Raw genomic sequence first — 55015 nt, forward strand, 5'->3', positions numbered from 1 at the left:
CATGTGGGGAAACAGGCGGGCATCCTGAAAGACGCAGCCGATCCGCCTTGCCTGCGGGGGCAGGTGGGTGCGCCCGTCCAGAAGCACGCGGCCCGACAGCTGCACGCGCCCCGAGGCGGGGCGCATCAGCCCGGTGATGACGTTGATTGTAGTGCTTTTGCCGCAACCCGAGGGGCCGAACAGCGCAGTCACCCCCTCTGGCGCGTCGAAGGCGACGTCGAGATCTAGGCCGGGGAACGGGTGGCGGAAGGAAACGGACAGCGTCATCTGCGCCGCGCGGCCCTGCGGGCAAGGGCTTCGGACAGGAAGACGGCGGCCATTGCGATCACGATCGAGACCAGCACCAGCCGCATCGCCGGACCTTCGCCCCCCGGTGTTTCCAGAAAGGCATAGATGGCCGACGGCAGGGTCTGCGTCTGGCCGGGAATATTGGATACAAAGGTGATGGTGGCCCCGAACTCTCCCATCGCCTTCGCGAACCCCAGGGTTGCGCCAGCCAGCAGGGCGGGACCGATCAGGGGCAGCGTCACGGTGAAAAAGATCCAGAATCGCGGCGCGCCCAAGGTTGCAGCAGCCTGTTCAAGCCGGGGATCGACAGCCTCGAACCCCAGCCGGATCGCGCGGACGGTCAGGGGAAAACTCATGATTGCGGCGGCAAGCGCGGCGCCAGTCCAGCGGAACGCAAAGACGATGCCCAGCGGTTGCAGCAGCGATCCGACCGGACCCTTCGTCCCGAAGGTGATAAGAAGAAGGTAGCCGGTCACGACCGGCGGCAGGATCAGCGGCAGGTGGACGATGCCGCTGATCAATCCGTGGCCCGGAAAGCTGCGCCGGGCCAAAAGCCATGCGACCGCGATCGCAAAGGGCAGGCTGGCCAGCGTGGCGACCAGCGAGACCCGCAGGGACAGGGTAACGGCCTGCCATTCCTGCGGGCCAAGCCAGTCGGAAACGCTCATGGCAGGACGGTGAATCCTTGCCCCTCGAAGACCGATTTGGCCGGATCCTGCTTCAGGCCTTGCAGGAAGGCCGCGGCTTGGGGCGTGTCGGCGGTCTTGGTGACAGCGCCCGGATAGATGATCGCGTCATGGCTGTCGGCAGGGAAGGTGCCGACGACGCCGACGCCGGGTTCGGCCACCGCGTCAGAGCCATAGACGATGCCCAGCGGCGCCTCGCCGGTGGCGACCAGCTGCAGCGCGGCGCGCACGTTGTCTGCCTGGGCGACCTGCGGTTCCACCTTGCTCCACAATCCAAGCTTTTCCAGCGATTGCTTGCCATATTGACCGGCGGGGACCGAGTTGACCAGCGCCATCGCCAGCTTGCCGTCCTTCAGCAGGTCAGGCAGCGTCGTGACATCGGCCGCGGCGGGCTTGCCTGTGCCGACGAGGACCAGCGTATTGCCCAGAAGGTCGGTCCGGGTCGCCGGGTCGATGTCGCCCGACTTCGCCACTTCGTCCATCCAGTCGGTCGAGGCCGAAATGAAGATATCCGCCGGTGCCCCCGCCTGGATCTGCTGGGCCAGCTTCGAGCTGCCCGCGTAGGAGATGACGACCTTGTCGTCATGTCCCTTCATCCACTCGGCCGCGATCTCGTCCAGCGCGGTCTTGAGGCTGGCGGCGGCGAAGATGGTGATCTCGTCGGCATGGGCGGCGGGGGCCTGTGCCACGGGCAGCAGGGCGATGACGGCGGCAGTAAGCCAAGGCAGGCGCATCGTTAAGGATCCTCCGTTATGTCCCGGCAGACATAACCCTCGGCGTGGCGGTGCATCAAGCGTTATTTCTGTTCGGATATATCGCCTTCAAGCGCCATGCGCAGGGTTGCGATCTGCGGGGCGTCGCGCAGCATCGCCTCAAGCGCGCGATAATCGGCCAGTACGCTCTGCCCCAGTTCCGTGACGCTTGCCCCGCCGCCTTTGGCGCCCCCGCGGCTGCTGTCGACCAGCGGCGCGTGGAAATGGCCGTTCATATCCTCGACCAGCGCCCAGGCGCGGCGATAGCTCATTCCCAGGCGTCGGCCCGCGGCCGAGATCGAGCCTTCTTCGGCAATGGCCTGAAGCAGGTCGGCCTTGCCACGACCAAAGGTCAGGCCCTTGTTGAAGTGCAGGCGAAGGCTCAGGCGAGGGTCGTTTTCCATGCCCCCATTCTTCGCAAGTAACGCGGCGTAGGCAAGTCGATGCGGGGCTTTCGTCACCGACGGTCGGGGGATAGCGTCAATCCCGAACCTGAAAATTGGGGGTATACCATGTCCGAGAACGAGATCGTCATCCTGTCCGGCGCGCGTACGGCCATTGGCGGCTTTGGCGGCAGCCTTGCGGCCATCGCACCGATCGACCTGGCCGCAATCGTCACCCGTGCCGCGATCGAGCGGGCGGGGATCCCCGCCGACCGCATCGGCAGCGTGGTCTTTGGCCATGTCCTGAACACCGAGCCGCGCGACATGTATCTGTCGCGGGTTGCGATGCTGAACGCGGGCGTTCCGCATACGACCCCGGCGATGAACGTGAACCGGCTTTGCGGATCCGGGGCGCAGGCCATCGTTTCGGCCGCGCAGGCCCTGATGCTTGGCGATGCGGATTTTGCGGTCGCAGGCGGTGCGGAATCGATGAGCCGCGCCCCCTATGCGGTTCCGGCCGCGCGTTTCGGTGCGAAGATGGGCGATGTCCAGATGATGGACATGATGGTTGGCGCCCTGACCTGCCCGATGGGCACCGGGCATATGGGGATCACGGCGGAAAACGTCGCCCGCGAACATGACATCAGCCGCGAGGCGCAGGATGCCTTCGCGCTGGAAAGCCAGCGGCGCGCTGCCGAGGCGATTGCCGCAGGCCGCTTTACCGACCAGATCGTCCCGGTCGAGATCAAGACCCGCAAGGGGATGGTCGCCTTCGACACGGACGAGCATCCGAAGGAAACCGACCTGCAGAAGCTGTCCGGGCTGAGACCGGTGTTCCAGAAGGACGGCTCGGTCACGGCGGGCAATGCCTCGGGGATCAATGACGGCGCGGGGGCGCTGGTGCTGGCCCGTGCCGATGCTGCAAAGGCCGCAGGCGCGACGCCGCTGTTCCGGCTGCTCGGCTATGCCGTTGCGGGTGTCCGCCCCGAGGTCATGGGCATCGGACCCATTCCCGCGGTCGAGGCGCTTTTGAAACGCACCGGCCTGAAGGCAGCAGATTTCGACGTCATCGAGTCGAACGAGGCCTTTGCCGCGCAGGCGCTTGCCGTGAACAAGGCGCTTGGCCTTGATCCCGCCAAGGTGAACCCGAATGGTGGGGCAATCGCGCTGGGCCACCCGGTCGGGGCGACCGGCGCCATCATCACCATCAAGGCGATGCATGAGTTGATGCGCACCGGCGGCCGCAGGGGCCTGATCACCATGTGCATCGGTGGCGGTCAGGGGATCGCGCTGGCGATCGAGCGGATCTGATCCGCAGTCCCCGAAATGACAAAGGGCGGTCCCAAGGACCGCCCTTTTTTGCATTCCGCCGCGACGGATTTCATCATTGCGGCGAAAATTTGGAACGGGCCGCTTCCGAAGAAACGACCCGCGAGATCCACGGAGATGGTCCGGTTAGGGTTGGTGCCCACCGTCCCAGTCAGGGTTTACGACCCTTGGGGCTGCCCTTAGGCCACGGCCCCCCTGACTGTCCCGACACCTCTCTCCAATATCACTCTCGACACTGGACCACCTCCTTTCAATGTGTTGCCGTATGATCTTAGCGTGACACAGATCGACGATCAGTCAATGAATTTGCGCACGTCGCTGGATCAAATTTCCGACGATGATCCTGAACGGAATGAGAGCGACAAGCGCCTGCGCCATTTTGACTGTCCAGTCGGCAACTGCCAAAGAAACCCACAACGGCTGCACGGGACCGTGTCCCAGCAGGGGAAGCATCTCGTTTGCCCAGGAAACATCGTCGCCCGGAAACAGCGGAGTCAGTGTGGCCGAAAAGGCGATGCTGAAGAAAACGACGGTATCGAAGATCGACCCGGCAACGCTGGCCGCCAGCGGCGGCAACCACCAGTTGTATTTCCGCAACGAGTTGAAGACCGAAATGTCCATCAGCTGCGAGGACAGGAACGCCGCGCCCGAGGCGATGGCGATGCGCAGCGTGGTCTTGTCCATGCCCGCCGCGATGAGCGAGCAGACAACGCCGGTCACGAAGCCCGCATAGACAACCCGGCGCGCGGCCGAGGGACCATAGATCCGGTTCATGATATCGGTGACAAGGAAGGCGACCGGATAGGTCAGGGCCCCCCAGGTCAGCCAGCTGCCCAGCAGATGCTGGACCAGGATGTTCGAGGCCACGACAACAGTGGCCATGGCGATGACGCCAGGAAGAATGCGTGGCATGTCTGGTTCCGTTTTGACAAGGTAGCGGCGACTCGGCCCCGGATCACGGGGCATGGCCGCATAATCCCGCAACTGCAACCTGTCAATCCGCTTGCAGGGCCGTCTTGTCCGCCTGGGCCGGGGGCGTGGGGTCCGGCTGCTGCTCGACCACGCGGAATTCGACGAATTCGGTGCGCTGGAAGCGGCTGAAATTGTCGTCTGATATTAGGGTCAGCATGATCCCCTGCGGGCCTTGCCAGACCGACATTCCCTCAAGATTGTCATATTGCAGCGGCAGGCTGACCAGAAGTTCCTGTTCGTTCGTGACCCCATCGGGGGTCAGGTCGAAGCGCCGGACCCGGCTGCGAAAGCCCAGCAACCCCATGAAGTCGCGTTCCAGCAGGTAAAGCCGGCCATCCGGGCCGATATCGGCATCGACCGCTAGGAAATCGCCCCGGCGCGGGATCGAAAAGGGCTGGTCCCAGGCACCGTCGCGAAAGCGCCAGACCGGGAAGGGGCGGTTCATTCCGCCCGAGCGTTCGGGGATGGTGAGCAACGTGCCATCGGGCAGGATTGCCAGAGATTCCAGCGAAGAATTGCGCTGCATCTGCTTGAACGCCTCGGGGCGGGGCAGGACATGGGCAGGGGACTCGGGCGTGTCATGGCTGACAACGCGGGTCAGCCCTTCGTAGCTGATCCACAACTTGCCGTCCTTGCCGACCGCCAGCCCCTCGCTGTCGCCGCGCCAGCCGGGCCGCAGGGGGCGGCCTTCGCTGTCCTTGATGCGGGTATCGCCCTCGGACAGGACGCGCAGGATACGCCCGTCCGGGTCGCGTTCGATCCGGCCCCAGCGCAGCGTGGCCCGGTCCGAAAGTGCGATGAAACGGGTGCCGCCCTCGGACAGGTGCAACCCGGAATAGCCGCCGAAATCGGGCTCGTCGATCGACCAGACATGGGTATCCACGCGCTCGACCAAGGGGGCGACACCACGCGATTGCGTCGCCGGATCGGCGGCGCAGGAATGGGACAGCGTGGCCAGGACCGTCAGGAATGCCAGCGCGATCCCGCCAAGGGGGCGGCGGAATCCGTCGTCCTGTCCTGTCGCCAGACCGCTCAGCGCGCGACGGCGACGGCTTGGCATTGTCTTGGCATCTCGCTGAGCCGGAAGCTGCGGGGATGGCGATAGTTCGGATCGGGCGGCACCGGTTTCACGCGGCTCGGGTCGATGCGGTTGCGGATCCATTCGGCCGCCTCCTCGCACCCGTCGCCCCGCGGAGGCGCATCCTGCTGCTGGCAGGCCGACCCGGCCGGGCAGCTCAGCCGGACGTGGAAGTGATAGTCATGCCCGTTCAGCGGCCTGACCTTGCGAAGCCAGGCGCGGTTCCCTGTCTCCATCTGGCACATGGCGACCTTGGCCACCGGGTCGATGAAGATGCGCTCGACCCTGGGATCGCGGGCGGCGGCGCGGATGATCGCCATATGCGAGGGCGACCAGTTTCCCGAGGGCGCCGTCCCCGCGCGGTTCACCACCGACACCGCCGAGATGTTTTCCCGCTGCTTGCGCGACAGTTGCAGGCTGGGCGGCGGCAGCAGCCAGATATCCGCATCCAATCCCATCTGGTGGCTGGCATGGCCGGTCACCATCGGGCCGCCGCGCGGCTGGCTCATGTCGCCGATATAAAGCCCCTGCCAACCGGCTTGACGTGCTGCCTGCGAAAGGCCGACCAGAAAGCCCACCAGTTCGGGATGGCCCCAGTTGCGGTTGCGCGACAGGCGCATGACCTGCCAGGTCGGGCCGGATTCCGGCAACTGCGCCGCGCCGGTGACGCAGCCCTTGGAATAAAAGCCGATCGCCGCCGCGCCGCCGCCGGTCGGGCCGGGAACGCCGCCGAAGACATCCTTCGCCAGCGGGTCCGCCACGCCCGGCATCGCGGTCGCAAGGGACAGGATCATTGCGCCCAGAATTTTTCGGATCACTGCTCGGGTTCCCCTTTTGGTTGGACCCAGATTAGCAAAATCAGCGAAAGAAGGAACATGCCGATCAGCGGCGTGATGCCCAGCCGCAAGTTCCCGCTTAAAGCGGTGGTCAGTGCGATCAGGAATGGGGCCAGGAAGGTCGTGGCCTTCCCCGACAACGCGTAAAGGCCAAAGACCTCGGTCGCGCGTTCGGCCGAGGTATGCAGCACGACCAGCGTCCGCCCGGCGGCCTGGATGACACCGCCCGCGCCGCCGATCAGCGCCCCGCAGATGAAATAGATCGCATCCGGCAGGTGCGAGCCTTCGGCCAGCGGAATGCCCATGATGGCGCTGCGCTTCATGCCCACGATAATGGTGCAGACAAGGATCAGGACCACGGTGCAGACGATCGTGACCGGCTTCGGACCCCAGCGGCGGTCAGCGCGTCCACCGAACCAGCAGATGATCGTCGCCGACAGAGCCGCCACGATGCCGAAGATCCCCGACAGGATGACCGGCCAGCCCAGCACCGCGCCGGCATAGATGCCGCCAAAGGCATAAAGCCCGTTCAAAGCATCGCGAGAGAACATCGAGGAGAGCAGGAAGGCCGTCAGCGAGCGCCGGTGCCGCAGGCTTTTCAGCAGGGTCCACAGGTCCGCCATCGCGGCGCGGATGCGGACGGGGCGCCGGGGGCCGGGGGTCTCGGGCACCCAAAGCGCAAAGGGGATCATGAAAACCAGATACCACAGCGCGGTCAGCGGCCCTGCGGCGCGCGTCCCCTCGCGCAGCGCCGGATCAAGGCCCAGGACCGGCTGTATCCCCAGAAGCGTGCGCCCGGTCTGAGAGTTCTCGGCCAGAAGCATGAGCATCAGGAACAGCGCGATCACCCCGCCCAGATAGCCAAAGGCGAAGCCCGAGCCAGAGACGCGCCCGACGTCATCCCGGCTGGTCAGGCCGGGCAGCATGGCATTGGTGAAGATGGTGGCGAATTCCATGCCGATCAGCCCGATCCCGAAACAGGCGATCGCAGTCACCAGATGGGGCTGTTCGGGCATCAGGAACCACAGACCCCAGGCACCCGCCATGTAAAGGGCCGAGAACACCCAGACCCAGACCAGTCGACGCCCGCTGTTATCGGCGATTGCGCCCAGAACCGGGGCCAGCACCGCGATGATGAACCCGGAAATCGCCAGTCCGTAACCCCAAAGCGACTGGGCGGCGGCGCTGGCGGCCTCGGGGGTCATGCCCTGGGCGACGTAATGATTGCGCGCGACTTCGGCGTAATAGACCGGGAAAATGAAGGTCGTCAGCAGCGTCGCATAAGGCTGGCTGGCCCAATCGAAGAACCACCAGCCCCAGATCCGTTTGCGCTCCATGCCGGTTTCCTTGCTGGCCGTATCTTTCGCGGCCATAAGGCCAAACCGCGCTCAGACTGGCAAGTCGTCTTTCGGGTCGGCAGGGGCAAGGGGCGGCAGCACCGGCGGCCAGGGGCGGCGCGCGTCGGCCTCGATCCAAGCCTGCACCCAGCCGGGCAATTCGGGGCCCTGCGGGTCGCTTCCGGCGGCGGCCATCAGGCGGGCCGGGGCGACGATGCCCTGGTCCGAGGTGATCGCGGCGCGCAGCAGCATGTGGTTGCAGCACTCGCCTTTGCGCCAGATGCTTTGCTCCATGTAAAGGAAGCGTGCGTCCCATCCCAGCGTGCGCGACACCATCGTGAACCGGTCGAAACCCCGCACCCGGCGACGATAGCGGACCGAATTTCCGGCGACGGTGATGCCCCAGCCGTTCTGCCGCATCGTGTCGATGATCCCGGTCCGCACGGCCATCGGCACGCGGCCCAGGTCGTAAAGCGTCAGTGTGCGGCCGTTGTTCAGCTCGATCCAGGGGTCGAGATCCCAGGGCCAGCAGCGATGCGTCGTGACATGGGCTTCAAGAACACCGATCCGCGGCGCGTTTCGGTATTTCAGCATCTCGGTCGCGAAGCGCAGGATGGGATACATCGGTCCTCCTTGTATGGAACCCCGGCTAGCGGGCAGGGCCGGGTCCGTCAATCGGGACGCTGCGGCGGTCAGGGTTGCGAAACGGCCGGGGCTGGCTTACCTGTCGCTGACATGCGCAAGGCGAGGATCTGATGGGCACGCTGTTCGAAGCACTGATGCTGATACTTGACGTCATCTGGTTCGTGATGATCGCCCATATCATCATGTCCTGGCTTATCAACTTTCAGGTGCTGAACCTGCGCCAGCCGCTGGTCTGGCAGATCTGGAACGGGCTCAGCCGGATGCTTGAGCCGATCTATGCCCCGGTCCGCAGCATCCTGCCGAATACCGGCGGGCTGGATCTTGCCCCGCTGGTCGTCTTCATCATCATCATCATCGCGCAGCGCGCGCTCGCCAACAACGCCGGCTGGTTCTACGGGTTCTAGGGGATGTCGGCAGCACCGCTGCTCCGGCAGGTCTTCGGTTTCGACGGATTCCGTCCCGGCCAGGAAGAGATCGTCGACGCTGTGGCTGCTGGCCGCGACGTGCTGGCGATCATGCCGACAGGCGGGGGCAAGTCGCTGTGCTTTCAGCTTCCCGCCCTGATGCGGGATGGGCTGACGGTGGTCATCTCGCCGCTGATCGCCCTGATGCGGGATCAGGTCCGCGCCCTGACCGAGGCGGGCGTCGCCGCCGCCGCCCTGACCAGCGGCAATTCCGAGGATGAGAATGCCGAGGTCATCCGGGCGCTGAACGCGCGCGAATTGCGGCTTCTGTACATCGCGCCGGAACGCCTGGCCTCGGGGGCGACCGTCCCGATGCTGAGACGCGCGGGCGTGCAGGCCATCGCCGTGGACGAGGCGCATTGCGTCAGCCAGTGGGGCCATGACTTTCGTCCGGATTACCTGCGCGTGGGCGAATTGCGTCAGGCGCTTGCGGTTCCGCTGGCGGCCTTTACCGCGACCGCCGATGCCGAGACGCGGGACGAGATCGTGGCCCGGCTGTTCCAGGGCGGTGATCCCCAGATTTTCCTGCGCGGTTTCGACCGGCCGAACATCCACTTGGCCTTTCAGCCAAAGGACGGGCCGCGCCGCCAGATCCTGGACTTCGCGGCCGCGCGCCGCGGACAGTCCGGCATCGTCTATTGCGGCACCCGCGCCAAGACCGAGACATTGGCCCAGGCGCTGAACCAGGCGGCCCTTCCCGCCGTCGCCTATCACGGCGGTATGGAGGCCGAGAGCCGCCGCGCCGTCGAGACGCGCTTTCAGCGCGAGGACGGTTTGATCGTCACCGCGACCGTGGCTTTCGGCATGGGAATCGACAAACCCGACATCCGCTGGGTTGCCCATGCCGACCTGCCGAAATCCATCGAGGCCTATTATCAGGAAATCGGCCGCGGCGGGCGCGACGGCGCCCCGGCCGAGACGCTGACGCTTTACGGTCCCGACGACATCCGCCTGCGCCGCAGCCAGATCGATGAGGGACTGGCCCCGGCCGATCGCAAGACCGCCGACCATGCCCGGCTGAACGCGCTGCTGGGTCTTGCCGAATCCCCGACCTGCCGCCGGGTGGCCCTGCTGGGCTATTTCGGGGAAGACGCCGGACCTTGCGGCAACTGCGATATCTGCGCGGATCCACCCGAAACGTTCGACGGCACCTCGGCGGCGCGCAAGGTGCTGTCGGCGGTGCTGCGCACGGGCGAGACCTATGGCGCGGGTCATATCATCGACGTGCTGATCGGGAACGCGACCGACCGCATCCGGCAGCGCGGACATGACCAGTTGCCGACCTTTGGCGTCGGGGGTGACATCTCGCGCCAGCAATGGCAGGCGATCATGCGCCAGATGCTGGGCCGCGACCTGATCCGCCCCGATCCCGAACGCCACGGGGGGCTGGCGATCACGCTGGCCGCGCATCCCGTCCTGCGCGGAGAGGAGACGGTGATCCTGCGCCGCGATCTGATCAACCGTGCGCGTCCCGCCGTGGTGGTGCGCACGCAGGTGGATGAAGAGGACGCGCCGCTGCTGTCGGCACTCAAGGCCAAGCGCCGCGCCTTGGCCGAGGCGGCGCGCGTGCCCGCCTATGTCATCTTCCCGGACCGCACCCTGATCGAAATGGCCCAGTCACGCCCGGCGACGCTGGACGACATGGCCCGCGTGAACGGTGTGGGCGCGAAGAAGCTGGAGAGCTATGGCGAAGAATTCCTGCGCGTGATCGCGGGCGAGGTCGCGCCCATGCATCCTGCGCGGAGGGCGCTTGCCGGACGCGCCTCGGGCGATCTTTATGATCGGCTGGCCGAGGTGCAAAGCCGGCTTGGGCGGGGCGAAGACGGCACCGGCAAGCCACTTTCCGTCGGAACATCCACCCTGCGCCGCATTGCCGAGGATCGGCCGGCGGATCTGGCGCGCTATCTTGACCCCGCGCGGATGGAGCGCTTCGGCGAAGCCTTCCGGGCCGAGATCGACGCCCCGGCGGATCACTGATCGGCGGCGGCGCGGGCCTGGTCCTCGGGGGTGGGCAGGCCGTCGCCCTCGGGTGCCTTGACGCCGAAGACCGCACAGTAAAGCGCCGGGACGAAGATCAGCGTGACCAGCGTTCCCGCGATGATCCCCCCCATCATGGCATATGCCATCGGTCCCCAGAACACCTGCCGCGAGATCGGGATCAGGGCAAGGCTGGCCGCGGCGGCCGTCAGCAGGATCGGGCGCGCGCGGCTGTCCGAGGCTTCGAACACCGCGTCCCATTTGCCGTGGCCCTTGGCGATCAGGACCTGGATCTCGTGAACCAGGATCACCGAGTTGCGGATCAGGATCCCGATCAGCGCCAGCACCCCAAGGATGGCGACAAAACCCATCGGCACGCCAAAGGGCAGCAGCGCCGCTACCACGCCGATCAGCCCCAGCGGCGCCGCGGCAAAGACGATCAAGGACAGGCGGAAGCTTTGCATCTGGATCATCACCAGAAGCGCCATAAGCAGCAGCATCACCGGCACCACCGCCGCGATCGGCTGCTGGCTTTCGCCAGAGGTTTCGACCGTGCCGCCAACCACGATGCGGACCTGAGCGGGCAGAGACTTCTGGAAATCCGCGACCCGGTCCGCCAAAGCCGCGACCAGCGTGGCGGGCTGATCCTTGGTCGCGATGTCGGCCTTGACCGTCACCGTGGGCAACCCGTCGCGCTGCATGATCAGCGGCTGTTCGGTCCCGTATTGCAGCTGCGCCAGCGAGGCCAGCGGGATCGGCGTCCCGGTCTGGGTCGCAAGCTGCAGGTTCTGGATCGAGGCCAAGGACTGGCGGTCGCTTTCCGATCCGCGCGCCAGCACGTCGATCAGGAAGATGCCGTCGCGCAACTGGGTGATCTGTCGCCCGGTGAACGTGCCCTCCAGCGCGCCGGCGATATCCTCGTTGGTGATCCCGACCTGACGGGCCTGGTCCTGGTTCACTTGCAGCGTGATGACGCGGGCAGGTTCGTTCCAGTCCAGCGAGATGTCGCGCAACCGCGGTTCGGTCGCCAGCACGGCGGCAAGATCGCGCGCCGTGTCCCGCGCCTGGTCGATATCCGGGGACGAGACGCGATACTGGACCGGCTTGCCGACGGGTGGGCCAATCTCAAGGTTCTTGACGTAAAGGTCGGTCCCGACCAGCTCGGTCTTGCCGAATTCGACCAGCCGCGCCTTCAGCCTGTCGCGCGCCGCAAGGTCGGGGGTCTGGATCAGGATCTGGCCCATATAGGGGCCGGGGGTCGGCACGTCCATCGACAGGACAAAGCGTGGCGCGCCGCGACCGACATAGGCGGTGTGAAACAGCGCCTCGTCCTGGCTGTTCAGGAATGCCTCGATCCTGGCGATGTCGGCATCGGTCTTGGCGATCGAGGCATTTGCGCGCTCGGTCACGTCCAGGATGATCTCGGTCCGGTCCGAGGTGGGAAAGAACTGCTGCTCGACATAGCGCATTCCAAGGACCGACAGCGCGAAGGCCGCGACGGTGATCCCGATCGTCACCCAGCGGAAACGCATTCCCAGGATCAGCACGCGATGGAAACTTCGCCGCAGCCTGCCCGGCGCGCGGTCGTGATGGGGCAGGGATTTCGCCAGAAGGGTCACGCCCAGCAGCGGGGCGAACAGCACGGCAACGATCCAGCTGACGATCAGCGACACCGCGATCACCACGAACAGCGAAAAGGTGAATTCGCCCGCCGCCGAGTTGTTCAGCCCGATCGGGATGAAGCCCGCGACCGTGACCAGCGTGCCGGTCAGCATCGGAAAGGCGATGGACGTCCAGGCGTGGCTTGCCGCGCGTTCCAGCGTGTCCCCGATCTCAAGCCGCGAGATCATGGTCTCGATCGCGATCATGGCGTCGTCGACGAGAAGCCCAAGCGCGATGATGAGCGCCCCCAGAGAGATGCGTTGCAGGGTGATCCCGAAGACGTCGAGGATAACGAAGGTGATCGCCAGCACCAAGGGGATCGTCAGGGTCACGACAAATCCCGCGCGCAGGCCAAGACTGATGAAGCTGACGATCAGGACGATCGCCACCGCCTCGGCCAGGGCGCGGACGAAATGGCCCACCGCATCGTTGACGACATGGGGCTGGTCAGCGAATTTCGCCATCTCGATCCCGATGGGCAGGTCGCGCGCGACCCCGGCCATCAGGGCGTCGACCTGCTTGCCGAATTCAAGGATGTTCTCGCCCTCGCGCATTCCGATCTGCAGGCCGATGGCTTCCTTGCCGTTGAAGCGGAACAGCTCGCTTGGCGGATCCTGATAGCCACGGCGGACGGTCGCGACATCGCCGATATTGAAGAAGCGATCCCCGATCCGCAGGTTCACCGCGGCAATGGCGGCGGCGTCGTCGAATTTGCCGCCCACCCGCAGGAGCACCTGTTCGGGACCGGCCTGAACGATGCCCGAAGGTGCGATCGAGTTCTGTGTCGCCAGAGTCTGGACGACCTGCGTGTGATTGAGGCCAAGGGCCGCCAGCCGGGCTGAAGAAAACTCGATATAGACCTCTTCCTTGCGGACGCCCAGAAGCGCGGTCTTGCCCGCCATCGGCAGGACTTGCACCTGCTTGCGGATATCCTCGACCCGGTCGCGCAGCTCTCGCGGACTGAAGCCGTCCGCGGTGAAGGCATAGATGTTGCCAAAGACGTCGCCGAAATCGTCGTTGAACTGGAAGCCCTGGAATTCCTGCGGAAAGTCCGGACGGATATCCGACATCATGTTGCGCACGCGCTTCCAGACCTCGGGCACCTGGGCGCCGCGGATGGTAGGATCAAGCTCCAGATAGACGATGGACTGGCCCGGCATCGTGACCGAGCGGGTGTATTTCAGCTCGTCCAGCTCTTCCAGCTTGGTTTCGATCCGGGTCGTCACCTGGTTCAGCGTGTTCTCGATATTCGCGCCCGGCAGCGAGGCGCTGATGACCATGATCTTGATGGTGAAGTTCGGGTCTTCCTCGCGGCCCAGCCGCAGATAGCTGAGCGTGCCCGCGATCATAGAGACGATCAGCAGGAACCACACCAGCGAACGGTGATGCAGGGCCCAGTCGGACAGGTTGAAGCTGCGGTCCTTCATGGTGTGACGCTTGCTCCCACGGCCTGACCTTCCCTGAGCGAATGGATGCCGCGGATGACGACCTCGTCACCGGGACGCAAACCGGCGGCGACGAAGAACATCCCCTCGATCTCGGGGCCGGTGGTCTGGACCCTGCGGGCCGAAACGGTGGCGGCCTTGCCCTGGCGCGTGACGATCCAGACCCGGCTTTCTCCGTCCTTCTGGAAGATCGCCGCCGCCGGGACGGTCAGGCGGTTCGCATCGGCAAACACCGGTCTTGCCCGGACCAGCGCGCCCAGAAGGAACCCCTGGGGATCGTCCAATGACAGGCGGACACGGCGGCTGCGGGTCGCGGCATCGGCAACCGGCTCGATCCGCGCCAGCGTGGCCTGACGGCGCAACTCGGGGTGGTTCGGGGACCAGACCTCGAACCTGTCATGGGATTCAAGCCGGGCGACCAGCGCCGCCTGGGCGTCGATCACGACCTCAAGCTCGTCCTGCCCGGACAGGTCCACGATCGGCTCGCCGGCTGCGACGACCGCGCCCGGCGTCGCATGAACCGCGCTGATCACGCCGTCGAAGGGGGCCCGCATCTCGGCATAGCTTTCGGTGTCCCTGGCGCGGATCAGTTCCGATTGCGCCTGCTGGTCGGCTGCGATGGCCGCAGCAAGGGACTGCTCCGCCTGTTCAAGCTGCGCCGTGGTCGCGACATCGCGTTCGACCAGAGCGCGCGTCCGGTCCGCCGCCGATTGCGCGGTCTGAAGCTGCACCTGCGCGGCCTCTGCCGCGGCCTCGGCCGAGCGGACCTTGCCCTGCAAGTCGTCGGGGTCCAGCGTCGCTAGCACATCCCCCCGATGCACCACGTCGCCCAGATCGACATTGCGCGCCGTCAGCCGCCCCAGCGTCTGGAATCCCAGCGCGACATCGACGCGGGCCCGCACGACACCGGGAAACGAACGATCGCGGGTCTGCGCCTCGCCCAGAACTACGCTGACGATCGGGCGCGGGGCATCGGCCGGTGCCTGCGCCGCAGCCATGCCGGGCGGCAGAGCCAGCGAAAAGGCGGCAAAGATCATGCACAGCCGCCTCATTGCGTCGACTCCGCGTTTTCGGCGCGGATGACTTCGCGTCCCGGATAAAGCGCCTGCGACCCCTTGCCGACGACGACCTGGCCGGGCGTCACGCCACCTGTCAGGATCACCGCACCCTCGGCGAAGCGTTCGATCTCGACCTGCGCCAGCGAGACGCGGCCGTCCTTGTCCACGACCCAGACGGCGGGTGCGCCGCCGCTGGCGGTCAGCGCCGTCCAGGGAACCGAGATGCCGCGCCCGATCGGGAAATGCACCGCGCCGCGCACGGCCGAACCCAGCAGCTCGAACCCCGGAGGCGGGTGCGCGATCCGGGCACGGACCAGGACCGAGCTTGTCGCAGCATCCACCAGGGGCGCGATCTCGGTAACGGTCGCCTGCATCCTCAGGTCGGGGAAGTCGATCCCGGTCAAGCTGACGGGCGCCCCCAGCGCGTCCTTGAGGAAGGGAGATTCCGGCGTCTGGAAAACGACCTCGCGTCCCGAGGCCGAGGCAAGGGTGATGACCGATTGCGCCGCCCCGACGATCTGACCCGGCTCAAGATTGCGCGCGGTGACGATGGCATCGGCTGGGGCGCGGATCGTGGTGTCATCCAGAGCCCTCTGCGCCTGATCGCGGGTCGAAACCGCCTGCGTCAACGCCCCTTGTGCCGAGGACAGCGTCTGGTTCGCGTTGTCCAGCCCCGCGCGGGTGCCAACGCCGCGATTCAGCAGAGCCTGCGCGCGTTCCTGCGCCTGCCGGGCCTGTTCCTCGCTTGCCTTGGCCGAGGCGACCGAAGCCTCGGCCACGCGCAGGGCCTGTTCAGTTTGCAGCGGATCGGTTCGGGCCAGCGCCTGCCCCCGCGTGACGGTATCGCCTTCGCTGACCAGCACCTCGACGACGCGGCCACCATTGCGAAATCCGATCTCGATCGTGTCTGTGGCTCGGACGGTGCCGGTCAGGGCGGCGTCGAAGGTCAGGGGCGCGTCCTCGACCGCCACGAATTCCACGGCCAGCCTGTCCTCGGCCAGCGCGGGCTGGGCAAGAACGGGCTGGGCAAGCAGCGGCAAGACAAGGGTCGTGGGCAGCAGTCGGCGCATTCCAGTCCCGTTCCGGTTTGGACTTTTATTGCCAATCCAACGGGCGGTTGAAAGTCCCGATCTGCAATGTTGACGCGAAGAGAGCCGGTGCGGGGGACCTGGCCCGCCCGCCTGCTTTATTGATAGCTGCGCACAAGCGCGGCGGCGATCAGCCCCCAGCCATCCACCACGACGAAGAAGGCCAGCTTGAAGGGCAGGGCGACGACTGCCGGTGGCACCATCATCATCCCCATCGACATCAGCACCGCCGAGACCACCAGATCAATGATCAGGAAGGGCAGCGAGACGAGAAAGCCGATCTCGAACGCGCGCTGGATCTCGCTCAGCATGAAAGCGGGGACCAGCACCGACAGCCGGTCGGGGGCGGCCTGCGGATCGGGAGCAATCGCGGCCAGTGTCTGGATCATCTCGGGGTCGGTCCGCGCCTCCATGAAGCCGCGGAACGGGACCATGCCGCGGTTGAAGGCTTCCTCGATGGTGATCGTGCCGTCGCGCAGGGGGGCGCCGGCAGTAGTCCATGCCTCGGTCAGGACGGGGTTCATCACGAACCAGGTCAGGAACATGGATAGGCTGACGATCAGCATGTTCGGCGGTGATTGCTGCAGTCCGATCGACTGGCGCAGGATGGACAGGACGGTGACTATGAAGGGAAAGCAGGTGACCATGATCGCGATGCCGGGGGCAAGTGACAGTGCCGTCATCACTGCCAGCAGGGTGATCGCGTGACGCCCGACGCCGTTCGCGACCTGGTCTGTCAGCGCCGGGACGCCCGCCAGACCCGATTCATCCTGCGCCAGCGCGAAATGCGGGACCAGGACGAGCGCCAGTAGAAGCAGCGCCTTCACGATGCGTCGGCCGGACCAAGAATGCGCACGCAAAGCCTGCTGTCGTCTTCGCCCGCGGCGACGAGTTCGCCATGCGCGATGACCTTGTCGCCGACGCAGATCTCGACCCCGTCCGAGATTTCCTGGTCCAGCGTCAGGATCTCGTCATTGCGCAGGCGCGACAGTTCGGCGACGGTCAACCGGGTCCGGCCCAGGCGGATCGTGACCTCGACCTGGATCTGGTCGGTGGCGATAAGGCTGGCAAGCGGGTCCATGTTCATTCCTCCTGAAAGATGTCCGCGATGACGGCGCCGAGTTCGTCCAGCATCCGGGCCGGATCGAGGCAGGTCCGCCCGGCTCCGCTGCGCAGTTCGACAAGGGGCTCGTCCCCGGCACCGTCGACGATCGAGGCGTTCCGCAGCCCGCTGCGGGCAAGGCAGTCGCGGATGTCCTCGGCCATATCGGGCGGGCAGCGGATCTGCAGCGATGTCTCGGGATCGGTCCCGGCCAGCTTGGCCAGCTGCGCCTCGACCGCCACCATCAGCCGGTCCGTGGCCGAGGCTCGGCCCAGCAGTGCCACCAACCCAGTCAGAACCGGCCTGAGATCGGCCATGGTGTCGCGGCGGATGCGCGCGGCTTCGGCATCCCGGCCATCGCGATGCTGGCCAAGCCGCGCGAGTTCTGCGCAAAGCGCGTCGAGGCTGGCCTCGCGCCCGTGGTTCAGGCCACGCTCATAGCCGTCCTGATAGGCGCGCTCGGCCAAGGTGTCGGTCGGCGACGGCTCGGGATCGGCGGCGCGTGTCCCAAAGGATTCCAATCGCAGGGCGATGGCGTTCATATCGCGTCCTCACGTTTCTCGATCCAGCCGGACAGCAGTTTCAGGCTTTCCTCTTTCCGGGCCTTCATCAGCTCGCGCAGGCGTGCCACGGGATCGCCGTCCGGCAGGGGTGCGAAGTCGATTTCGGGCACCGCGGTCGACAGGGGTGGCATGGTTGCCGGTCCCGCGATTTCCTCGACCGGCAATGCCGCCGGTTCGGTCGGGCGGCTGGCGTCCAGCAGCGCGCGTGCCGCCGATCCCTCGGGCCGGCCGCGCAGCAGGGGGCGCAGCAGGAATGCGGCTAGCGCCAGCGCGAAGAACCCGATCAGCGCGATCTTCATCAGAGCGTTCAGGTCAAGCCGCGCCAGAAGTCCGCCCTCCCTGGCCAGGGTTCCGCTTTCGGACAGGTTGGCGAAGGGCAGGGACTTCACCGTGATCGCGTCGCCCCGCGCCTCGTCGAAGCCCACGGCCGAGGCGACGAGTTCGCGGATCGTCTGCAGATCGCCCTCTTCACGCGGGACAAGCTGCGGGTTGCCGTTCGCGTCGGGCTTTTCGATCCCGTTGACCAGCACCGCGACGGTCAGGCGGCGGGTGGCGCCGGGCTGGCGGTTGACCTCGCGCGTGACCTTGCTCACCTCGTAGTTCTGGCGCTGGCGCGTTTCCGAGCGCGACGCACGGCTTTGATCGCCCTTGTCATCCTGCCCCTCGGGCAGGTTCGAGGCGGCCGTGACCGTTCCTGGCTGATTGTTCTGGCTTTGATCCGCCAGTTCCTCGCTTTCCTGCGAGATCAGCGCCCGGTTCTGGGGGTCGAAGCGCTGTTCCGTCAACAGCTCGGATTCGGTGACGAGATCCATGTTGACCTCGACGATGGCGTTTCCGTTGCCGACATGGGCCTCAAGGATGCGTTCGACATTTCTTTGCATCTCGGCGGAGCGGTCCTCTCCGGCCAGATCGTCGCTGGTCGAGATGACGCCCCGTTCGCTGTCGATCACGGTGACACGCTCGGGCTTCATTCCGGGAACGCCGGAGGAGATGAGGAATTTCAGTGCCTTGGCCTGCGCGTGGCTGATCGGGCTGGCCGCGGTCGTCAACGTGACCGAGGCGCCGGGCTCGGCCTCGCGGCGATAACCGCGGGCCGACGGGACCGCCAGATGGACGCGGGCCGCCTTGACGTTCGGCAGGGCCAGTGCGGTGCGCGCAAGCTCTCCTTCCTTGGCGCGCCAATAGGCCGCGTCGAACATTTGCGAGGTGGTGCCAAAGCCGGACATTCCGTCCAGGATTTCGTATCCCGTGCCGCCTGCGGCTGGCAGACCCTGTCCCGCCAGCGTCATCCGAAGCGCGTCGCGGCGGCTTTCCTCGACCCAGATCGTGTCGCCGCTGATTTCGAAGGGGACGCCCGAGGCCTCGACCGCGGCCATGACTTCGCCCGACTGCTGGGCCTCCAGACCAGAATACAGCAGCGCCATGCCGGGCCGCCCGGCGAGCCAGGACAAGCCCGTCACAAGCGCGAATGTGACCAGAAAGGCCGCAACCAGAAGGGCTTGTTGTTTCGCGCTTCGGGCGCGCCAGTAGTCCTGCAGCTTCAGCAAAACCGTCCCCTTTCGAATCGTCTGGCTTTTCTGTCTCGATCCTGATGGCATGGGGGCGCTTAAGAATTGGTTAGCCCGTGGATGGTATCCGATCGACATATCGACGGAGAATCACATGGCCCATGCAGTCCCTGCGACATCGCAGAATCCGCCCCAGCGCGGCGGCGTGAAACGGGTCCTGCCCCTTCTGCTGGTCGCTGCACTGCTGGGGGCGGGCTTCATCTCGACTTATCAAGGCTACTGGGCGCCCCTGTCCCTGTTGAAACCGCACGAGGCGACCGCGAAAGCCGAGCCGGTGCCGCAGGTCCAGTTCGTCGCGCTGCCGCAGATCGCGCTGACCCTCTCCGGGCCGCAGTTCCGTACTCTGGTCATGTCGGTCCAGATCGAGACCGATGCGACCCATCGCGACGAGGTCCAGCATTTGCTGCCGCGCCTCTCGGATGCCTGCAACAGTTTCCTTGCCGGGATCGAACCCGCCGCGTTCGAGCGGCGCGGCATTCTGGACATCATCCGCGACGAACTGGCCACGCGCGCCGTCTATGTCCTGGGGCGCGAGGCATTCAGCGACATCCTGATCACGGAGTTCCGCATCCAATGAACCTGTCGCAGATCCTGCAATGTGCGCTGCTGACCTTTTCGCTGGGGGTCGGGTTCTTCTGCTTCGTCCTGGCCCGGCGGTTACGGCGGCTGAACGACCTGGAAACCGGGCTGGGTGGCGCGATCGCCGTCATGGCAAGCGAGATCGCCCGGCTGGAACGCGCGATCCATGCCGCCAAGACCGAAGCCACGGTCGCGACCGAGGGACTCGCCAACGAGGTCGAGCGCGCGAAGGAAGAGCGTGCCTTCTGGGTGCTGCAGAAGAAATTCTCCGAGGCGGCGCCTGCCGCCGCGCGCCTGCGCCGCCGTCGCCGTGCCCCTGCCGCGGAGATGCTGGATGCCTAGGCCCTTGCTTCAGCTTGCAGGCGGCGTGATGGCGCTGGCCGCCGCGGTCCAGGCCGTCTCGCTGGCGGGGGGGCTGTCTCGGCTCAGTGCCCATGCCGAGCCTGCGGCCCTTCTGGAAGGGTGCAGCGACGTGCCCGAGGCGGTGGCGCTGGCCCAGACGCTGCATCAGCGCGGACAGCGGATCGAGCGTTACCTGCAGGATATCGAACGTCGCAAGGCCGAGTTGGCCAGCGCAGAGAGCCAGCTGACGCAGAAGCTGGTTGAGCTGCGCCGCATCCGCCAGCAATTGCGCGACCAGGATCAGACCGCCGGGCAGGTGCAGACCGACGACATCGCCCGCATCATCGCGCTTTACGACCAGATGAAGCCCGAGCAGGCGGCGATGGTGCTGTCGAACCTGCCGCCCGATTTCGCCGCGCAGATCCTTGTCCGGGTCGAACCGCAGACAGGGGCGCGGATCATGGCCTCGGTCGAGCCGGGGCAGGCGGCGGTGCTGACCTCATACATGGGCGCGCTGCGCGCCAAGGGAAACTAGGAGCCGCTCATGTTTGGAATGCTTGGCATCGTCCTGACCTTCGCCATGGTCTTCGGCGGCTATATCCTGGCGGGGGGCAAGCTGGCGGTCATCCTGCATTCGCTGCCCTATGAGCTGATGATGATCGGGGGCGCCGCGCTGGGATCGTTCCTGCTGGCGAACGAAACCGCGGTGATCAAAAGTGCTCTTGGCGGGGTCGGTCGGTCGCTGAAGGGACCGAAATGGCAGGAATCCGACATTCAGGACGTGCTGTGCCTGCTTTTCCAGCTGCTGCGCACGGCACGGGCCAGCCCTGTCGATCTGGAAAGCCATATCGAGGATCCCGACAATTCTCCCCTGTTCCAGTCCTTTCCGCGCATCCTGCAGGACAAGCAGGCGGTCTCGCTGATCTCGGACGCGCTGCGCTCGGCCAGCCTGAATTATGACGATCCCTATCAGGTCGAGGAGATGCTGTCCCAGCGCATCCGGCTGATCGAGGACGAGGCGATGCACGCCCCCCACGCCTTGCAGAACATGGCCGATGCGCTGCCGGCACTGGGTATCGTCGCGGCGGTGCTTGGGGTCATCAAGACGATGAGCGCCATAGACCAGCCGCCCGAGGTGCTGGGCAAGATGATCGGGGGCGCGTTGGTCGGCACCTTCCTGGGGGTCTTTCTTGCCTATGCGCTGGTCGCGCCCTTTGCCCACAGGTTGCAGGCCGTGATGCGTCAGGACCAGTCCTTCTACGATGTCATCAAGTCGGTGCTGATCGCGGGGCTGCATCAGCACGCGACGAACCTGTGCGTGGAGGTCGGGCGCCAGGCCGCGCCGGAACATGTCCGCCCCACCTTTGGCGATCTTGAAAACGCTTTGCGCGATCTGAAGAGGGCGTCGTGATCGCCGCCGCGCTTGTCGCCGCGGCGCTGGCCGCCCCTCCTGTCGTCGATACCGGGCGGGACCGTGCCGGGGCGCTGATCGCGGCCGCCACGAAGGACCTGCTGGACGGCAAGCCACTGGATCCCCGCATCGACGTGGATCTGCGTCGGCTCGACCCGGCGGGACGGCTGCGGGTGCTGATCTTCCTGCGGCGTTCGGGGATGCTTGATGGGCCGGGCTGGACGGCAGACATGCTGCTGGCCCCCGCGGACGCCGATGGAGCCGGGCAATGAGCGTCGCCGAAGCCGTTCCCCAGGCCCGCCTGCCGCTGCGGCCGATGATCATCACCGGGGGGCTGGTCATCATCGTGCTGTCGATGGTCCTGCCGCTGCCCGCGCCGGTGCTGGATGTCGGGATCGCCCTTTCGATCGCCGTGGCGACGCTGATCCTTGTCATGGCCGCCCTGGTCGAGAAGCCTACGGATTTCCAGGCCTTCCCGGTGCTGCTGCTGGTATCGCTGCTGATGCGACTGTCGCTTAACGTCTCCTCGACCCGGCTGATCCTGACCAACGGGCAGAATGGGCCGATGGCGGCGGGTCATGTCATCAACGGCTTCGCCGAATTCGTCGCTGGGGGGTCGCTGCTGGTCGGGCTGACCGTCTTTGCCGTCATCTCGATTGTGAACTTCATGGTCATCACCAAGGGCTCGGGGCGCATGGCCGAGGTTTCGGCCCGCTTCGCGCTGGATTCGCTGCCGGGCAAGCAACTGGCCATCGACGGCGACCTGAACTCGGGCGCGATCGACCATGACGAAGCCAAGCGCCGCCGCATCCAGGAACAGCGCGAGATCAGCTTCTTCGGCTCGCTCGACGGGGCGTCGAAATTCGTCAAGGGCGACGCGATTGCCGGGCTGGTCATCACGCTGATCAACCTGTTCGTCGGACTGGCGGCGGGCATTCTGGTTCATTCCATGCCCGTGACCGAGGCGCTGGCGACCTATTCCCGGCTGACCATCGGCGACGGTCTGGTCACGCAGATCCCGGCGCTGATCACCTCGATGGCAGCGGCGCTGCTGCTGTCGCGCGGGGGCGCAACGGACACGACCGCGGATCTGCTGTCAAAGCAACTCGTTTCGAACTGGCAGGTACCGGCAGTGGGCGCCGGGGGGATGGCGGTGGTCGGCATGGTCCCCGGAATGCCCACGCTGGTCTTTGTGACGCTGGCCACGGGGCTGGGCGCCGCCGCCTGGTTTATCCGCCGGCGCGAGATCACGGCTGCCCACGCTCCCGCCACCGCGGTCGAGCCCGCACCCGCAGCCCCCGCCCAGACCCGCATCGGCGACGTTCTGGATACCGAGGAAATCAGCGTCGAGATCGGAGCCGGGCTGATTGTCAGCGCGCTTGACCAGGGCAGGGGGCTTGGCCAGCGGATCACCAATCTTCGCCTGCATGTCGCGCGCAGCTATGGCGTCATTCTGCCCGACGTGCGCATCACCGACGGCACCGGCTTTGATGACGGCGAATATGTCATCCGCTTGCAAGGCGTGGTGCGCGGGCGGGGACGACTGCGTCCGCAGGGCGTGCTGGCGCTGGGTCCCGAACAGGTCCTGGCGGGCATCCGCGGCGACGAGGTGCGCGAGCCGGTCTATTCCAGTCCCGCACGCTGGATCGCCCCCGAACAGCAGGACGATGCCGCGATGGCGGGGGCCACCGTGGTCGCCCCGATGGAGGTGCTGTCGACACACTTGATGGAGGTGGTGAAGTCCAACCTTCCGGCGCTGCTGACCATGACCTCGATGCAGCGCATGATCCGCGAGCTGGGGAACCTGTCGGACGAGCACCGCGCCCAGCTGAACCAGCGCTTCTTCGACGCGATGATCCCCGAAAAGGTCTCGCCGGAACTGCTGCTGGCCGTCCTGCGCGGCATGCTGGAGGAGCGGCTGTCGATCCGCAACCTCGTCCTGATCACCGACGCGGTGCACGAGGCCCGGGCCGCGACCACGCCCGAGGCGGCCTATGAACTGGTCCGCCGCCGGATGCGAGGGCAGATCTGCGAGCAGTTTGCTGGTGCGGACGGTCATCTCGACATCCTTCAGCTTCACCCGCAATGGGAAGCCGAGCTGACCCGCGCAGAAGCCGAGGCCGGGCGCGGCGGCAATGCCGCCCTGCCGCAGCTACAGGAACGCCTGGCCGAGGCGCTGCGCAAGCTTGTTGCCACCCTGCCCGCACCGACCGAGGCGGTCCTTGCGGTCCCGGACCATCGCCGCAGGCTGGTGCGGATGATGCTGGCCGCGGCCAGCGTTGCGCTGCCGGTGATCGGACTGGACGAAATCGATCCCGCCGCGCGTGTCCGGCTGTGCGGCACGGTGACGGCATGACCGCGCTTCTGGCCGATGCGCGGCTTCAGGCAATGCTGCCGGTGCTGCTTCTGACCTATTGCCGGGTCCAGTCCTGCTTGCTGGCGATGCCGGGATTTTCACTGCGCATCCTGCCCGTCCGGCTGCGGGTCGCGATCGCCATGTCGATGACGCCGCTGCTGGCCGAACACGCGGGCCTTGCGCCCCCGATCAGGACGATGACCGGCCTTGCGCTGCTTGCCGGCGCCGAAATCGTGACCGGCCTGATACTGGGAGGATTGGTGCGGCTGATGGCGCTGTCGCTTGACATCGCGGCGGCGGCGATTGCGGCCACGACTTCGCTGTCGCAACTGGTGGGGGGCGTCAACGAATTCGCCCCGCACCCGATCGGCAACCTTCTGTCGCTGGCCGGGCTTGCGCTGCTGATGGCGCTGGGAATGCCGGCATTGCTTTGCGATCTGCTGCGGGAAAGCCTGGTCCTTCGTCCGGTCGGGTCATGGCCGCAGGTGGCAGAGCTACTGCCGACCGCGCTGGGGCTGATCGGGCGCAGTTTTGTCGTGGCGCTGGTTCTGGCCGCGCCCTTCATCCTTGGCGGCTACCTGTTCCAGATCCTGACCGGGATGGCGAGCAAGGCGATGCCCGCCCTGCCGATGATGCTGATCGCTGCCCCTGCCGCAATCCTGCTGGCGCTGGTGGCGCTGACCCTTCTGACTCCGGCGATCCTGTCGGGCTGGGCGCGCGCGGTTCTGGATGTCATGCAAAGCGACCTGCCATGAGCGAAGAGGACGACGACAAGCAATACGCCGCCTCCGAACAGAAGCTGCGGCGCGCGCGCGAAGAAGGCGACATTCCGCGTTCGGCCGAGCTGGGCAGTGCGCTGATGTATCTGGGCTTCTGGGCGGCGATGGCGCTGGCCGCGACCTCGCTCGCGCCCGCCTGGACGCGCATGGCGGCGCGGGCACTGGGGGCCGAGCCCTGGCCGGATGGGCGTGGCAAATCCGTTATGGATCTGGCGCGGGCGCTGACCGGAAACGCGATGCTGGCGGTGCTGGGTTTCGTTGCGGTCATCGCGGTTCCGGTGCTGGCCGGCCTGATCCTGCAGCGTGCCTTCACCTTCACGCCGAAAAAGCTGCTGCCGGATCCGGGGCGGATCGACCCCATGCGCAATGCCGGGCAGAAGCTGGGCCGCGCGGGCCTGTCCGCCTTTGGCATATCGGTCGCCAAGGTCGGTTTGCTGGGGGCGGGCGGTGTCCTTCTGTTCCGCTCTTTGCTGGGCGGGATGCTGAGCGCGGGGGGCATGTCGGATCTGCAATGGGTGGACGGGCTCAGGCTGGTCACGACGCGCGCCATTCACCTGGCGCTGGCGATCGGGGTGGGCTTCGCGCTGATCGACCTTCTGTGGAAGCATCTGGATTATCAGCGTCGCCACCGCATGTCCCGGCAAGAGATGCAGGACGAGCACAAGGACAGCGAGGGCGATCCCCATCTGAAGGCCGCGCGGCGGCAGAAAGGGATCGACATCGCTCTGAACTCGATGCTGGCGGATGTCGAGCGCGCCGATGTGGTCATCGTCAACCCGACCCATTACGCCGTCGCGTTGGAGTGGAAGCGCGGCAGCGGACGCGCCCCGGTCTGCCTTGCCAAAGGGGTGGACGAGATTGCGCGCCAGATCCGCGAGCGCGCTAGCCGCCATCAGGTCCCGATCTGGTCCGATCCACCCTGCGCCCGCGCGCTGCATGCGACCGTCGAGATCGGGCAGGAAATCCGCTCGGAGCATTTCGCCCCCGTCGCCGCCGCAATCCGCTTTGCCGAGGCGATGCGCAGAAAGGTCCGCCAGGGCTGGGGTGGATCGCCTGCAGCCCGTCCGCGGGCATCGAGATGAGCGATATCGGGGAATCCATCGCCCGTCTGGCCGATCTCGCGCGCTTGAAATCCGATCTGGAGATGCGGCGCTTCGCGGCCTATCGCGCCCATGTCGAGGCCGCCCGCGCCCGCATCACCACACTGACCGAGGAGCTGCAGGCCCTTTACGACAGCGAGGCCGCGCATTCCCTGTCGGGCGCGCGGCTTGCCAATGCGCTGGCCGGGGACCGCAGCCGCGCACTTGGCCGAGCCGAGGTGGAGCTTGAGCAGATGATGCCCGGCTATCAGGCCGCGCGGGGCGCGGCACTGCGCGAATTCGGCCGCGTCCAGGCGCTGGAAGACCTGCACGCAAGGGAAACGGATGCGCGTCGGTTGAAGGTGCAGCGCAAGCAGTCGGACGGCGCATGATAAGGCGGTCTTCTTGGCTGAACGGGCGAGAGGTTCAGCACTGTTCGGGGCAGTTCGGCCCCGCGCGGCAAGACCGTCCCGCTGCGGCCCTGTGGGCACGATCCTGCGGGAACCGGCAGGCGCGGCTTCAATTCTTCTTTGGTCGCCCCTATGATGCCGGCGTATTTTTTCCTTGCACGCTGGATGACCTTGCGATGATCCGACCACTTCTCGTCCTTGCCGCCCTTGCCCCGCTGGCCGCCTGCGCGCCTGCGACGGCGCCGGAAACTGCGCCCGTCGTCGCCCCCGTGCCGGTGGCGCCGGTCGCAGGGGTGACCGGCCTCGAATCGCGCGAACCCGATGCGTGCCACGCCAAAAGCTACATCTCTGCGCTTGGCCAGCCGGGCACTGTGATCCCCGGCCTGGGCATCACCCGCGAATACCGCGTTGTCGAATATCGCGGGATCGAGCCGCAGGAATACGACCCGCTGCGCATCGTCTTCCGTCTTGATGCGTCGGGCAACATCTACAACATCGATTGCGGTTGATCGCCATGCGCATGATCCTGGTGGCCATTTCGCTTTCGGTGCTTGCAGGTTGTACAGAGCCGCAGGCGCCGGACGCGCCCGCGACCCTTCCGGGCGAGGATGCCTGTGGCGCGTCGCGCTTTCAGAACCTTGTCGGACAGCCGAAATCCGTGCTCGACGGCGTGACCCTGCCCGAAGGGAACCGCGTGATCGGCCCGAACCAGCCGGTGACGATGGATTTCCGTCCGACCCGCCTGAACGTCGAGATCGGCAAGGACGGCCGCATCGCACGCGTCGGCTGCTACTGAAAACGCCTGAAGAAACTAGACCAGGGCGCGGAACATGTTGTCCGCGCCCTTTTTCATGCGGCATGGGCCAGAGGCGACCGCGCGGACGGACGCGAAAAACGCCGCGATCGGCCAAAGGCGCAGTCATGTCGATTGTCAGGGAAAATGGAGGCGGGTACCGGAATCGAACCGGTCTTCACGGATTTGCAATCCGCTGCGTAACCTCTCCGCCAACCCGCCGTTGTCGGTCTATCGGTGCGGGTTTAGCCGCTTCGGTCGCGGGGTGCAAGACGCCGTTTTGCGCATGAAGCGCCTTCAAGGCTACCGGGGTTCATAGATATAATCACGCCGGAAAGGATAAGAGGATCCGGTGCCTGGCAGGTCGGATGCGGCCCCCGTGTCGTCGGGGCGGGTCAACAGGATCTGATAAAGCGCGGTCCAGCCTTCCTCGAAGGCCAGCGCGCAGCCGGCAAGGTACAGGCGGAAGGCGCGCAGGACCTCGGCCGCGCGATCAACTGAAAGAGTCTGGCGCAGCACGGCCTCGGCCTCGGTCAGGCGGGATTCCAGGCGGTCGGACCAGCACCACAGCGTCCGGGCGTAATGCGGGCGCAGGTTCTCGGTATCGACCATCTCCAGCCCGGCCAGCGAGAGTTGCCGGATGGCCTGGCTGACATGGATCAACTCGCCTCCGGGGAAGATGTATTTCTCGATGAAATCGCCCATGCCGCCGCCGACAATGGCCTCGTCCACGCCGGTCACGCTGATCCCGTGGTTCAGCGCCATTCCGCCGGGCCGCAGCAGGTCGTGGATGCGCTTGCAATAGGTCGCCATGTTGGCGCGCCCCACATGCTCGAACATCCCGACCGAGGCGAGCTTGTCGAAAGGCTGCTCGGGCGAAAGATCGCGATAGTCGCAAAGCAGGATCCTGACGCGGTCGCCCAGCCCCCGTTCCTGGATCTGGCGCGTGACATGATCGAACTGGTTCTGGGACAGGGTGATGCCGGTCGCGTCGACGCCGTAAGTCTCGGCCGCGTGGAACAGCAGCGCGCCCCAGCCCGCGCCGATATCGACGAAGCGTTCACCTGGCCGCAGGTCCAGCTTGCGGCAGATATGGTCCAGTTTCGCGACCTGCGCCTGAGCAAGATCCATGTTCGGGTCGCGGAAATAGGCGCAGGAATAGACCTGCAACGGGTCCAGCCAGATCCGGTAGAAATCGTCCGAGACATCATAGTGAAAGCGGATCTGCGCCGCGTCGCGGTCTCGGCTGTGGCGCATGATCGAGGCAAGGTTCCACCATGCCCGCTGCCAGGGCCGGGGACGCTGCGGCTGGCCTTCGTCCGGGACCAGTGCTGCCACCACATGCATCAGATCGCGCATCCCGCCCTGGACCGAAACCTTGCCCGAGACGATATCCGAGCCGAGCGCGCCAAGGTTTCCGGTGGCAAGCGGCCCGAGCGCCGCCGAATCGTGAAAGACGATCTCGACCGCCGCATCGTTGCGGCCGAGCTTTGCCCCTGAAGGCAACTGCACGCGCAGCGGCACCCCCAAGTGGTCAAGCTTGGATTGAATCACGCGATCTACGGCTGACATGGCGCACCCCGCTTTGCGAAACACGGGCCAAGACGCCCGATCCTGCCATACGAGTATAAAATAAGCGCAGGGAAGCCGGTTTGGTCAACCCTTTGTGTCGGTTGCGCCTGCCAGCCAGCCGGTTGAGATATGCTGGAAAAAACAAAAGCGGCCCGAAGGCCGCTTTTCGTTTTCTTCCTTCCGGAAGATTTTGGAGCGGGCGATGAGATTCGAACTCACGACCCTAACCTTGGCAAGGTTATGCTCTACCCCTGAGCTACGCCCGCACTCCATCCCGTTGGCTCGTCGCCTTCGGTGAGCGGTGATTTATGGGACCGCGCGGGGAGGCGCAAGGGGAAAAAACCGCTTTCCACAAAAAATCTGCAAACTTTCTTTTGCACAGGTCAGGCTGTCTCGAACCGCGGAAGAAGGCTTGCGATCGCGCGGTTCGCGGCCCCGGCGCGCAGCGCGCCGCGCAGGAATTGCGGCAGCGAACGCCGATGCCGGGCGAAATCCGCGGGCGGGGTCAGGGTCGGATCGGCGCCCAGAAGAAGCTGCATCCCGCCCGCGGCCGAATCCGCGCGGATGGTGATGTTGAACCCGTCGCCCGGCCCGTTCGACAGGACGTGGCGCTGCGTCGTGCAACCGGGAAAGTTGGCCGGATCGAAGGGCAGGATGTTGATCAGCGGCGAAAAGAAGAACCGCTCGGACTGTCCAAGCCCGTGATCGGCGGCGATCTGCTCGATGCGGTACCGCCCATGACGGCGCAGCTTGCGCAGCTCGCCACACAGGCGGGTGACGGCGGGGCCCAACGGCTCCGCCGGTTCCAGCGACGCGCGGAAGGGCAGGATGTTCACGACCAGCGCCGGCACACCGATCGCAACGCTGCCCATCCGGCTGAGATAGGGCAGCCAGACCGGCATCACGATCTGACCCGCATCGTCGCGGCGCTCGGCCGAGGCGTCCTGCAGGTGAAGCGCGGCCCAGGCGGCGCACAGCACGGTCAGCAGGTCCGGCCAGCCCATGCCCCATTCCGCGCTTCGCGCGAGCAGGTCGGCCTGCAGGTCCTCCAGCGACTGTTCATGGGACAGGTCTTCGGCGGGATAATTCTCTGACCCCTTGGTCAGCACGCGTGGCGGTGGGCAGGCGGCCAGCACGGCCTGCCAATGCCGGCCATCCGCGACATGGCGCGACGAGGCGCGATAGCCTGCCTCCTCTGCCAGGTACTCGGCAAAGCGGCCCAGCGGCTGGCCGGGATCGCCCGAGCCCGTCTCGAAGGCGTAAAGGCGGGCGGCACGAGCCTCGATCATGCCCATCGCATAGCCGTCCAGCACGATGTGATGGCCGCGGTTGAACCAGATCAGGTGCTCGGGACCAAGACGGAGCAGCCATTGCGCCGAAAGCGGCTGGTGGGCCAGATCCAGCGGCGCCGCGACGTCGGCCTGCATCATCGCAAAGGCATGCTCGCGCGGCTGGCGGTGGCCGGACAGGTCGATCAGGCGCAGCGCGGGCCGTCGCGCCAGGTCCAGGTCTTGTCTGGGGCCATCCGGCCCGTCATCGAAGCGCAGGGCCAGAACGTCGGTTTCGGCGATGGTACGGCCAATGGCGCGCGCCAGTGCGTCGGGATCGGTCGGTCCGGTGAATTCGATCGCATGGGCGACGGTCGACACCGCCTCGCCCGGATGCAGGCGGAATTCTTCCCAGAAATCCAGTTGCGCAAGGGTCAGCTGCTGGGTGGGGGAAATGGTTTGTTGCGTCATGGAAAAGCGTCCCGTCCGCGGGCTTGCGAAATGTGATGCAAGTTAGGGGGAAGAGGCTGGCTGGCCCGCGACGTTGTCGCGGGCCGGCTTGCTTCGAGAGAGAAAGCCGGATAAAAATACTCGACTATTTTGCGCCGTCAAGCGGGCTTTGACGGTTGCGTGCATTTGTGTCGCAGCCGCCCGCGGATTTTCAGAACAGGATTCTCGCCATGATCGAATTCACCCGCTGGCCCAAGGATCAGGCGCGGCATTACCGCGATGCCGGATACTGGATCGACCAGCCCCTGACCCAGATCCTCGACGCCCAGCTTTCCGCCCAGGCCGAGGCTGTTGCGATCGTCTGCGGCGACCGGCGCATCACCTATGCCAAGCTGGACCGGATGTCGCGCAACCTGGCGGCCCGACTGGCCGAGGCGGGGCTGTCGCAGGGCGACCGGGCGCTGGTCCAATTGCCGAACGTGGCCGAGTTCTATGTCGTCTTCTTCGCCCTGCTGCGCATCGGGGTCGCCCCGGTCAATGCGCTGTTCAGCCACAGACGGATGGAGATGGCCGAATATGCCCGCCAGATCCAGCCAGCGGTGGTCATCGGATCGCGCGCGCACGAGCTTTTCCGCGACGATGCCTTTGCCGCCGAGCTGCAAGAAGCCGGGGCGCGGCATGTCCTGCTGCTGGGCGAGGATGCGCCCGAAATCAGTCTTGCCCATTGGCTGACCGCTGGCCCGGAGTTGCCTGCCGGTGCAGGGCCAAGCCCGGCGGACGAGGTCGCCTTCTTCCAGCTTTCGGGTGGCAGCACGGGAACGCCCAAGCTGATTCCGCGGACCCATAATGACTACGATTACAGCGTCCGGGCCAGCGCCGAGATCTGCGGCGTGACCTCTGCCACGCGCTTCCTGTGCGCTTTGCCGGCGGCGCATAACTTTCCGCTCAGTTCGCCCGGCGCGCTTGGCGTCTTTCATGCCGGGGGCACCGTCATCCTTGCCGCCAGCCCCGAGCCTCTGGCCTGTTTCGATCTGATCGAGGCCGAGGGCGTCACGATGGTCCCGCTGGTTCCACCCGCCGTCGCGCTGTGGCTGCGCGCCGTCGAAGAATCGCCCGAACGCCGGGCGGGGTTGGCGACGCTGGATCTGATGCTGGTCGGCGGCGCCAGCTTTGCCGAGGCGACGGCGCGGCGCGTGCCCGAGATTTTGGGCTGCCGCCTGCAGCAGGTCTTTGGCATGGCCGAAGGGCTGGTGAACTATACCCGGCTGGACGATCCCGACGGGATCGTGTTCGCGATGCAGGGCCGGCCCATCAGCCCCGATGACGAAATCCGCGTGCTGGACGACCAGGGCCATCCGGTGCCGGATGGTGTGCCGGGCGCGCTGGCGACGCGCGGTCCCTATACCTTCCGGGGCTATTACCGCAGCCCCGAGCACAATGCACAGGCCTTTGACGCGGACGGTTTCTATCACTCGGGTGACGTCGTCGTGCGCGAAGGCGGCTATCTGCGCGTGGTCGGGCGGATCAAGGACCAGATCAACCGGGGCGGAGAGAAGATCGCCTCGGAGGAGGTCGAGAACCTGCTGATGCGCCATCCCGACATCACCCATGCCGCGCTGGTCGCCACGCCCGACGCCCATCTGGGCGAAAAAAGCTGCGCCTTTCTTGTCCTGCGCGACGGGGCAGCCAGGCTAAGCCCGCCCGCCCTGCGCCGCCACCTGCTTGATGCGGGCGTGGCGGAATACAAGCTGCCCGACCGCTTCCGCATCCTGCCTGAACTGCCGCTGACCGCCGTGGGCAAGATCGACAAGCGCCGCCTGCGTGACAGCCTTCTTGCCGAGACCGCCTGAAAGGAAACCCGATGGATATTGCCGAAAAGACCGAAATCAGCGCCGAATGGCTGGCCGCCCGCGTCGCCGGGATGATCGAGGACGATTGCGAGATCGACCCGTCCGAGAACCTTGTCCTTTACGGGCTGGATTCCATTGCCGTCATGACTTTCTCGGCCGAACTGAAGCGGATGGGGGTCGAGGCCAGCTTTGACGAGCTGGCCCGCGACCCCACGCTGGACGCCTGGTGGACGCTGATCGCGTCGCGGCTTTAGCGCGGCCTTAGGCCCGCAGTGTCGCGCCGCCGTCGACGTAAAGGTCGGCCATGGTCACATGGCCCGCCTGGTCCGACAAAAGGAACAGGACGGCCCCCGCGATATCCTCGGGGGTCGCCAGCTTTTTCAGGGGAATGCCGGTGCGGAAATGCTCCAGATTGCCCTCGATCACCGCGCGTTCACCCGCGCCGCCATCCTCGGTCCACATGCCGGTCTGCATCGGCGTCAGGGTCGAACCCGGGGCGACGATGTTGCAGCGCACGCCCTCGGCGGCAAGCTCCAGCCCAAGGCAGCGGATCAGCATCGTCGCCGCCGCTTTCGACGCCGCATAGGCCCCCATGTTGCGCCGCGGAATCCCCGCCGCGTTCGAACTGACCGCGACCAGCGCGCCGCCCCCGTTTCGCGCGATCGCCCGGCCAAGCGCGCGGGTCGCGTGGAACGTGCCGGTGGCGTTGACGCCGATCATGCGGTCCCATTCCTCGGACGAAAGCTCCAACAGCGGGCCGATCGACAGCACGCCTGCGGCATGGACGCCCAGTGTCACCGGGCCATGCGCGGCCTCGACCCCTGCCACCTGGGCCTCGACCGCGGCGCCGTCGCGGATGTCGAGCGCATGGGCGATCGCGCCTGCAGGCGGCGGGCTTGCCGTCAGCGCCGTGGCCAGGTCGGTCGCGACGACACGTGCACCGGCCTCCAGCAGGGAGCGGGTGATGGCTTGGCCAATGCCACCTGCGGCACCGGTGACGATGGCGGTTTTCCCCTCGAACCCGGTCAGGCGCATGATGTCGCCCCGGCCGTGTCGAACAATGCCACGGCATCCGCTGTCAGCACCGGCACCCCGCAGGTCGCGGCGATCCACGCCATCGCCATGTCGTGCTTGTCGCGGCTGAAATCGGCCTGGGCATCGGCCACGGGGAATGTCTCGATATCCAGCTGGAACGCCTCGGCTGCGGTGGCGAGGCAGCCGATATGGGCATAGATGCCGCAGATCATCAGCTGGTCGCGCCCGCGCGCCCGCATCAGGCGTTCAAGGTTCGAGCGCTGGAAGGCGCTGTAGCGATGCTTGACCAGCACGATGTCGTCAGGTTCGGGGGCAAGCTCGGGCAGGATTTCTTCGTGCTCGGGCAGGGCGCCCATGCCCGGTCCCCACAGGTCGGCCTGCAGCCCGCGATCGGGGCGGAACTGGTTGCCCTTTTGCGCGGTATAGAAAACCGGGACGCCCGCCCGGCGCGCACCCGCAAGCAGGGCGGCGATATTCGCGACGACCGGCTCAAGCGGTGCGCCCGGCGGAAAGGGGCGGCAGAAATAGCGCTGCATGTCATGGACCAGCAGGGCCAACCGCTCGGGTCGGGGTTGCCATGTCCCCCGAGCCGCAGGCAAGGCAGATGCGTCGGGAAGATCATAGTTCGGGATGCCGGGCAGGGCCATCAGCAAGTCTCTCCTTGAGGGGTGATGCCGGGCAGCGCAGCGTCGGCGGGCAGTCCCAGCGCGCTGAGAAGCGCGCCGAATTTCGCGCCGGTCTCGGCGGCCTCGGCCATCGGGTCCGAGCCGGGAACGATGCCCGCCCCGGCATAAAGGCGGGCGCTGCGGCCGCTGATCTCGGCGCAGCGGATGGCGACGTGCCACGCCCCGTCGCCGTGTTCGTCGCACCAGCCGACGGCGCCTGCGTAGAAATCGCGCGGCACCGGCTCGATCCGGCGGATCAGGTCATTGGCGCGCGCCAGCGGCAGGCCGCAGACGGCGGGTGTGGGGTGCAGCAGTGCCGCCAGCAGGATCGACGGGGTCTCGGGGTCGCGCAACCTGCCGCGGATCCGTGTGCCCAGGTGCCACATGCTGCGCGTGCTGGTCAGCGTCGTGCCGTCCGGGGCCTCAAGCTCGCGGCACGAGGGGGAAAGCAGGTCCATGATGTATTCCACCACAAAGCGGTGTTCGCGCCGGTCCTTCTCCGAACGCAGCAGCGCGTCCGAGACCGCGCGGTCGGCGCTGACCGAAGCCTGACGCCGCGCCGACCCCGCCAGCGGGTGCGAGGCGATCAGCCCGCCGGTCTTTTCAAGCAGCAGTTCGGGGGTGCCGCCGCACAGCTCGCGCGGCGCTTGCCCTTGCGACGGCAGCGCGACGCGAAAGGCGGTGACGGCCGGATCCTCGCCCAGCCGCGCCATCAGTGCCGCCAGCGGGATTTCGGTCCCCGCCTCGACCCGCAGGGTGCGGGCAAGCACGATCTTTTCCAGCGCATCCCTGTCGCCCACGCTGTCCTGCATGACGGCCAGAGCGCGGGAAACCAGCGCCGCATATTGGGCGGCCGAGGGTTCGGCCGTGACGCTCAACGGTCCCGGCGCGGGGGTGGGCGGGGTTGCTGCGGGTGCGGTCCCGCGATGGCGTCGGCACTGCCACAGGCAGTCGTCATCGGCCCGGTCAAAAGGCAGGGCACCGCCGACGATGGTGCCGGGGCGCGCCTGCTGAAAGACGCGGGCGACGCGGGCGCCCAGCGTTGCGGAAGGTCCGCGCGGCACCGGGACCGGGGCGCCTTGCCCGGTGATATGGCCTTGCGGACCGTGAAAGGCGAACTGCACCGGGTCGTCGCCGGGCCTTGCCAGAACGTCCGTGGCTTCGGAGATGCGAATGTTCATGCGATGTCTCGTTGAATGAGCTTGCGCCTTGCGCGCGACCCCGCAATCGCGAGGTCGGGGCGGCGAATATCCGTCGGCGGCCGAAAGGGTGGCCGCGGCTGCGGGGTTGCAGAAATCTCCTGCCGAAAACGATGTTCATGGGTGGCGAATGCGTCCGCGCTCCGCTGAATGGCGGATGCGAGCGGACGCAGGGGGAGGTCGTGGTGAAATCGCCCCCGCAGGCTGCCCGCCGGGAACCTGTCAGAGGCGAATATTAAAGGCAAGTAAATTCGTCAGGATTGTATTGGCCGGCGAATTTCCGCGCTTCACGATCCGGCAAGGCGGCGGAACTCAACCGGCGGCCAAGGGTTTGCCCCAGCCAGGAACAGGCCGGAGAAGCGATCTTGACCACTTCCAGACCTTTCGATCTTGGGCAGGCGCGGGCCTGCGTCATCGTGAACATGGGCTCGGGTCGCAAGACTGGCGACAGCGTTGCAGCCGAGATCCGCGCCCGGCTTCAGGGGCGCGTGGCCGGGCTGGTCTTTCACCAGCTGGACAAGGGCGCGGACCTGTCCGCGACCGCTCAGAATGCGGTGGCCGAAGGCCATGACCTGATCGTCGCGGTCGGGGGCGACGGCACGCAGGCGGGGGTTGCGGGCGCAGTCGTCGGGACTGGTGCCGTCATGGTGGTCGTGCCCTGCGGCACCTTCAACTATTTCGCGCGCGATCTGGGCCTTGGGCAAACACCCGAGGAGGCGCTGCGGGTTTTCGACGTGCCCACCGTTCGCACTGTCGATGTTGGCGAGATGAATGGGGTGCTGTTTCTCAACAATGTCAGCTTCGGCGCCTATCCCGAGATCCTGAAGCGGCGTGAAAGCATCTATCGCCGTTGGGGTCGGTCCCGCCTAGCGGCTTATTGGTCGGCACTGGTGGCGATGTGGAACCTGCGCCATCCATTGCATCTGACAGTGCGTGCGAATGGCGAAGAGCGGCGCTTTACCACCGCGCTCGCCTTCATTGCGAAAAGCGCCTATCAGCTTGAGGCCTTTGGCCTGGACGGGGCCGAGGATATCCGGCAGGGGCGATTGGCGCTGCTGGTCGCGCGTGCCCGACGGCCGGGGCCGCTGGTCCGCTCGGCCCTGCGGCTCGCCTTTGGCAAATCGGCGCGCTATCAGGATTTCGACCTGATCAGCGCCCCGGAGATGCATCTGCAAACCGTCCCGCAGCATGAATATGTCGCCCATGACGGCGAAAAGATGTGGATGGATTCGCCCTTCCATGTCCGCGTTCTACCGGGCGCGCTGTCGGTGCTGGTGCCCGAGGGCAGCGGAGGGCGCGACGCCGCATGACCCGGCTGCTGCATCTGTCCGACCTGCATTTCGGCCTTGAGCGCAAGGAACTGGTCGACCCGCTTCTGGATCGGGTGAATGGCGCGCGACCCGATCTGGTCGTCGTCACCGGCGATCTGACGCATCGCGGTCGCTCGTCCCAGTTCGCACGGGCCGAGACCTTCCTGCGCCGGATCGAGGCGCCGCTGATCGCTGTCCCCGGCAATCACGACATTCCCCTGTATCGCCTGCCGGACCGGATGATGCAGCCCTATCTGCGCTATCGACGGGCCATCGCGGCGAATCTTGAACCCGTCGGCCATGTCGGGCGGTTGCGGGTGCAGGGGGTGAACAGCGTCGATACGATGGCGTGGCAGCGTGGTGTCCTGACGGCCGCGCAGATGCGCCGCGTGACCGAGGGGATCGATCCCGATTGCATCAACATCGTCGCCATGCATCACCCGATGCAGCAGCGCCCCGAGGTCGACAAGGCGCTGATGCGCGGCGCGCCCCAGGCGCTGGCGCTGTTCGAGTTGCAGGGCATCCAGGTGGTGCTGACCGGGCACCTGCATGTGTGGTCTGCGGGGGCTTTCCTGCCGCCCGAGGGGCGCGGCATCCTGCAGATCCAGGCCGGAACAGCGCTTTGCGCGCGCGAGACGGATCGCCAGAACGAATTCGCGGTTCTTGATTTCGAGGGCCCCGAACTGCGGATCGAGCGCCATGTCGCCCCGATGGACGAGCCCGGCTTTCGTCCGCCCGAGCTTTTGCGCTTTACCCGCGCCGACGGACGCTGGCGCAAAGTGGTCGCGTAAACCCGACAATTTCACTTCGTTTTCTCTGGACCTGCTCCCGCCAAGTCATTAGTCCGGCCCGGAACGCCGCCTTGCGGTTGCCGGAAACCTGGGAGAAATGCCTTGCGCGCCTTGATGCCATCCGTCGTTCTTGCCCTTTTTCTGGGCACTTCCGCCCTTGCCGCCGATCTCAGCATCCCCACCGCACAGGGAGAGGTGACACTGGCCGCCCCACCCGAAAAGGTCGCAGTCTATGATCTTCCGGCACTGGACACGCTGACGGCGCTGGGGGTCGAGGCGGCGGGCGTGCCCGAACGGCTGTATGTCGCAAGGCTCGAGGCGGTGGCCGGCAAGGCCGCGCCGGTCGGGACGCTGTTCGAGCCGAACCTTGAGGCGCTGGCCGGGCTGGCCCCTGATCTTGTCATCGTGGGTGGTCGGTCAGCCGCGCAGAAGGCGGCGGTCGAACAGGTCGCGCCCGTCATCGACATGACCATCGGAGAGGATCTTCTGGGCGATGCCCGCGCCCGCCTTGAGGCTTTCGGGACGCTTTTCGGGCGCGAACAGAAGGCGGCGGAGCTGGAGGCCGAGCTTGACCGTCGCATCGCCGCCGCGACCGATGCGGGCAAGGACAAGGGCCGGGCGCTGATCGTGATGACGAACGGACCGAAGCTGGCGGCTTATGGTCGCAATTCGCGCTTTGGCTGGATCCACGCGGCGACCGGGATGCCCGAGGCCGCCGATCACATCAGCACTGCCAATCACGGAGATGCCATCAGCCATGAATTCATCGCGCAGGCGAACCCGGACTGGCTGTTCGTGATCGACCGCGCCGCTGCCATCGGCGAGGCCGGGCAATCGGCGCAAGCCACGCTGGACAATCCGTTGGTCGCGGGAACCAATGCGTGGAAATCGGGCCATGTCGTCTATCTGGATGCGGCCGACGCCTATATCTCGGCCGGGGGCTACGGCTCGACTGTTTCCCTGCTGGACGCGCTGACCAAGGCGCTGACCGGGCAATGAGGCTTGTGCCAGCCGGCCTTGCGGTCCTGGCGCTGCTTGCCTGCGCCAGCCTGACCGTCGGGGCCGCCAGCGTCAGCATTCTCGACGCCACCCGCGATCCCCGTGCGGCGCTGATCCTTATGGAATCACGGCTGCCACGGACATTGGCCGTGATCCTGACCGGCGCGGCGCTGGCCGTGGCCGGGGTCGTGCTGCAAGCGCTGGTCCGCAACCGCTTCGTCGGCCCCGAGACGACCGGCACCGCCGAAAGTGCTGCGCTGGGCCTGCTGGCCGTATCGGTATGGGCCCCCGCGTCGCCGATCTGGGCCAAGATGGTCGCCGCAAGTCTGGCCGCCATGGCCGGGACGGCCCTGTTCGTGGCCGTGATCCGCCGCATCCCCGTGCGCGAGGTGATGTTGGTGCCCATCGCGGGGCTGGTGCTGTCGGGCGTGATCGGATCGGTCGCGACCTTTGTCGGCTGGCAGACGGACCTGCTGCAATATGTCAACGCCTGGCTGATGGCGGGCGAATTCTCGGGCGTGCTTGCAGGGCGCTATGAGTTGCTCTGGGTCGCTGCCGCCGCGGCAGGGCTGGCCTGGTTCGCGGCTGACCGCTTTGCGATCCTGGGATTGGGCGAGGGCGTTGCGACCGGGCTGGGGCTGTCGCCGGGCGGCGTCATGCGGCTGGGTCTGGCCGTGGTCGCGGTGGTCACGGCGATGGTCGTCACCACGGTCGGGATGATCCCCTTTGTCGGGCTGGTGGTCCCGAACATCGTCGCGCGGGTGATGGGGGACAACCTGCGCGCCTCGATTCCGGCGGTCGCGGTCCTTGGGGCCGTGCTGCTGTTGGCCTGCGATCTGCTGGGGCGGCTGGTTCGCTTTCCCTATGAAATCCCTGTCGGCACCATTCTGGGCGTGGTCGGTGCCATGATCTTCCTGTGGCTGCTTTATCGCAGGCCCGCGCATGGCTAGGCGCACGGTTCTGTTGGCGCTGGCTGCGTGCCTGGCAGCGGTTTCCGCGATCTGGATGCTGCAGGGCCTGCCATCGGGCCCGGCGCGCGGCTTCGTCCTTGGCCTGCGGGCCGAACGGCTGGCCGGTCTGGTGCTGGTCGGCGCCTCGACCGGGATAGCGACGATCCTGTTCCAGACGGTGGCCGCGAACCGGGTGCTGACCCCGCAGATCATGGGTTTCGATGCGCTGTACATGCTGTTGCAGACCTTGCTGGTCGCGGCGCTGGGTATCGCCGGTTTCGCCGCCCTGCCGGTCTGGGCCAAGTTCGCGGGCGAGGTCGGGGTGATGGCGCTGCTGTCCTCGCTGCTGTTCGGGGCGCTGCTGGGGCAGGGGACGCGGGACATTCCGCGGATGATCCTGACCGGGGTGATCCTTGGCGTGATGTTTCGCGCGCTGAACGCGTTTATCGGCCGCGTGCTGGATCCAAACGAGTTCGCCGTGGTCCAGCAGGCCAGTTTCGCCAGTTTCAGCAAGCTGAACGCCGCGCTGCTTCCGGCCGGGCTGGTCCTGACGCTGGTGGGAGGGATGTCCGCCGCGCGAATTGCAGGCAGGCTGGACGTGCTGGCGCTGGGGCGGGACAGCGCAATCTCGCTGGGGCTCAGGCAGGGGCGCTTCGTGCCGATGGTTCTGGCGCTGGTCGCGATCATGACCTCGGTCGCGACGGCACTGGTCGGGCCGATCACGTTCTTCGGGCTGATCGTCGCCGGGCTGACCCACGGGGTGATGCGCAGCGCGCGCCATGCCGACCTGCTGCCCGCCGCCGCGCTGATCGCCGCGATCACGCTGGTGCTGGGCCAGTTGGGGTTCGAGCGGCTGATGGGCCAGGCGGGCTTTCTGTCGGTCGGGATCGAATTCGCGGGCGGGCTGTTCTTTCTTTTCCTGCTCATCAGGGGGCGTATCCGATGATCCGCATTTCGGGACTTGGCCACCGGATCGGTTCGGCCCGGATTCTTGACGACATCTCGGCCGATCTGCCGCGCGGGGCGCTGACCGCGCTGATCGGGCCGAATGGCGCGGGAAAGTCGACGCTGCTGCGGCTGATCGGACGGTTGGAGCCGTTGCAGACCGGGCAGATCGCGCTGGACGGGCGTGACATCCGTCAGACGCCGACCGAGGCGCTGGCCCTGCGCATGGCGGTACTGGGCCAGCAGACCGCCATCGCAAGCCGCCTGCGCCTGCGCGAACTGGTCGCCTTTGGCCGCTGGCCGCATCACCGGGGCCGCCCGCGCCCCGAAGATGCGCGCATCGTCGAGGACGCGCTTGCGGCCTTCGGGCTTCTTGATCTGGGGGGACGCTTTCTTGATGAGGTGTCGGGGGGGCAGGCGCAGCGCGCCTATCTGGCGATGACGGTCGCGCAGGACACCGACTGGCTGCTGCTGGACGAACCGCTGAACAATCTGGACATGGCCCATGCCCGCGCGCTGATGGCCCGGTTGGCCGAGCTGGTCCGAGAGCAGAAGAAAAGCGTCGTGACCGTCATCCACGAGGTGAACTATGCCGCCGCCTGGGCGGATCACGTCGTGGCGATGAAATGCGGGCGCATCGTGGCGCAGGGCGCTCCGCACGAGGTTCTTACCTCGGGCATCCTGACCCAGCTTTACGACACGCCCGTCGAAGTCGGCAGCCATCTGGGGCGCCCGCTGATCCTGCACCACGTCTGACGTCGGGGTGCGGCGCGTTCTCTCAGGCCTTGGGCTCGATGCGAAGGCGCGTGCCCCAGGGGTCCGTGAACTCGGCCGAGCCCAGTCCCGCCAGCGCAGCCTCATCGGCCTGCAGCACCACTTCGGACAGGCCGGTCGTGTCGGGGCTGCGTTGCCCCGCGCCGCGACTGTTCCAGATATTGCCCGCCAAATGGTGGTGATAGCCGCCGGTCGCAAAGAAGCTGGCCCCGGCGCGATGGGCGGTGCGATCCATGCCAAGGCTTCCGGTATAGAAATCCTCGGCCTTTGCGACGTCGCCTACCTGCAGGTGCACATGGCCCACGACGGTGCCGTCGGGCGCCGCGCGCCAGCCATCCTTGCCCGCCTCGGCCAGGGCGCGCAGGTCCAGTCTTCGGGTGTCCATCGTGACCTCGCCGTCCTGCCAGGTCCAGCTGTCGCGGGGGCGGTCGACATAGACCTCGATCCCGTTGCCTTCGGGGTCGCGCAGATAGATCGCCTCGCTGACCAGATGGTCCGAGGCGCCGTCAAGCCCGATGCCGGTTTCGGCGATCCGGCGCAGCCAGCTTCCCAGCGCGGCCCGGTCGGGCAGCAGGAAGGCGGTGTGGAAAAGCCCAGCCTCGGCCGGGCGATGGCGCGCGGTCTTGTCCTGGTGCAGCTTGACCAGCGGCTTGCCGGCGACGCCAAGCACGGCTTGCGTGCCGTCCTGGGAAAGCTGTTCAAGCCCGATCACGCGCTGATAGTAATCCCGGACCTTGGCCAGATCGTTGACGGTCAGCGCCACGTGGCCGATCTGGATGGGGGCGTCACTGGTTGCCATGGTCATCTCCTGTCATCTTGCGTTCAATCTAACCCGCCCGGTGCTGGTTCGAAATGGCGGCAGACGGGGAATACTGTCTTCAAAACGGCGACAATCATGGGGTGATTGCCTTCCAGCGCTGCCTGACGCATGATGCGCGATCCTTTTTGCCATGATCCGATGACATCCAAAGCCAAAGATCCGCGCCGTCCCGCCCGCGCGCCCCGCCCGAATTCCGCCCCTGCTGCCGCCGCTGCGCCCGCAGCCGAGGCTGCGCCCCTTGCGGCGGACCAGTCGCGGATGGAGATATTCCTGGTCGCCACGCCGGGGCTGGAGGAGCCGCTTGCGCAAGAGGCCCGCGCCCTTGGCTTCGACGCGGTGATCCAGCCGGGCGGCGTGACCTTCACCGGAGGTTGGCCGGCTGTCTGGCGCGCGAACCTTGAGGTCCGGGGCGCGACCCGCGTGCTGGTGCGCATCGGCAGCTTCCGCGCCATGCACCCGGCGCAGCTCGACAAGCGCGCGCACCGCTTTCCCTGGGCCGATTTCCTGCGCCCCGACATCCCCGTCCGGGTCGAGGCGGCCAGCCGCAAATCCCGCATCTATCACGCCGGCGCCATCACCCAGCGGATCGAGGCGGCCTTGCGCGACACGCTGGGCGCGACCATCGCCGAGGACGCGCCGGTGACGATCAAGGTGCGGATCGAGGATGACCTTTGCACCATCAGCCTCGACACGTCGGGGGAATCCCTGCATCGCCGCGGCTACAAGCAGGCGGTCGCCAAGGCCCCGATGCGCGAGACGATGGCGGCGATGTTCCTGCGCCAATGCGGCTTTGACGGGTCCGAGCCGGTGCTGGACCCGATGTGCGGTTCGGGCACCTTCGTCATCGAGGCGGCCGAGATCGCGGCCGGATTGAAGCCGGGGCGCGCCCGCGATTTTGCCTTTCAGCATCTGGTCAGCTTCGATCCCGCGGCATGGGACGCGCTGCGCGGCGCGGGTCCGGCGGCCACGCCCGGTTCGGTCCGCTTCCGGGGCAGCGACCGTGATGCCGGCGCGATCCGCATGAGCCGCGACAACGCCGAACGCGCGGGCCTTGTCGACTGGACCGAGTTCCAAAGCACGGCCATCGCCGACCTTCAGCGGCCGGACGGCCCGCCCGGACTGGTCATCATCAACCCGCCCTATGGCGCGCGGATCGGCAACAAGGGTCCGCTGTTCGGCCTGCATGCCGCGATGGGAGAGGTTCTGCGCGCACGGTTCAAGGGCTGGCGCGTCGGCATCGTCACCAGCGATCCGCAGCTTGCCCGCGCCACCGGCCTGCCATTCAAGGATCCGGGGCCTTACGTCGCGCATGGCGGGTTGAAGGTGCGGCTGTTCCAGACCGGCCCGCTTTAGGGCCGGGCCGGGTTACAGCAGGTGGCCGGATTTTTCGGCCTTCACGTCCAGATAGCCGGTATTGTGCCGGTTGCGGGGGGTGATCAGGGGCACGCGCTCGGCCACGGTGATGCCGTGGCCCTGCAGCATCGCGACCTTGCGGGGGTTGTTGGTCATCAGCCGCACGCTGTGAAAGCCCATCTCGCGCAGGATGCCCGCACCGATGCGAAAGTCGCGTTCGTCATCCTCAAATCCCAGCCGGTGGTTCGCCTCGACCGTGTCGAAGCCCTGGTTCTGCAGGGCATAGGCGCGCATCTTGTTCGCAAGTCCGATGCCGCGCCCTTCCTGGTTCAGATACAGCAGGACGCCTTCGCCCCGCTGCCCCATCGCGCCAAGCGCCGCGTGAAGCTGCGGGCCGCAATCGCATTTCAGGCTACCCAGCACGTCACCGGTGAAGCAGGCCGAATGCAGCCGCGCCAGAACCGGCTTGTCGCGCGAGGGGGCGCCGATCTCGACCGCGTAATGTTCGGACTGGCCGTCATCGGGGCGAAAGATGTGCAGCTTGGAGTTTTCAGCAGAAAGCAGCGGCAGCCGCGCGGCGGCGACCGGCGCCATCCCGGCCTCGGCCGCCAAGGCCTCGATGGTTGGGCCGGGTTGCAGGCGGGTCAGCCCCTCGGGCACCTCGGGCACGGGAACCACCAGCGCGGCTGGCAGAAGCTGGGCGGACTTGATCAGGGCGATGGCGGCGCGGTCGGGCGCGGCATCGCCGCCGCGCAGGCTTTTCAGCGGCCCCTTCATCGGGGTCATCAGGTCGCCTGCCGGATCGGCCAGCGCGCGCAGCCAGTGCAGGTCGGCATCGCCCGGCAGCTCGATCCGCGCCAGGTCGCCGTCATAGACCCGCGCCTTCAGCGTCTCGGCGCGCCACCGAGTCACCGCCAGATGTGCCGGTCCCAAAGTCCGCATCAGGGCCAGCCGCTCGGGGCCCAAAGTCTCGACCGCCGCGACCAGATACCCGCCGATCGCCACGGGCAATCCGATGCGCAGGTCGGCGCGCGCGCGGGACACGCTTTCGGTCAGGGTCGGGATCAGGCTCATTGCAGGGGTCCGCGATTGAAACAAACTGAAACATAGGGACGATTTCCGACAACTCCATGTGAGAATTGCTGCACTGCGCTTTACGCGCGCCCCGTGTCCGCTCAGGTTTCCGTGAAAATGTCTATGGAGGCAAGCATGGCCGGACTGAAAAAGATCCTGTTGATCGACGATGAAGAGGACCTGCGCGAGGCCCTGGCCGAGCAGCTGGTCGCCACCGAGGATTTCGAGGTGTTCGAGGCCGGAACCGGCCACGAGGCGGTCGAGCGCACCCGCGCCGCGATCTTCGACCTGGTGGTGCTTGACGTGGGCCTGCCCGACACGGATGGACGCGAGCTGTGCAAGCGGCTGCGCAAGCAGGGCGTGAAATGCCCGATCGTCATGCTGACCGGGCACGACACCGACGCGGACACCATCCTTGGGCTCGACAGCGGCGCGAATGACTATATCACCAAGCCCTTCAAGTTCCCCGTCCTGCTGGCCCGCCTGCGCGCGCAGCTGCGCACGCATGAGCAGTCCGAGGACGCGATCTTCCAGCTTGGCCCGTATACGTTCAAGCCGGCGATGAAGATGCTGATCGACCAGAAGGACCGCAAGATCCGCCTGACCGAAAAGGAAACCAACATCCTGAAGTTCCTGTATCGCGCGCAGGATGGCGTCGTACCGCGCGACGTGCTGCTGCACGAGGTCTGGGGCTATAACGCGGGCGTGACCACCCACACGCTGGAAACCCACATCTATCGCCTGCGCCAGAAGATCGAACCCGATCCCACCAGCGCACGCCTGCTGGTGACGGAATCCGGCGGCTATCGCCTGGTCGCCTGACCGGGACCTGGGGCGAACCGGGGGATACCCCTTCGGTTCGCCCCTCTCTGTCGCGGCGACGCGGCAAGGTGGACAAGCCGGTGTCCGGGTCCTAGGGTCCGCGGCGACAAGAAAGGCTTTCCATGTTCACACTCGCCACCTGGAACATCAATTCCGTCCGCCTGCGCGAGCCGCTGGTGACACGCTTTCTGGCCGAGGAATCGCCCGATATCCTGTGCCTGCAAGAAATCAAGACTCCGCTGGACAAGTTCCCGGTCGAGGGCTTTGCCGCGCTTGGCTATCGCCATCTCGTGGCGCGCGGGCAAAAGGGCTATAACGGCGTCGCGATCCTGTCCAAGCTGCCGCTTGAGGATGCGGGCGACCGCGACTATGCTGGCCTTGGCCATGCCCGCCACGTCGCCGCGCGGCTGGAAAACGGCGTCACCATCCACAATTTCTATGTCCCCGCCGGCGGCGACATCCCGGACCGCGAACAGAACGTCAAATTCGGCCAGAAGCTGGATTTCCTGACCGAGATGCGCGACGCCTTCCATGCGGACAACCCGCAGAAGTCGATCATGGTGGGGGATCTGAACATCGCCCCGCGCGAGGATGACGTCTGGTCCCACAAGCAGCTTCTGAAGATCGTCAGCCACACCCCGATAGAGGTCGAGCATCTGGGCGCCGCGCAGGACGCGGGGAACTGGGTCGACATCACCCGCCAGGACATTCCGCAGGGCCTGCTTTATTCGTGGTGGAGCTATCGCGCCAAGGATTGGGACGCCGCGGACAAGGGCCGCAGGCTGGATCACGTCTGGGCCACGCCCGACATCTCGAACGCGGGCCATGCCAGCCGTGTGCTGCGCCCGGCGCGCGGCTGGGAACAGCCCAGCGACCACGTGCCGGTCCTCGCCAGCTTCGATCTGTAATCCGCCCTTTCGCTGCGGACGACGAACCACCATATTGCGCCTGACGCAAAACACCCGACACGACTGGGGAAGACCATGGCCATGCTTTTCGACGGCGCCGCAGCACCCGCGCCACAGACCGCCGACTTCATCTTTGACGCGACCGAGGCCAATTTCATGGCCGAGGTGGTCGAGAAATCCATGCAGGTGCCCGTCATCGTGGATTTCTGGGCGCCGTGGTGCGGTCCCTGCAAGACCCTTGGCCCGCAACTGGAAGCCGAAGTCGCGCGCCACAAGGGCCGCGTGCTGATGGCCAAGGTCAATGTGGACGAAAACCAGATGATCGCCGCGCAGCTGCGCGTACAGTCGATTCCGACCGTCTATGCCTTCTTCCAGGGCCAGCCGGTCGACGGTTTCCAGGGCGCGGTTCCGCAAAGCCAGATCAAGCAATTCGTCGACAAGCTTGCCGCGATGGGCGGCGATGATGGCGGCCTGGCCGACGCGCTTGAGGCGGCCGAGGCGATGATCACCGAAGGTGCGCCCGAGGATGCCGCCGAAACCTTTGCCGCGATCCTCGAGGAAGAGCCCGAGAACGCGACTGCATGGGGCGGGCTCGTCCGCGCGCTTCTTGCCGCGAAAGAGCTTGATCGCGCCCAGGCGGAATTGGACCGTGTGCCCGCCGCCGTCGCAAGCGCGGCCCCGGTCGAGGCCGCGCGCGCCCAGCTTCAGCTTGCCCGGCAGGCCGCTTCGGCCGGTCCGCTCGACGAATTGCGCCAGAAGGTCGAGGGGGATCCCGCCGACCCGCAGGCCCGTTTCGACTATGCCACCGCGCTTCATGCCGGCGGCCAGGTCGAGGAAGCCGTCGATCAGCTTCTGGAAAGCTTCCGCCGCGACCGCGAATGGAACGACGGCGCGGCCAAGGCCCAGCTGATTACCATCTTCGACGCGATGAAGCCCACCGATCCCGTCGCGCTGAAGGGCCGCAGGCGCCTGTCCTCGCTGATCTTCTCGTAACATGCCGCGTCGGCCCGAACTGCCCGGCGACATCGCTCTGTTCCCGCTGAGTGGGGCGGTGTTGTTGCCGCGGACGCGTCTGCCCCTGCAGATCTTCGAGCCGCGCTATCTGCAAATGGTCGAGGACGTGCTGAAGACCCGCGACCGTTTGATCGGGATGATCCAGCCCGTCGAATCCGGCCCGGATCGACTGGCGCAGATCGGCTGCGCCGGTCGCATCGTCGCCTTTTCCGAGGTCGGGGACGGTCGGCTGATGATTTCGCTGCGCGCGCAGTCCCGGTTCCGCCTGCGCGCGCTGGAGCCGCGCGCCACACCTTATCTGCACGCCCATGTCGATTGGAGCGGGTTCGAGGCCGACCTGGCGACCCGTCCCGAATGCGCGGGCCAGTTTGACCGCGACGCGCTGATCGCACGGCTGATCCGCTATGCCCGGCGGCATGGCCTCGCCTCGGATTGGAGCGCGGCCGAGACATCGGACGAGGAAACGCTGGTCAACTCGCTGTCCATGCTGCTGCCGTTTCCGCCGGGCGACAAGCAGGCCCTTCTGGAAAGCCCGACCCTTGCGGACCGGCGCGAATTGCTGGACGGGCTTCTGGAATATGCCCTTCGGGGCGGAGATGACGAGGAGATTGTCCAATGACCGACGCAAGCACCCCGGATACCACGGAACGTGGCTTTGACCGCCACATGCTTGAGGCGCTGGTCTGCCCCGTGACCCATGCCACGCTGCGTTATGACGCGCAGGCGCAGGAACTGATCTCGGACGCGGCCGGGTTGGCCTTCCCGATCCATGACGGGATTCCGATCATGCTGATCGACAGCGCCCGCCAGATCAAGGCTGATTAAGGGCAGGGCTCCCGCCCGTCAGTCGCGGGCGGGTTCCGTTTCCGGGACAAAGCGCAGAACGCCCAGCAGCCCTGATCCGCGCCGCCCGTCGCTGGGGTGATTCACCCCGTCCATCACCGGTACCTCGGCAAAGTCGAAGGGGCTGACCCCGGCAAGGCAGGCGACATTGATCCCGTATTCCGACGGGTTCGAACGCCGCTGGTGATGGGTATAGATCCCGCAGGTCCGGCAGAAGTAGTGCTTCGCCGTGCCGGTGTTGAACTGGTAAAGGGTCAGGTTCTCTTCGCCCTGCAGGAACTCGATATCGCCCAGCAGGGCCGAGACCGCGACCGCACCCCGCATCCGGCAATAGGAACAGGAACAGCGTCGCGCGGTCTCGAAGCCGCGGCTCAGCCGGACGCGGAACCGCACCGCTCCGCAATGGCAGGCTGCGTCATGGGTCTGTGGATGCTCGTTCATCGCCTTGCTCCGTTCGGGTCCGGCTTGATGCATATCCGGCCCGCCTCCCGGGCCGGATGGCGCTTCGACCGGGGCCCTACAGCCCCGCGCCCTCATCGGCACCCAGCATGATGTTCAGGTTCTGCACCGCAGCCCCGGACGCGCCCTTGCCAAGGTTGTCGAGAACCGCAACCAGCACCGCGCACCCGTTCCCGGCATCGCCGTGGACCGAGATTTCCAGCCGGTTCGTGTCGTTCAGTGCGGTCGGCACGACCCGCGCGGGGGCATCCGTGACTGCGATGAAACGGCTGCCCTCGTAATGGCTGGCAAGCGCATCGCGCAGGTTCGGAAGGTTGCGCGTGCCGTTCAGATGCAGCGGGATCTGAACCGCCATGCCTTGTGCGAAATTCCCGACCGAAGGGGCAAAGACGGGCTGTGCCGACAGGCCGGAATATTTCATGATTTCCGGCACGTGCTTGTGCTTTTGCGCCAACGCATAGACGAAGGCCGCGGGCGCTTCGCCGCGTTCGTATTCGCCGATCAGCTCCTTGCCGCCGCCGGTATAGCCCGAGACGGCATTGATCGACAAAGCCTCGTCCGGGGCAACCAGCCCGGCCTTGACCAAGGGTGCCAGCAGCGAGATCGCGCCGGTCGAATAGCAGCCGGGATTGCTGACCAGTTTCGCGCCGGCAATCGCGTCGCGCGCGCCGGGGGCGAGCTCCGCAAAGCCGAACACCCATGCCGGATCGACGCGATGCGCGGTCGAGGCATCGATGAAGCGCACCGGCAGGCCCTCGGCCAGCGCCACGGCCTCTTTTGCGGCGGCGTCGGGCAGGCACAGGATCGCGACATCGGCAGCGGCAAAAGCCTCGCGGCGCGCATCGGCATCCTTTCGGCGGGCGGGATCGATCTGGATCAGTTCGATGTCCTTGCGCCCGATCAACCGGTCGCGGATCTGCAAACCGGTGGTGCCGGCCTCGCCGTCGATGAAAACCTTCTGCGCCATCATGGCCTCCTGTATCGCGGAGGCGTTGTAGCGCAGCGCGAAGATTCAGGCAAACCTGGATCGCGCATCAGATCTGGCAAAGATCCGAGCGCGTCAGGAACCGCTTCTCGCGTCCATTGTCCAGGCTGAACATGCCGCCGCGCCCCGGCACCACGTCGATGGTCAGGCGCGTGTGCTTCCATGCCTCATACTGGCTGGCCGAGATGTAGAAGGGCATGCCCCCGATCTCTCCCAGCCTGACGTCGCGCTCTCCGATCCGGAATTCGGCCTGCGGATAGCACATGGGAGACGAGCCGTCGCAGCATCCGCCCGACTGGTGAAACAGAACCGGGCCGTGATCGGCGACGATCTGGGCCAGCAGCTCCAGCGCGGCGGGGGTGGCGGTGACGCGATCCTGCTCCATCGCTCAGGCCGTCAGGTCAAGGACGATGCGGCCCTCGATCTGCCCCTTTTCCATGCGGGAGAAGATGTCGTTGATCTCCTCGATCCGGCCCTTGTGGACAGTGGCGCGGACCTTGCCTTCGGCCGCGAAATCCAGCGATTCCTGCAGGTCGAGCCGCGTTCCGACGATCGAGCCACGGACCGTGATCCCGTTCAGCACCATGCCGAAGATATCCAGCGGGAAATCCCCCGGCGGCAATCCGTTCAGCGACACCGTGCCGCCGCGCGCGGTCATGCCGATGGCCTGTTCGAACGCCTTGGGGCTGACCGCCGTGACCAGCACGCCCTGCGCACCGCCGTCGGTCTGGCGGCGGATCGCGGCGGCTGGGTCGGGTTCGGTCAGGGCGTTCACCGTCACCGTCGCGCCCAGCTTGCGGGCAAAGGCCAGCTTCTCGTCATCGATATCGACGGCCGCCACGTTCAGGCCCATTGCGCGGGCATATTGCACGGCCATGTGGCCCAGCCCGCCTACGCCCGAGATCACCACCCAGTCGCCGGGCTTGGTATCCGTGACCTTCAGCCCCTTGTAGACGGTGACGCCCGCGCACAGCACCGGTGCAATCTCAAGAAAATCGATGTTCTTCGGCAGGTGGCCTACATAGTTCGGATCGGCCACGACATATTCGGCAAAGCCGCCATTGACCGAATAGCCGGTATTCTGCTGCGCCTCGCACAGGGTTTCCCAGCCGCCAAGACAATGTCGGCAATGTCCGCAGGCGGTGTAAAGCCAGGGCACGCCGACGCGGTCGCCCTCTTTCACATGGGTGACGCCCGCACCCACGGCCGAGACGAAACCGACGCCTTCGTGCCCCGGAATGAAGGGCGGGTTCGGCTTGACCGGCCAGTCGCCATGCGCGGCATGAAGATCGGTGTGGCAGACGCCCGACGCCTGGATCGCCACCTGGATCATGCCCGGACCCGGCACGGGCACCGGGACTTCGTCGATTGTCAGGGGTTTGCCGAATTCCCGCACCACGGCGGCCTTCATGGTCTTTGCCATTACCACAAGCTCCTTGCTGGAAAATATCGGGACCCGGCGAAATGCCGGGGCGGGCAGAACCCGCCCCGATGCCGTGGCTGGTTCAGAAGAAGCCTAGCTTCTTCGGCGAATAGCTGACCAGCATGTTCTTGGTCTGCTGGTAATGGTCCAGCATCATCTTGTGCGTTTCACGACCAATCCCGGACTGCTTGTAGCCGCCAAAGGCAGCATGTGCGGGATAGGCGTGATAGCAGTTGGTCCAGACCCGACCTGCCTTGATGCCCCGGCCCATGCGGAAGCAGGTGTTCGCGTCGCGCGACCAGACGCCTGCGCCAAGACCGTAAAGCGTGTCATTGGCGATCGACAGCGCCTCGTCCTCGTCCTTGAAGGTGGTGACAGAGACGACCGGCCCGAAGATCTCTTCCTGGAAGATCCGCATCTTGTTGGTGCCGCGGAAGATCGTCGGCTCGATATAGAAGCCGCTGGACAGCTCGCCTCCAAGGTCGGCGGCCTTGCCGCCCGTCAGGACCTCGGCACCTTCCTTCTTGCCGATGTCCAGATAGGACAGGATCTTTTCCTTCTGCTCGGATGAAGCCTGGGCGCCGATCATTGTCGCCAGGTCGCGCGGGTCTCCCTGCTTGATCGCCTTGGTGCGCGCCACCGCGCGTTCCATGAACCGGTCATAGATCGATTCCTGGATCAGCACGCGCGACGGGCAGGTGCAGACCTCGCCCTGGTTCAGCGCGAACATGGCGAAGCCTTCCAGCGCCTTGTCGAAGAAGTCGTCGTCTTCGCGGGCGACATCCTCGAAGAAGACGTTCGGGGATTTTCCGCCCAGTTCCAGCGTCACCGGGATCAGGTTCTCGGCGGCGTATTGCATGATGAGACGGCCGGTGGTGGTTTCCCCGGTGAATGCGATCTTGGCGATGCGAGGGTTCGACGCCAATGGCTTGCCGGCTTCAAGGCCGAAACCATTGACGATGTTCAGCACGCCCGGAGGCAGGAGATCGCCGATCAGGCTGATCCAGACCATGATCGAGGCCGGGGTTTGTTCGGCCGGTTTGAGGACGACGCAGTTCCCCGCCGCAAGAGCGGGGGCAAGCTTCCAGCACGCCATCAGCAGCGGGAAGTTCCACGGGATGATCTGGCCCACCACGCCCAGCGGCTCGTGGAAGTGATAGGCGACGGTGGTCGAGTCGATTTCCGAGATCGTGCCTTCCTGCGCGCGCAGGACACCGGCGAAATAGCGGAAATGGTCGATGGCCAGCGGCACGTCCGCAGCCATCGTCTCGCGGATGGGCTTGCCGTTGTCCCAGGTCTCGGCGGTGGCGAGCAGTTCAAGATTCGCCTCCATCCGGTCGGCGATCTTCAGCAGGATGTTCGAGCGTTCGGCTGCAGAGGTGTGACCCCACTTGTCCTTGATGGCATGGGCGGCGTCCAGCGCGGCCTCGATGTCGTCGGCGTTCGAGCGCGCGATCTCTCCGATCTCGGCCCCGGTGATCGGGGTGGTGTTGACGAAGTATTTGCCGGATTTCGGCGCAACCCAGTCGCCGCCGATGAAGTTGTCGTAACGCTTCGCGAAGGGCATCGTGTTCACGCCCTTGAAGTCATGCGTCTGGTCGTTCGGCATGTGTGATCCTCCTGTCAGTCCGGCTCCTCCTGCCGGTTCTGCGGGAAGCCTGTGACGGGCCGGGCCACAAATCAACGCGGGGTTCACGCCGCAGCGCGGAATGTGTTTCAGACCTGAGACAGTCGGCCCGGATTTTGCGAAATGCCCAACCGCGACATGCGCCGATACAGCGTCGCGCGGCCCACACCCAGTGCGCGCGCGGCCGCCGAGACATTGCCTTCGGCCCGGGCAAGGGCGCGAATCACCGCGGCGCGTTCGGCCTTTTCGAAGCCCGTCACCTCGTCCTCGCGACCGAACAGGTCCGAGGCGGGACGGGGGCGAAGCTGGCCTTCCTTCTCAATCCCGAAGGCACGGCGAGCAGCGCGGTTCGCGCCGATGGCAAGGTCGTCCTTGTCCACCGCGATCAGCAGCATCGCGTCCTCGCTGCCCGTCACCTCGGCGGTGACGATCCGCGCGCCGGGGAACGAAGCGCGGAAGAACGCCGCCTCGATCTGGCGGGCGCTCTGGGCGACCTGGGCAGCGATCAGCGCGTTCCAGCGTTCGGTATGGTCCAGCCGTGCCGTGCTGACATCCAGCGCGGCGATCAGCCGTCCATCCGGGCCCCAGATCGGTGCGTCCATGCAGGACAGGCCGGTATTGCGGGCATAGAAATGTTCGTCGCGGTGGATCGTGACCTGCCGCCCCTCGGCCAGGCAGGTGCCGATGCCGTTCGTGCCCTCGGCCGCTTCGGACCAGTCGGCACCGGACCACAGGCCCCAGCCGCGGAAAGTCGCGGCATCGGCCTCGGTCATGCGCTGTTCCAGCACGATCCCGGTGGCATCGGTCAGAAGAACGCTGCAACCGGTCGGGCAGACCAGCTGGAACAGGTGGTCAAGCTGGGGCCGGGCGACATTGATGAACCCGTCCAGCGCCTCGCGCTTTTCGACCAGCTCTCGCATTGAAAGCTGGCGCACCCGCGGCGCGCCTGCCGGGTCCAGCCCATGCTTGACCATCGAGCGGCGCCAGCTTGCCGCCAGCCGCGTCACGGCCGCCGGCGATTGCGAGGCCTGCGCCACGCGATCCTCGTGTCGGTGTTCGGGCAAGGCGTCCTCCCTTCCTTACTCGATCCCGCGATTATCGGCGGGGATTGGCAGTCCGGCAAGTCATGGTTTCGTCATGGGTGGACGGCGACCGTTCCTCCGTCGCTCCATGCCCGGAATTCGGGGCGGTACATGTCCTCGATGCTGGCCGAGGGGTGGCGGAAACTGCCCGTCGTCACCGCGCGCACGATATAGGCCAGCCGGAACGGTTCGGCCGAGGTCCAGGTCAGCGCCGCAGCGAAGCGGTCGGCGCGGAACTCGGTCATTTCGGCGTCGGTCTGTCCGTCAAGCCAGTCCAGTGCCGAGATGTCGCCCGCGCGCAGCAGGTTCGGGTTGTCGATCTCCCATCCGGCGGGCAGGGGGTCGCTGACGATCAGACGGCCCCCGCCCTCGGCCTCGGGCTTGACCTCGATCCGGACCACGATCCGCGTGCCCTGCGCCACATTGGCGGGATCCAGCGGCTCACCCTCGATGCTGAAATAGCTGCGGGTGATGCGATAACCGCGCCCGCCCGCCTTCGAGGGTGTCGCGGGTTTGCCCGTCGCGGTCAGTGTCACCTCCAGCGGGGTGTCGCCGGGATTGGCGATGCTGGCCGTGGCATCGGGCAGGGCGGCAACCGGCTGGGTCAGCGCCACGCCGTTCAGCGTCGCGGGCGGCACGGTATGGGACAACGCCTGCGCGGCCATCACCGTCCAGACCGATTCCTGGGTCGAAAGGGTGCTGCCCTTTTCCTCGGCCCGGTCGATTTGTTCGGCGATCTGTGCGGTCAGCGCGGTCTGATCGATGGCGTCGGAGCGGGCATCAGCCGCCAGCGCCAGCAGGCCCGCCGCATCTCGCAGCTTGGTGCCGTAATCCGCCCTGAAGGCATAGGGTTCGGGCGCGCCGAGGTTCAGCAGGTTGCGGGCTTGCGCGAACATCCGGTCGGCGCGCTGCTGGTCGCCATACGAAGCCAGCGCCGCACCCAGATTGCCCGCCGCCATCGGGGTCGAGAAGGCGCTGGCGGCCGTATCCGCGTAATAGCGCAGGTCCCCGACCGTCGCCGCCCGTTCCCGCGCCAGCACCGCCAGCGCATAGGCCAGCGCGGCGTTGTCCTCGGGCGTGGCGGCGGTCGGGTCGGTCGCGTAATTGGCGCGGTTGCGCAGGTTGTCCAACGCCATGCCGAAGGCCTTGTCCGGCACCTGATAGCCGGTCGAACGCGCCCGCGACAGGAAGTCGGTCACATAGGCTTCCAGCCACAGGTCGCCCGAATCCGCGCGCCACAGTCCGAAACCACCGTTGGCCCCCTGCCGCGTCAGGATCTGGGTCAGGGCCTTCTGCACGGTCTCGCCGGTATCGGCCCCTGCGCCCACGCCCTCAAGCACGGAAAGCTGTGGCAGATACAGCAGCGGCATCGCGCCCGAGGTCAGCTGTTCGGTGCAGCCATAGGGATAGCGGGCCAGCCGCGCCAGCGCGCCCGCCACATCAAGCCGCGCATAGGGGCCGACCGCGGCGGTCAGCATCATGCCGGGCATCAGCCCTTCGGTCAGCCCGGCGGGCAGGGTCGCGCTTTCGCCGGGGGTCAGCGTCAGGCGGTCGCGATGCTGGATGTCGGGATCATTCAGCGAAACCGGGATCACGATGTCCTTGGTCAGCGCGGTGCCATCCGGCGTGGTCAGGGTCAGGCGCAGATCGGCGCGCCCCTCGGCATCACCTGCCGAGACGGGCATCGTCACCAGCGCCTCGGCCTTTTCGGCCAAGGTCACGCTGTCCGACGACAGGCTGGTCGTCAGAGGCGCGTCTCCGCCGGTCTGCTGGACGGCAAGGCGCATCTCTCCGGCCGAGCCAGAGGCATGGGTC

Annotated in this window: 58 protein-coding genes and 2 tRNA genes (2 of these 60 only partly in view); 28 read left to right on the forward strand and 32 right to left on the reverse strand. The window is 66.5% G+C overall.

Going from position 1 to position 55015, the window contains the following annotated elements; genetic code table 11:
- From modC to RM190_RS14750, 4 genes are all read right to left on the reverse strand, one after another.
- On the reverse strand, positions 1-267 hold the beginning of the coding sequence (modC, locus tag RM190_RS14735; RefSeq protein ID WP_311760220.1) for a molybdenum ABC transporter ATP-binding protein. The gene continues 780 nt to the left of window position 1, outside the view; the window shows 267 of its 1047 coding nt (coding positions 1-267); its start codon is at positions 265-267; its stop codon lies off the left edge, out of view.
- Positions 264-956, reverse strand: coding sequence for a molybdate ABC transporter permease subunit (modB, locus tag RM190_RS14740; protein WP_311760221.1), 693 nt, complete (start codon positions 954-956; stop codon positions 264-266). Before modB ends, modC begins: the two co-directional genes overlap by 4 nt.
- Complete coding sequence (modA, locus tag RM190_RS14745; RefSeq protein ID WP_311760222.1) at positions 953-1708, reverse strand: molybdate ABC transporter substrate-binding protein; 756 nt, start codon at positions 1706-1708, stop codon at positions 953-955. Before modA ends, modB begins: the two co-directional genes overlap by 4 nt.
- Before the next feature lie 62 nt (positions 1709-1770).
- Positions 1771-2130, reverse strand: coding sequence for a winged helix-turn-helix domain-containing protein (locus tag RM190_RS14750; protein WP_311760223.1), 360 nt, complete (start codon positions 2128-2130; stop codon positions 1771-1773).
- Between the two features lie 108 nt (positions 2131-2238).
- Here RM190_RS14750 and RM190_RS14755 point away from each other — a divergent pair, with 108 nt between their 5' ends.
- Positions 2239-3420 carry an acetyl-CoA C-acyltransferase family protein gene (locus tag RM190_RS14755; RefSeq protein ID WP_311760224.1) on the forward strand — a complete coding sequence of 394 codons (1182 nt, stop codon included), beginning with the start codon at positions 2239-2241 and terminating at the stop codon, positions 3418-3420.
- A gap of 315 nt (positions 3421-3735) precedes the next feature.
- On the opposite strand, the gene RM190_RS14760 is transcribed toward RM190_RS14755, so the two are convergent.
- The 5 genes from RM190_RS14760 to RM190_RS14780 all read right to left on the reverse strand — a co-directional run bounded on the left by RM190_RS14760 (position 3736) and on the right by RM190_RS14780 (position 8285).
- A complete protein-coding gene (locus tag RM190_RS14760) occupies positions 3736-4350 on the reverse strand; it encodes a queuosine precursor transporter (protein WP_311760225.1) in 615 nt (204 codons plus the stop codon).
- An 82-nt stretch (positions 4351-4432) separates the two neighbouring features.
- Positions 4433-5470 (reverse strand): esterase-like activity of phytase family protein, encoded by a 1038-nt coding sequence (locus RM190_RS14765; RefSeq protein WP_311760226.1) that lies wholly within the window; start codon positions 5468-5470, stop codon positions 4433-4435.
- Complete coding sequence (gene mepA / locus RM190_RS14770; RefSeq protein ID WP_390908462.1) at positions 5443-6306, reverse strand: penicillin-insensitive murein endopeptidase; 864 nt, start codon at positions 6304-6306, stop codon at positions 5443-5445. The genes RM190_RS14765 and mepA overlap by 28 nt, the downstream gene beginning before the upstream one ends.
- A complete protein-coding gene (locus RM190_RS14775) occupies positions 6303-7661 on the reverse strand; it encodes an MFS transporter (protein ID WP_311760227.1) in 1359 nt (452 codons plus the stop codon). The genes mepA and RM190_RS14775 overlap by 4 nt, the downstream gene beginning before the upstream one ends.
- A gap of 51 nt (positions 7662-7712) precedes the next feature.
- Positions 7713-8285 carry an acyl-CoA thioesterase gene (locus RM190_RS14780; RefSeq protein WP_311760228.1) on the reverse strand — a complete coding sequence of 191 codons (573 nt, stop codon included), beginning with the start codon at positions 8283-8285 and terminating at the stop codon, positions 7713-7715.
- Between the two features lie 131 nt (positions 8286-8416).
- Between RM190_RS14780 and RM190_RS14785 the strand changes: the two genes are divergently transcribed.
- Together RM190_RS14785 and recQ are read left to right on the forward strand one after the other, a co-directional pair.
- Positions 8417-8710, forward strand: a complete 294-nt coding sequence (locus RM190_RS14785) for a YggT family protein (RefSeq protein ID WP_311760229.1) — start codon at positions 8417-8419, stop codon at positions 8708-8710.
- Between the two features lie 3 nt (positions 8711-8713).
- Entirely contained in the window at positions 8714-10747 is a 2034-nt protein-coding gene (gene recQ, locus RM190_RS14790) for a DNA helicase RecQ (RefSeq protein WP_311760230.1), read from the forward strand.
- Here recQ and RM190_RS14795 read toward each other — a convergent pair.
- The 7 genes from RM190_RS14795 to fliF form a co-directional block, all read right to left on the reverse strand.
- The gene (locus tag RM190_RS14795) at positions 10741-13836 is read right to left on the reverse strand and encodes an efflux RND transporter permease subunit (RefSeq protein ID WP_311760231.1); all 3096 of its coding nucleotides are present in this window, start codon (positions 13834-13836) and stop codon (positions 10741-10743) included. The genes recQ and RM190_RS14795 overlap by 7 nt on opposite strands.
- A complete protein-coding gene (locus RM190_RS14800) occupies positions 13833-14906 on the reverse strand; it encodes an efflux RND transporter periplasmic adaptor subunit (RefSeq protein ID WP_311760232.1) in 1074 nt (357 codons plus the stop codon). The genes RM190_RS14795 and RM190_RS14800 overlap by 4 nt, the downstream gene beginning before the upstream one ends.
- Positions 14903-15982: an efflux RND transporter periplasmic adaptor subunit gene (locus tag RM190_RS14805; RefSeq protein WP_311760233.1), complete on the reverse strand. Its 1080-nt coding sequence runs from the start codon at positions 15980-15982 to the stop codon at positions 14903-14905. The genes RM190_RS14800 and RM190_RS14805 overlap by 4 nt, the downstream gene beginning before the upstream one ends.
- A 116-nt stretch (positions 15983-16098) precedes the next feature.
- Positions 16099-16827 (reverse strand): flagellar type III secretion system pore protein FliP, encoded by a 729-nt coding sequence (fliP, locus tag RM190_RS14810; protein ID WP_390908466.1) that lies wholly within the window; start codon positions 16825-16827, stop codon positions 16099-16101.
- Entirely contained in the window at positions 16824-17081 is a 258-nt protein-coding gene (locus RM190_RS14815) for a FliM/FliN family flagellar motor switch protein (protein ID WP_311760234.1), read from the reverse strand. The genes fliP and RM190_RS14815 overlap by 4 nt, the downstream gene beginning before the upstream one ends.
- 2 nt (positions 17082-17083) lie before the next feature.
- Complete coding sequence (locus tag RM190_RS14820; RefSeq protein WP_311760235.1) at positions 17084-17644, reverse strand: hypothetical protein; 561 nt, start codon at positions 17642-17644, stop codon at positions 17084-17086.
- Complete coding sequence (gene fliF / locus RM190_RS14825) at positions 17641-19212, reverse strand: flagellar basal-body MS-ring/collar protein FliF (RefSeq protein WP_311760236.1); 1572 nt, start codon at positions 19210-19212, stop codon at positions 17641-17643. Before fliF ends, RM190_RS14820 begins: the two co-directional genes overlap by 4 nt.
- Positions 19213-19327: 115 nt before the next feature.
- On the opposite strand from fliF, the gene RM190_RS14830 reads away from it, so the two are divergent.
- From RM190_RS14830 to RM190_RS14880, 11 genes are all read left to right on the forward strand, one after another.
- Entirely contained in the window at positions 19328-19810 is a 483-nt protein-coding gene (locus RM190_RS14830; protein ID WP_311760237.1) for a flagellar basal body-associated FliL family protein, read from the forward strand.
- Positions 19807-20154 (forward strand): hypothetical protein, encoded by a 348-nt coding sequence (locus RM190_RS14835; RefSeq protein WP_311760238.1) that lies wholly within the window; start codon positions 19807-19809, stop codon positions 20152-20154. The genes RM190_RS14830 and RM190_RS14835 overlap by 4 nt, the downstream gene beginning before the upstream one ends.
- Complete coding sequence (locus tag RM190_RS14840; protein WP_311760239.1) at positions 20147-20689, forward strand: MotE family protein; 543 nt, start codon at positions 20147-20149, stop codon at positions 20687-20689. The genes RM190_RS14835 and RM190_RS14840 overlap by 8 nt, the downstream gene beginning before the upstream one ends.
- Before the next feature lie 9 nt (positions 20690-20698).
- Positions 20699-21565, forward strand: a complete 867-nt coding sequence (motA, locus tag RM190_RS14845) for a flagellar motor stator protein MotA (protein WP_311760240.1) — start codon at positions 20699-20701, stop codon at positions 21563-21565.
- Entirely contained in the window at positions 21562-21837 is a 276-nt protein-coding gene (locus tag RM190_RS14850) for a hypothetical protein (protein WP_311760241.1), read from the forward strand. Before motA ends, RM190_RS14850 begins: the two co-directional genes overlap by 4 nt.
- On the forward strand, positions 21834-23921 hold the full coding sequence (locus RM190_RS14855; RefSeq protein WP_311760242.1) for a flagellar biosynthesis protein FlhA: 2088 nt from the start codon (positions 21834-21836) through the stop codon (positions 23919-23921). The genes RM190_RS14850 and RM190_RS14855 overlap by 4 nt, the downstream gene beginning before the upstream one ends.
- A complete protein-coding gene (locus RM190_RS14860; protein ID WP_311760243.1) occupies positions 23918-24676 on the forward strand; it encodes a flagellar biosynthetic protein FliR in 759 nt (252 codons plus the stop codon). The genes RM190_RS14855 and RM190_RS14860 overlap by 4 nt, the downstream gene beginning before the upstream one ends.
- Positions 24673-25782, forward strand: a complete 1110-nt coding sequence (gene flhB / locus RM190_RS14865; protein WP_311760244.1) for a flagellar type III secretion system protein FlhB — start codon at positions 24673-24675, stop codon at positions 25780-25782. The genes RM190_RS14860 and flhB overlap by 4 nt, the downstream gene beginning before the upstream one ends.
- Positions 25779-26171 (forward strand): hypothetical protein, encoded by a 393-nt coding sequence (locus tag RM190_RS14870; protein ID WP_311760245.1) that lies wholly within the window; start codon positions 25779-25781, stop codon positions 26169-26171. The genes flhB and RM190_RS14870 overlap by 4 nt, the downstream gene beginning before the upstream one ends.
- Positions 26172-26365: 194 nt before the next feature.
- Entirely contained in the window at positions 26366-26698 is a 333-nt protein-coding gene (locus RM190_RS14875) for a hypothetical protein (protein WP_311760246.1), read from the forward strand.
- Positions 26699-26709: 11 nt separating this feature from the next.
- Positions 26710-26985 (forward strand): I78 family peptidase inhibitor, encoded by a 276-nt coding sequence (locus tag RM190_RS14880; RefSeq protein ID WP_311760247.1) that lies wholly within the window; start codon positions 26710-26712, stop codon positions 26983-26985.
- A gap of 145 nt (positions 26986-27130) precedes the next feature.
- On the opposite strand, the gene RM190_RS14885 is transcribed toward RM190_RS14880, so the two are convergent.
- The 4 genes from RM190_RS14885 to RM190_RS14900 all read right to left on the reverse strand — a co-directional run bounded on the left by RM190_RS14885 (position 27131) and on the right by RM190_RS14900 (position 30293).
- Positions 27131-27204 (reverse strand) — tRNA-Cys (locus tag RM190_RS14885).
- 81 nt (positions 27205-27285) lie between these two features.
- Entirely contained in the window at positions 27286-28536 is a 1251-nt protein-coding gene (locus tag RM190_RS14890; RefSeq protein ID WP_311760248.1) for a class I SAM-dependent methyltransferase, read from the reverse strand.
- A 209-nt stretch (positions 28537-28745) separates the two neighbouring features.
- Positions 28746-28820 (reverse strand) — tRNA-Gly (locus RM190_RS14895).
- Between the two features lie 117 nt (positions 28821-28937).
- Positions 28938-30293 (reverse strand): condensation domain-containing protein, encoded by a 1356-nt coding sequence (locus tag RM190_RS14900; protein ID WP_311760249.1) that lies wholly within the window; start codon positions 30291-30293, stop codon positions 28938-28940.
- 209 nt (positions 30294-30502) lie between these two features.
- Here RM190_RS14900 and RM190_RS14905 point away from each other — a divergent pair, with 209 nt between their 5' ends.
- Together RM190_RS14905 and RM190_RS14910 are read left to right on the forward strand one after the other, a co-directional pair.
- Complete coding sequence (locus RM190_RS14905) at positions 30503-32122, forward strand: (2,3-dihydroxybenzoyl)adenylate synthase (protein ID WP_311760250.1); 1620 nt, start codon at positions 30503-30505, stop codon at positions 32120-32122.
- An 11-nt stretch (positions 32123-32133) separates the two neighbouring features.
- Positions 32134-32376 carry a phosphopantetheine-binding protein gene (locus tag RM190_RS14910; protein ID WP_311760251.1) on the forward strand — a complete coding sequence of 81 codons (243 nt, stop codon included), beginning with the start codon at positions 32134-32136 and terminating at the stop codon, positions 32374-32376.
- 7 nt (positions 32377-32383) lie between these two features.
- Here the strand turns inward: RM190_RS14910 and RM190_RS14915 are convergent, their stop codons facing one another.
- Genes RM190_RS14915 through RM190_RS14925 form a run of 3 tightly spaced genes read right to left on the reverse strand, consistent with a single transcriptional unit; the run spans position 32384 to position 35003 of the window.
- Positions 32384-33157 (reverse strand): SDR family oxidoreductase, encoded by a 774-nt coding sequence (locus RM190_RS14915; protein ID WP_311760252.1) that lies wholly within the window; start codon positions 33155-33157, stop codon positions 32384-32386.
- Entirely contained in the window at positions 33148-33804 is a 657-nt protein-coding gene (locus tag RM190_RS14920) for an isochorismatase family protein (RefSeq protein WP_311760253.1), read from the reverse strand. Before RM190_RS14920 ends, RM190_RS14915 begins: the two co-directional genes overlap by 10 nt.
- Complete coding sequence (locus tag RM190_RS14925; RefSeq protein WP_311760254.1) at positions 33804-35003, reverse strand: isochorismate synthase; 1200 nt, start codon at positions 35001-35003, stop codon at positions 33804-33806. Before RM190_RS14925 ends, RM190_RS14920 begins: the two co-directional genes overlap by 1 nt.
- A 383-nt stretch (positions 35004-35386) precedes the next feature.
- Between RM190_RS14925 and RM190_RS14930 the strand changes: the two genes are divergently transcribed.
- From RM190_RS14930 to RM190_RS14955, 6 genes are all read left to right on the forward strand, one after another.
- Positions 35387-36331, forward strand: a complete 945-nt coding sequence (locus RM190_RS14930) for a diacylglycerol/lipid kinase family protein (protein ID WP_311760255.1) — start codon at positions 35387-35389, stop codon at positions 36329-36331.
- Positions 36328-37122 carry a metallophosphoesterase family protein gene (locus tag RM190_RS14935; protein ID WP_311760256.1) on the forward strand — a complete coding sequence of 265 codons (795 nt, stop codon included), beginning with the start codon at positions 36328-36330 and terminating at the stop codon, positions 37120-37122. Before RM190_RS14930 ends, RM190_RS14935 begins: the two co-directional genes overlap by 4 nt.
- 114 nt (positions 37123-37236) lie before the next feature.
- A complete protein-coding gene (locus RM190_RS14940; RefSeq protein ID WP_311760257.1) occupies positions 37237-38121 on the forward strand; it encodes a siderophore ABC transporter substrate-binding protein in 885 nt (294 codons plus the stop codon).
- Between the two features lie 5 nt (positions 38122-38126).
- Positions 38127-39071 carry an ABC transporter permease gene (locus RM190_RS14945; RefSeq protein ID WP_390908494.1) on the forward strand — a complete coding sequence of 315 codons (945 nt, stop codon included), beginning with the start codon at positions 38127-38129 and terminating at the stop codon, positions 39069-39071.
- Positions 39064-40017 carry an iron chelate uptake ABC transporter family permease subunit gene (locus RM190_RS14950; protein ID WP_311760259.1) on the forward strand — a complete coding sequence of 318 codons (954 nt, stop codon included), beginning with the start codon at positions 39064-39066 and terminating at the stop codon, positions 40015-40017. The genes RM190_RS14945 and RM190_RS14950 overlap by 8 nt, the downstream gene beginning before the upstream one ends.
- Positions 40014-40772: an iron ABC transporter ATP-binding protein gene (locus RM190_RS14955; RefSeq protein WP_311760260.1), complete on the forward strand. Its 759-nt coding sequence runs from the start codon at positions 40014-40016 to the stop codon at positions 40770-40772. The genes RM190_RS14950 and RM190_RS14955 overlap by 4 nt, the downstream gene beginning before the upstream one ends.
- 22 nt (positions 40773-40794) lie before the next feature.
- Here the strand turns inward: RM190_RS14955 and RM190_RS14960 are convergent, their stop codons facing one another.
- On the reverse strand, positions 40795-41589 hold the full coding sequence (locus RM190_RS14960; RefSeq protein WP_311760261.1) for a VOC family protein: 795 nt from the start codon (positions 41587-41589) through the stop codon (positions 40795-40797).
- 279 nt (positions 41590-41868) lie between these two features.
- On the opposite strand from RM190_RS14960, the gene RM190_RS14965 reads away from it, so the two are divergent.
- Positions 41869-42963 carry a THUMP domain-containing class I SAM-dependent RNA methyltransferase gene (locus RM190_RS14965; RefSeq protein ID WP_311760347.1) on the forward strand — a complete coding sequence of 365 codons (1095 nt, stop codon included), beginning with the start codon at positions 41869-41871 and terminating at the stop codon, positions 42961-42963.
- A 12-nt stretch (positions 42964-42975) separates the two neighbouring features.
- Here the strand turns inward: RM190_RS14965 and ribA are convergent, their stop codons facing one another.
- Positions 42976-44037, reverse strand: coding sequence for a GTP cyclohydrolase II (gene ribA / locus RM190_RS14970; RefSeq protein WP_311760262.1), 1062 nt, complete (start codon positions 44035-44037; stop codon positions 42976-42978).
- A gap of 135 nt (positions 44038-44172) precedes the next feature.
- Between ribA and RM190_RS14975 the strand changes: the two genes are divergently transcribed.
- The 5 genes from RM190_RS14975 to RM190_RS14995 all read left to right on the forward strand — a co-directional run bounded on the left by RM190_RS14975 (position 44173) and on the right by RM190_RS14995 (position 47606).
- A complete protein-coding gene (locus RM190_RS14975; protein WP_311760263.1) occupies positions 44173-44859 on the forward strand; it encodes a response regulator transcription factor in 687 nt (228 codons plus the stop codon).
- Between the two features lie 122 nt (positions 44860-44981).
- Positions 44982-45767 (forward strand): exodeoxyribonuclease III, encoded by a 786-nt coding sequence (locus RM190_RS14980; protein ID WP_311760264.1) that lies wholly within the window; start codon positions 44982-44984, stop codon positions 45765-45767.
- Between the two features lie 75 nt (positions 45768-45842).
- On the forward strand, positions 45843-46760 hold the full coding sequence (gene trxA, locus RM190_RS14985; protein WP_390908473.1) for a thioredoxin: 918 nt from the start codon (positions 45843-45845) through the stop codon (positions 46758-46760).
- A gap of 1 nt (position 46761) precedes the next feature.
- Entirely contained in the window at positions 46762-47400 is a 639-nt protein-coding gene (locus RM190_RS14990) for an LON peptidase substrate-binding domain-containing protein (protein ID WP_311760265.1), read from the forward strand.
- Positions 47397-47606 (forward strand): Trm112 family protein, encoded by a 210-nt coding sequence (locus tag RM190_RS14995; RefSeq protein ID WP_311760266.1) that lies wholly within the window; start codon positions 47397-47399, stop codon positions 47604-47606. Before RM190_RS14990 ends, RM190_RS14995 begins: the two co-directional genes overlap by 4 nt.
- An 18-nt stretch (positions 47607-47624) precedes the next feature.
- Here the strand turns inward: RM190_RS14995 and RM190_RS15000 are convergent, their stop codons facing one another.
- The 7 genes from RM190_RS15000 to RM190_RS15030 form a co-directional block, all read right to left on the reverse strand.
- Positions 47625-48065 (reverse strand): GFA family protein, encoded by a 441-nt coding sequence (locus tag RM190_RS15000; RefSeq protein WP_311760267.1) that lies wholly within the window; start codon positions 48063-48065, stop codon positions 47625-47627.
- A gap of 76 nt (positions 48066-48141) precedes the next feature.
- Complete coding sequence (argC, locus tag RM190_RS15005) at positions 48142-49050, reverse strand: N-acetyl-gamma-glutamyl-phosphate reductase (protein WP_311760268.1); 909 nt, start codon at positions 49048-49050, stop codon at positions 48142-48144.
- A 67-nt stretch (positions 49051-49117) separates the two neighbouring features.
- On the reverse strand, positions 49118-49453 hold the full coding sequence (locus RM190_RS15010; protein WP_311760269.1) for a DUF779 domain-containing protein: 336 nt from the start codon (positions 49451-49453) through the stop codon (positions 49118-49120).
- A 3-nt stretch (positions 49454-49456) separates the two neighbouring features.
- Entirely contained in the window at positions 49457-50491 is a 1035-nt protein-coding gene (gene adhP, locus RM190_RS15015) for an alcohol dehydrogenase AdhP (protein WP_311760270.1), read from the reverse strand.
- Positions 50492-50573: 82 nt separating this feature from the next.
- Positions 50574-52100, reverse strand: coding sequence for an aldehyde dehydrogenase (adh, locus tag RM190_RS15020; RefSeq protein ID WP_311760271.1), 1527 nt, complete (start codon positions 52098-52100; stop codon positions 50574-50576).
- Between the two features lie 107 nt (positions 52101-52207).
- On the reverse strand, positions 52208-53182 hold the full coding sequence (locus RM190_RS15025) for a GAF domain-containing protein (protein WP_311760272.1): 975 nt from the start codon (positions 53180-53182) through the stop codon (positions 52208-52210).
- Between the two features lie 71 nt (positions 53183-53253).
- Positions 53254-55015, reverse strand: partial view of an alpha-2-macroglobulin family protein gene (locus RM190_RS15030; RefSeq protein WP_311760273.1) — the final stretch only. The gene runs 3746 nt beyond the window's last position; only the last 1762 of its 5508 coding nucleotides appear in the window; the start codon falls outside the window, past its right edge — the gene reads right to left on this strand; it ends in the stop codon at positions 53254-53256.

The organism is Paracoccus broussonetiae, assembly GCF_031854425.1.
Classification (GTDB): Bacteria; Pseudomonadota; Alphaproteobacteria; order Rhodobacterales; family Rhodobacteraceae; genus Paracoccus; species Paracoccus broussonetiae.

Excerpts from the sequence above, each read along its gene's own strand:
- modB (WP_311760221.1), bottom strand. The coding sequence starts at position 956 with ATGAGCGTTTCCGACTGGCTTGGCCCGCAGGAATGGCAGGCCGTTACC.
- modA (WP_311760222.1), bottom strand. The coding sequence starts at position 1,708 with ATGCGCCTGCCTTGGCTTACTGCCGCCGTCATCGCCCTGCTGCCCGTG.
- RM190_RS14750 (WP_311760223.1), bottom strand. The coding sequence starts at position 2,130 with ATGGAAAACGACCCTCGCCTGAGCCTTCGCCTGCACTTCAACAAGGGC.
- RM190_RS14755 (WP_311760224.1), top strand. The coding sequence starts at position 2,239 with ATGTCCGAGAACGAGATCGTCATCCTGTCCGGCGCGCGTACGGCCATT.
- RM190_RS14760 (WP_311760225.1), bottom strand. The coding sequence starts at position 4,350 with ATGCCACGCATTCTTCCTGGCGTCATCGCCATGGCCACTGTTGTCGTG.
- RM190_RS14765 (WP_311760226.1), bottom strand. The coding sequence starts at position 5,470 with ATGCCAAGCCGTCGCCGTCGCGCGCTGAGCGGTCTGGCGACAGGACAG.
- RM190_RS14775 (WP_311760227.1), bottom strand. The coding sequence starts at position 7,661 with ATGGAGCGCAAACGGATCTGGGGCTGGTGGTTCTTCGATTGGGCCAGC.
- RM190_RS14780 (WP_311760228.1), bottom strand. The coding sequence starts at position 8,285 with ATGTATCCCATCCTGCGCTTCGCGACCGAGATGCTGAAATACCGAAAC.
- RM190_RS14785 (WP_311760229.1), top strand. The coding sequence starts at position 8,417 with ATGGGCACGCTGTTCGAAGCACTGATGCTGATACTTGACGTCATCTGG.
- recQ (WP_311760230.1), top strand. The coding sequence starts at position 8,714 with ATGTCGGCAGCACCGCTGCTCCGGCAGGTCTTCGGTTTCGACGGATTC.
- RM190_RS14795 (WP_311760231.1), bottom strand. The coding sequence starts at position 13,836 with ATGAAGGACCGCAGCTTCAACCTGTCCGACTGGGCCCTGCATCACCGT.
- RM190_RS14800 (WP_311760232.1), bottom strand. The coding sequence starts at position 14,906 with ATGAGGCGGCTGTGCATGATCTTTGCCGCCTTTTCGCTGGCTCTGCCG.
- RM190_RS14805 (WP_311760233.1), bottom strand. The coding sequence starts at position 15,982 with ATGCGCCGACTGCTGCCCACGACCCTTGTCTTGCCGCTGCTTGCCCAG.
- RM190_RS14815 (WP_311760234.1), bottom strand. The coding sequence starts at position 17,081 with ATGGACCCGCTTGCCAGCCTTATCGCCACCGACCAGATCCAGGTCGAG.
- RM190_RS14820 (WP_311760235.1), bottom strand. The coding sequence starts at position 17,644 with ATGAACGCCATCGCCCTGCGATTGGAATCCTTTGGGACACGCGCCGCC.
- RM190_RS14830 (WP_311760237.1), top strand. The coding sequence starts at position 19,328 with ATGGCCCATGCAGTCCCTGCGACATCGCAGAATCCGCCCCAGCGCGGC.
- RM190_RS14835 (WP_311760238.1), top strand. The coding sequence starts at position 19,807 with ATGAACCTGTCGCAGATCCTGCAATGTGCGCTGCTGACCTTTTCGCTG.
- RM190_RS14840 (WP_311760239.1), top strand. The coding sequence starts at position 20,147 with ATGCCTAGGCCCTTGCTTCAGCTTGCAGGCGGCGTGATGGCGCTGGCC.
- motA (WP_311760240.1), top strand. The coding sequence starts at position 20,699 with ATGTTTGGAATGCTTGGCATCGTCCTGACCTTCGCCATGGTCTTCGGC.
- RM190_RS14855 (WP_311760242.1), top strand. The coding sequence starts at position 21,834 with ATGAGCGTCGCCGAAGCCGTTCCCCAGGCCCGCCTGCCGCTGCGGCCG.
- RM190_RS14860 (WP_311760243.1), top strand. The coding sequence starts at position 23,918 with ATGACCGCGCTTCTGGCCGATGCGCGGCTTCAGGCAATGCTGCCGGTG.
- flhB (WP_311760244.1), top strand. The coding sequence starts at position 24,673 with ATGAGCGAAGAGGACGACGACAAGCAATACGCCGCCTCCGAACAGAAG.
- RM190_RS14870 (WP_311760245.1), top strand. The coding sequence starts at position 25,779 with ATGAGCGATATCGGGGAATCCATCGCCCGTCTGGCCGATCTCGCGCGC.
- RM190_RS14875 (WP_311760246.1), top strand. The coding sequence starts at position 26,366 with ATGATCCGACCACTTCTCGTCCTTGCCGCCCTTGCCCCGCTGGCCGCC.
- RM190_RS14880 (WP_311760247.1), top strand. The coding sequence starts at position 26,710 with ATGATCCTGGTGGCCATTTCGCTTTCGGTGCTTGCAGGTTGTACAGAG.
- RM190_RS14900 (WP_311760249.1), bottom strand. The coding sequence starts at position 30,293 with ATGACGCAACAAACCATTTCCCCCACCCAGCAGCTGACCCTTGCGCAA.
- RM190_RS14905 (WP_311760250.1), top strand. The coding sequence starts at position 30,503 with ATGATCGAATTCACCCGCTGGCCCAAGGATCAGGCGCGGCATTACCGC.
- RM190_RS14910 (WP_311760251.1), top strand. The coding sequence starts at position 32,134 with ATGGATATTGCCGAAAAGACCGAAATCAGCGCCGAATGGCTGGCCGCC.
- RM190_RS14915 (WP_311760252.1), bottom strand. The coding sequence starts at position 33,157 with ATGCGCCTGACCGGGTTCGAGGGGAAAACCGCCATCGTCACCGGTGCC.
- RM190_RS14920 (WP_311760253.1), bottom strand. The coding sequence starts at position 33,804 with ATGGCCCTGCCCGGCATCCCGAACTATGATCTTCCCGACGCATCTGCC.
- RM190_RS14925 (WP_311760254.1), bottom strand. The coding sequence starts at position 35,003 with ATGAACATTCGCATCTCCGAAGCCACGGACGTTCTGGCAAGGCCCGGC.
- RM190_RS14935 (WP_311760256.1), top strand. The coding sequence starts at position 36,328 with ATGACCCGGCTGCTGCATCTGTCCGACCTGCATTTCGGCCTTGAGCGC.
- RM190_RS14940 (WP_311760257.1), top strand. The coding sequence starts at position 37,237 with ATGCCATCCGTCGTTCTTGCCCTTTTTCTGGGCACTTCCGCCCTTGCC.
- RM190_RS14950 (WP_311760259.1), top strand. The coding sequence starts at position 39,064 with ATGGCTAGGCGCACGGTTCTGTTGGCGCTGGCTGCGTGCCTGGCAGCG.
- RM190_RS14955 (WP_311760260.1), top strand. The coding sequence starts at position 40,014 with ATGATCCGCATTTCGGGACTTGGCCACCGGATCGGTTCGGCCCGGATT.
- RM190_RS14960 (WP_311760261.1), bottom strand. The coding sequence starts at position 41,589 with ATGGCAACCAGTGACGCCCCCATCCAGATCGGCCACGTGGCGCTGACC.
- RM190_RS14965 (WP_311760347.1), top strand. The coding sequence starts at position 41,869 with ATGGAGATATTCCTGGTCGCCACGCCGGGGCTGGAGGAGCCGCTTGCG.
- ribA (WP_311760262.1), bottom strand. The coding sequence starts at position 44,037 with ATGAGCCTGATCCCGACCCTGACCGAAAGCGTGTCCCGCGCGCGCGCC.
- RM190_RS14975 (WP_311760263.1), top strand. The coding sequence starts at position 44,173 with ATGGCCGGACTGAAAAAGATCCTGTTGATCGACGATGAAGAGGACCTG.
- RM190_RS14980 (WP_311760264.1), top strand. The coding sequence starts at position 44,982 with ATGTTCACACTCGCCACCTGGAACATCAATTCCGTCCGCCTGCGCGAG.
- trxA (WP_390908473.1), top strand. The coding sequence starts at position 45,843 with ATGGCCATGCTTTTCGACGGCGCCGCAGCACCCGCGCCACAGACCGCC.
- RM190_RS14990 (WP_311760265.1), top strand. The coding sequence starts at position 46,762 with ATGCCGCGTCGGCCCGAACTGCCCGGCGACATCGCTCTGTTCCCGCTG.
- RM190_RS14995 (WP_311760266.1), top strand. The coding sequence starts at position 47,397 with ATGACCGACGCAAGCACCCCGGATACCACGGAACGTGGCTTTGACCGC.
- RM190_RS15000 (WP_311760267.1), bottom strand. The coding sequence starts at position 48,065 with ATGAACGAGCATCCACAGACCCATGACGCAGCCTGCCATTGCGGAGCG.
- argC (WP_311760268.1), bottom strand. The coding sequence starts at position 49,050 with ATGGCGCAGAAGGTTTTCATCGACGGCGAGGCCGGCACCACCGGTTTG.
- RM190_RS15010 (WP_311760269.1), bottom strand. The coding sequence starts at position 49,453 with ATGGAGCAGGATCGCGTCACCGCCACCCCCGCCGCGCTGGAGCTGCTG.
- adhP (WP_311760270.1), bottom strand. The coding sequence starts at position 50,491 with ATGGCAAAGACCATGAAGGCCGCCGTGGTGCGGGAATTCGGCAAACCC.
- adh (WP_311760271.1), bottom strand. The coding sequence starts at position 52,100 with ATGCCGAACGACCAGACGCATGACTTCAAGGGCGTGAACACGATGCCC.